Origin of the sequence: Pseudokineococcus sp. 5B2Z-1 (genome assembly GCF_037482305.1) — a bacterium.
Taxonomy (GTDB): domain Bacteria; phylum Actinomycetota; class Actinomycetes; order Actinomycetales; family Quadrisphaeraceae; genus Pseudokineococcus.
In genome coordinates this window covers 100,162-157,832 of record NZ_JBBHZG010000005.1, presented here as the reverse complement: position 1 = coordinate 157,832, position 57,671 = coordinate 100,162, and the positions used below count along the sequence as shown (strand labels likewise).

General features: G+C 78.3%; 48 protein-coding genes (2 of these 48 only partly in view). 24 read left to right on the top strand and 24 right to left on the bottom strand.

The window, feature by feature from the left end:
* Nucleotides 1-1,932 carry the 3' portion of a bifunctional [glutamine synthetase] adenylyltransferase/[glutamine synthetase]-adenylyl-L-tyrosine phosphorylase gene (locus tag WDV85_RS13705; protein ID WP_339571158.1) on the top strand. It extends 1,149 nt beyond the left edge of the window, so 1,932 of the gene's 3,081 nt are visible here — the last part of the coding sequence; the start codon falls outside the window, past its left edge; it ends in the stop codon at nucleotides 1,930-1,932.
* 96 nt (nucleotides 1,933-2,028) lie between these two features.
* On the opposite strand, the gene WDV85_RS13700 is transcribed toward WDV85_RS13705, so the two are convergent.
* The 4 genes from WDV85_RS13700 to WDV85_RS13685 form a co-directional block, all read right to left on the bottom strand.
* Nucleotides 2,029-3,510 (bottom strand): HNH endonuclease signature motif containing protein, encoded by a 1,482-nt coding sequence (locus tag WDV85_RS13700; RefSeq protein ID WP_339571157.1) that lies wholly within the window; start codon nucleotides 3,508-3,510, stop codon nucleotides 2,029-2,031.
* Nucleotides 3,511-3,756: 246 nt separating this feature from the next.
* Nucleotides 3,757-4,074: a YrhK family protein gene (locus WDV85_RS13695; protein WP_445263324.1), complete on the bottom strand. Its 318-nt coding sequence runs from the start codon at nucleotides 4,072-4,074 to the stop codon at nucleotides 3,757-3,759.
* Nucleotides 4,075-4,140: 66 nt separating this feature from the next.
* The gene (locus WDV85_RS13690) at nucleotides 4,141-5,073 is read right to left on the bottom strand and encodes a siderophore-interacting protein (RefSeq protein WP_339571155.1); all 933 of its coding nucleotides are present in this window, start codon (nucleotides 5,071-5,073) and stop codon (nucleotides 4,141-4,143) included.
* Between the two features lie 64 nt (nucleotides 5,074-5,137).
* Entirely contained in the window at nucleotides 5,138-6,058 is a 921-nt protein-coding gene (locus WDV85_RS13685; RefSeq protein WP_339571154.1) for a glycosyltransferase family 2 protein, read from the bottom strand.
* A 190-nt stretch (nucleotides 6,059-6,248) separates the two neighbouring features.
* Here WDV85_RS13685 and WDV85_RS13680 point away from each other — a divergent pair, with 190 nt between their 5' ends.
* From WDV85_RS13680 to WDV85_RS13670, 3 genes are read left to right on the top strand one after another with little or no spacing between them, the layout of a single operon-like run.
* Nucleotides 6,249-6,446 (top strand): DUF2795 domain-containing protein, encoded by a 198-nt coding sequence (locus WDV85_RS13680; RefSeq protein ID WP_171204368.1) that lies wholly within the window; start codon nucleotides 6,249-6,251, stop codon nucleotides 6,444-6,446.
* Nucleotides 6,447-6,454: 8 nt separating this feature from the next.
* A complete protein-coding gene (locus WDV85_RS13675) occupies nucleotides 6,455-7,519 on the top strand; it encodes a UDP-glucuronic acid decarboxylase family protein (RefSeq protein WP_339571153.1) in 1,065 nt (354 codons plus the stop codon).
* Nucleotides 7,520-7,525: 6 nt separating this feature from the next.
* A complete protein-coding gene (locus WDV85_RS13670; protein ID WP_339571152.1) occupies nucleotides 7,526-8,686 on the top strand; it encodes a putative manganese transporter in 1,161 nt (386 codons plus the stop codon).
* Between the two features lie 44 nt (nucleotides 8,687-8,730).
* Here the strand turns inward: WDV85_RS13670 and WDV85_RS13665 are convergent, their stop codons facing one another.
* Together WDV85_RS13665 and WDV85_RS13660 are read right to left on the bottom strand one after the other, a co-directional pair.
* Entirely contained in the window at nucleotides 8,731-9,609 is an 879-nt protein-coding gene (locus WDV85_RS13665) for a fructosamine kinase family protein (RefSeq protein ID WP_339571151.1), read from the bottom strand.
* A gap of 170 nt (nucleotides 9,610-9,779) precedes the next feature.
* Nucleotides 9,780-10,193 (bottom strand): hypothetical protein, encoded by a 414-nt coding sequence (locus tag WDV85_RS13660; RefSeq protein ID WP_339571150.1) that lies wholly within the window; start codon nucleotides 10,191-10,193, stop codon nucleotides 9,780-9,782.
* A gap of 122 nt (nucleotides 10,194-10,315) precedes the next feature.
* On the opposite strand from WDV85_RS13660, the gene WDV85_RS13655 reads away from it, so the two are divergent.
* A complete protein-coding gene (locus WDV85_RS13655; RefSeq protein ID WP_339571149.1) occupies nucleotides 10,316-11,611 on the top strand; it encodes a cation:proton antiporter in 1,296 nt (431 codons plus the stop codon).
* Here WDV85_RS13655 and WDV85_RS13650 read toward each other — a convergent pair.
* From WDV85_RS13650 to WDV85_RS13610, 9 genes are all read right to left on the bottom strand, one after another.
* A complete protein-coding gene (locus WDV85_RS13650) occupies nucleotides 11,586-12,521 on the bottom strand; it encodes a DNA-3-methyladenine glycosylase family protein (protein ID WP_339571148.1) in 936 nt (311 codons plus the stop codon). The genes WDV85_RS13655 and WDV85_RS13650 overlap by 26 nt on opposite strands.
* On the bottom strand, nucleotides 12,518-13,603 hold the full coding sequence (locus tag WDV85_RS13645) for a glycosyltransferase family 9 protein (protein WP_339571147.1): 1,086 nt from the start codon (nucleotides 13,601-13,603) through the stop codon (nucleotides 12,518-12,520). Before WDV85_RS13645 ends, WDV85_RS13650 begins: the two co-directional genes overlap by 4 nt.
* 44 nt (nucleotides 13,604-13,647) lie before the next feature.
* A complete protein-coding gene (locus tag WDV85_RS13640; RefSeq protein ID WP_171203650.1) occupies nucleotides 13,648-14,343 on the bottom strand; it encodes an SDR family oxidoreductase in 696 nt (231 codons plus the stop codon).
* 107 nt (nucleotides 14,344-14,450) lie between these two features.
* Nucleotides 14,451-16,889, bottom strand: a complete 2,439-nt coding sequence (locus WDV85_RS13635; RefSeq protein WP_339571145.1) for a PfkB family carbohydrate kinase — start codon at nucleotides 16,887-16,889, stop codon at nucleotides 14,451-14,453.
* Nucleotides 16,886-18,109, bottom strand: a complete 1,224-nt coding sequence (locus WDV85_RS13630) for a glycosyltransferase (RefSeq protein ID WP_339571144.1) — start codon at nucleotides 18,107-18,109, stop codon at nucleotides 16,886-16,888. Before WDV85_RS13630 ends, WDV85_RS13635 begins: the two co-directional genes overlap by 4 nt.
* Nucleotides 18,106-19,125: a glycosyltransferase gene (locus WDV85_RS13625; RefSeq protein ID WP_339571143.1), complete on the bottom strand. Its 1,020-nt coding sequence runs from the start codon at nucleotides 19,123-19,125 to the stop codon at nucleotides 18,106-18,108. The genes WDV85_RS13630 and WDV85_RS13625 overlap by 4 nt, the downstream gene beginning before the upstream one ends.
* A complete protein-coding gene (locus WDV85_RS13620) occupies nucleotides 19,122-20,378 on the bottom strand; it encodes a glycosyltransferase family 9 protein (RefSeq protein ID WP_339571142.1) in 1,257 nt (418 codons plus the stop codon). The genes WDV85_RS13625 and WDV85_RS13620 overlap by 4 nt, the downstream gene beginning before the upstream one ends.
* Nucleotides 20,375-21,967 carry an HAD-IIIA family hydrolase gene (locus WDV85_RS13615; RefSeq protein WP_339571141.1) on the bottom strand — a complete coding sequence of 531 codons (1,593 nt, stop codon included), beginning with the start codon at nucleotides 21,965-21,967 and terminating at the stop codon, nucleotides 20,375-20,377. The genes WDV85_RS13620 and WDV85_RS13615 overlap by 4 nt, the downstream gene beginning before the upstream one ends.
* Nucleotides 21,964-23,607: a carbamoyltransferase family protein gene (locus WDV85_RS13610; RefSeq protein WP_339571140.1), complete on the bottom strand. Its 1,644-nt coding sequence runs from the start codon at nucleotides 23,605-23,607 to the stop codon at nucleotides 21,964-21,966. Before WDV85_RS13610 ends, WDV85_RS13615 begins: the two co-directional genes overlap by 4 nt.
* A gap of 224 nt (nucleotides 23,608-23,831) precedes the next feature.
* Between WDV85_RS13610 and WDV85_RS13605 the strand changes: the two genes are divergently transcribed.
* Both WDV85_RS13605 and WDV85_RS13600 read left to right on the top strand, forming a co-directional pair.
* On the top strand, nucleotides 23,832-25,289 hold the full coding sequence (locus WDV85_RS13605) for an aldehyde dehydrogenase family protein (protein WP_445263335.1): 1,458 nt from the start codon (nucleotides 23,832-23,834) through the stop codon (nucleotides 25,287-25,289).
* 340 nt (nucleotides 25,290-25,629) lie between these two features.
* A complete protein-coding gene (locus tag WDV85_RS13600; RefSeq protein WP_339571138.1) occupies nucleotides 25,630-27,033 on the top strand; it encodes a hypothetical protein in 1,404 nt (467 codons plus the stop codon).
* A gap of 117 nt (nucleotides 27,034-27,150) precedes the next feature.
* Here WDV85_RS13600 and ppgK read toward each other — a convergent pair whose 3' ends face one another.
* Together ppgK and map are read right to left on the bottom strand one after the other, a co-directional pair.
* A complete protein-coding gene (gene ppgK / locus WDV85_RS13595; RefSeq protein WP_339571137.1) occupies nucleotides 27,151-27,960 on the bottom strand; it encodes a polyphosphate--glucose phosphotransferase in 810 nt (269 codons plus the stop codon).
* Complete coding sequence (gene map / locus WDV85_RS13590) at nucleotides 27,957-28,847, bottom strand: type I methionyl aminopeptidase (protein ID WP_339571136.1); 891 nt, start codon at nucleotides 28,845-28,847, stop codon at nucleotides 27,957-27,959. The genes ppgK and map overlap by 4 nt, the downstream gene beginning before the upstream one ends.
* Before the next feature lie 130 nt (nucleotides 28,848-28,977).
* On the opposite strand from map, the gene WDV85_RS13585 reads away from it, so the two are divergent.
* The gene (locus WDV85_RS13585; RefSeq protein ID WP_298803120.1) at nucleotides 28,978-29,166 is read left to right on the top strand and encodes a hypothetical protein; all 189 of its coding nucleotides are present in this window, start codon (nucleotides 28,978-28,980) and stop codon (nucleotides 29,164-29,166) included.
* 135 nt (nucleotides 29,167-29,301) lie between these two features.
* Nucleotides 29,302-30,729 (top strand): hypothetical protein, encoded by a 1,428-nt coding sequence (locus WDV85_RS13580; protein ID WP_339571135.1) that lies wholly within the window; start codon nucleotides 29,302-29,304, stop codon nucleotides 30,727-30,729.
* Between the two features lie 42 nt (nucleotides 30,730-30,771).
* On the opposite strand, the gene WDV85_RS13575 is transcribed toward WDV85_RS13580, so the two are convergent.
* The 4 genes from WDV85_RS13575 to WDV85_RS13560 are packed head-to-tail and all read right to left on the bottom strand — an operon-like array spanning nucleotide 30,772 to nucleotide 34,712.
* On the bottom strand, nucleotides 30,772-31,290 hold the full coding sequence (locus WDV85_RS13575; protein ID WP_339571134.1) for an AAA family ATPase: 519 nt from the start codon (nucleotides 31,288-31,290) through the stop codon (nucleotides 30,772-30,774).
* 59 nt (nucleotides 31,291-31,349) lie between these two features.
* On the bottom strand, nucleotides 31,350-32,444 hold the full coding sequence (locus tag WDV85_RS13570; protein ID WP_339571133.1) for a TIGR03557 family F420-dependent LLM class oxidoreductase: 1,095 nt from the start codon (nucleotides 32,442-32,444) through the stop codon (nucleotides 31,350-31,352).
* Between the two features lie 10 nt (nucleotides 32,445-32,454).
* Nucleotides 32,455-33,495 (bottom strand): SDR family NAD(P)-dependent oxidoreductase, encoded by a 1,041-nt coding sequence (locus WDV85_RS13565; RefSeq protein WP_339571132.1) that lies wholly within the window; start codon nucleotides 33,493-33,495, stop codon nucleotides 32,455-32,457.
* Nucleotides 33,492-34,712, bottom strand: coding sequence for a kynureninase (locus WDV85_RS13560; RefSeq protein WP_445263334.1), 1,221 nt, complete (start codon nucleotides 34,710-34,712; stop codon nucleotides 33,492-33,494). Before WDV85_RS13560 ends, WDV85_RS13565 begins: the two co-directional genes overlap by 4 nt.
* 198 nt (nucleotides 34,713-34,910) lie before the next feature.
* Here WDV85_RS13560 and WDV85_RS13555 point away from each other — a divergent pair, with 198 nt between their 5' ends.
* From WDV85_RS13555 to WDV85_RS13495, 13 genes are all read left to right on the top strand, one after another.
* On the top strand, nucleotides 34,911-35,993 hold the full coding sequence (locus WDV85_RS13555; RefSeq protein WP_339571130.1) for a hypothetical protein: 1,083 nt from the start codon (nucleotides 34,911-34,913) through the stop codon (nucleotides 35,991-35,993).
* 162 nt (nucleotides 35,994-36,155) lie between these two features.
* Nucleotides 36,156-40,781: a glycoside hydrolase family 3 N-terminal domain-containing protein gene (locus WDV85_RS13550; RefSeq protein ID WP_339571129.1), complete on the top strand. Its 4,626-nt coding sequence runs from the start codon at nucleotides 36,156-36,158 to the stop codon at nucleotides 40,779-40,781.
* A 181-nt stretch (nucleotides 40,782-40,962) separates the two neighbouring features.
* On the top strand, nucleotides 40,963-41,724 hold the full coding sequence (locus WDV85_RS13545; RefSeq protein WP_339571128.1) for a hypothetical protein: 762 nt from the start codon (nucleotides 40,963-40,965) through the stop codon (nucleotides 41,722-41,724).
* A gap of 11 nt (nucleotides 41,725-41,735) precedes the next feature.
* On the top strand, nucleotides 41,736-42,383 hold the full coding sequence (gene pdxT / locus WDV85_RS13540; RefSeq protein ID WP_339571127.1) for a pyridoxal 5'-phosphate synthase glutaminase subunit PdxT: 648 nt from the start codon (nucleotides 41,736-41,738) through the stop codon (nucleotides 42,381-42,383).
* Between the two features lie 82 nt (nucleotides 42,384-42,465).
* Nucleotides 42,466-43,215 (top strand): YebC/PmpR family DNA-binding transcriptional regulator, encoded by a 750-nt coding sequence (locus tag WDV85_RS13535; protein WP_171204229.1) that lies wholly within the window; start codon nucleotides 42,466-42,468, stop codon nucleotides 43,213-43,215.
* Nucleotides 43,216-43,288: 73 nt separating this feature from the next.
* The gene (gene ruvC, locus WDV85_RS13530; RefSeq protein WP_339571126.1) at nucleotides 43,289-43,972 is read left to right on the top strand and encodes a crossover junction endodeoxyribonuclease RuvC; all 684 of its coding nucleotides are present in this window, start codon (nucleotides 43,289-43,291) and stop codon (nucleotides 43,970-43,972) included.
* 69 nt (nucleotides 43,973-44,041) lie between these two features.
* Nucleotides 44,042-44,671 (top strand): Holliday junction branch migration protein RuvA, encoded by a 630-nt coding sequence (gene ruvA / locus WDV85_RS13525; RefSeq protein ID WP_339571125.1) that lies wholly within the window; start codon nucleotides 44,042-44,044, stop codon nucleotides 44,669-44,671.
* 158 nt (nucleotides 44,672-44,829) lie between these two features.
* Nucleotides 44,830-45,870: a Holliday junction branch migration DNA helicase RuvB gene (gene ruvB, locus WDV85_RS13520; RefSeq protein WP_445263333.1), complete on the top strand. Its 1,041-nt coding sequence runs from the start codon at nucleotides 44,830-44,832 to the stop codon at nucleotides 45,868-45,870.
* Between the two features lie 159 nt (nucleotides 45,871-46,029).
* Nucleotides 46,030-46,401, top strand: coding sequence for a preprotein translocase subunit YajC (yajC, locus tag WDV85_RS13515; protein ID WP_339571123.1), 372 nt, complete (start codon nucleotides 46,030-46,032; stop codon nucleotides 46,399-46,401).
* A gap of 69 nt (nucleotides 46,402-46,470) precedes the next feature.
* Nucleotides 46,471-48,627 (top strand): protein translocase subunit SecD, encoded by a 2,157-nt coding sequence (gene secD / locus WDV85_RS13510; protein ID WP_339571122.1) that lies wholly within the window; start codon nucleotides 46,471-46,473, stop codon nucleotides 48,625-48,627.
* A gap of 3 nt (nucleotides 48,628-48,630) precedes the next feature.
* Nucleotides 48,631-49,725, top strand: a complete 1,095-nt coding sequence (gene secF, locus WDV85_RS13505; protein ID WP_339571121.1) for a protein translocase subunit SecF — start codon at nucleotides 48,631-48,633, stop codon at nucleotides 49,723-49,725.
* Nucleotides 49,726-49,771: 46 nt separating this feature from the next.
* Nucleotides 49,772-50,275, top strand: coding sequence for an adenine phosphoribosyltransferase (locus tag WDV85_RS13500; protein ID WP_445263332.1), 504 nt, complete (start codon nucleotides 49,772-49,774; stop codon nucleotides 50,273-50,275).
* 137 nt (nucleotides 50,276-50,412) lie between these two features.
* Nucleotides 50,413-52,845 (top strand): RelA/SpoT family protein, encoded by a 2,433-nt coding sequence (locus WDV85_RS13495; RefSeq protein WP_339571119.1) that lies wholly within the window; start codon nucleotides 50,413-50,415, stop codon nucleotides 52,843-52,845.
* On the opposite strand, the gene WDV85_RS13490 is transcribed toward WDV85_RS13495, so the two are convergent.
* From WDV85_RS13490 to WDV85_RS13480, 3 genes are all read right to left on the bottom strand, one after another.
* Entirely contained in the window at nucleotides 52,797-53,414 is a 618-nt protein-coding gene (locus tag WDV85_RS13490; protein WP_339571118.1) for a hypothetical protein, read from the bottom strand. The two genes, WDV85_RS13495 and WDV85_RS13490, sit on opposite strands and share 49 nt — an antisense overlap.
* An 86-nt stretch (nucleotides 53,415-53,500) precedes the next feature.
* The gene (locus tag WDV85_RS13485; RefSeq protein WP_339571117.1) at nucleotides 53,501-55,540 is read right to left on the bottom strand and encodes a DUF349 domain-containing protein; all 2,040 of its coding nucleotides are present in this window, start codon (nucleotides 55,538-55,540) and stop codon (nucleotides 53,501-53,503) included.
* Nucleotides 55,541-55,548: 8 nt separating this feature from the next.
* A complete protein-coding gene (locus WDV85_RS13480) occupies nucleotides 55,549-56,313 on the bottom strand; it encodes a peptidylprolyl isomerase (RefSeq protein WP_339571116.1) in 765 nt (254 codons plus the stop codon).
* Between the two features lie 133 nt (nucleotides 56,314-56,446).
* Between WDV85_RS13480 and WDV85_RS13475 the strand changes: the two genes are divergently transcribed.
* Together WDV85_RS13475 and hisS are read left to right on the top strand one after the other, a co-directional pair.
* Nucleotides 56,447-57,214, top strand: coding sequence for an MBL fold metallo-hydrolase (locus tag WDV85_RS13475; RefSeq protein WP_339571115.1), 768 nt, complete (start codon nucleotides 56,447-56,449; stop codon nucleotides 57,212-57,214).
* Nucleotides 57,214-57,671, top strand: the beginning of a protein-coding gene (gene hisS, locus WDV85_RS13470; protein WP_339571114.1) for a histidine--tRNA ligase. 919 nt of this gene lie beyond the right edge of the window; the window shows 458 of its 1,377 coding nt (coding positions 1-458); its start codon is at nucleotides 57,214-57,216; the stop codon falls past the right edge of the window. The genes WDV85_RS13475 and hisS overlap by 1 nt, the downstream gene beginning before the upstream one ends.

Genomic DNA, 57,671 nt, shown 5'->3' with positions numbered 1-57,671 from the left:
CACATCCCGGCCAAGGAGGCCCCCCGCCAGCTCAAGCTCGGTCCCGGCGGCCTGCGCGACGTCGAGTTCAGCGTCCAGATGCTGCAGCTCGTGCACGGGCGCGCCGAGCCGCGGCTGCGCAGCGCGACGACGCTGGACGCCCTGGAGGCGCTGGCGACGTACGGGTACGTGGGCCGCGGCGACGCCGGTGCCCTCGACCGCGCCTACCGGTGGCTGCGGGTGCTCGAGCACCGGCTCCAGCTGTCGCGCCTCGTGCGCACGCACGTCCTGCCCACCGGCGAGGGCGACCTGCGCCGCCTCGCGCGGGCCGCCGGACTCGACGGCGAGGCGGCGCTCGAGGAGCGCTGGCAGCAGACCCGCACGACCGTGCGGCGCCTGCACGAGCGGCTCTTCTACCGACCGCTGCTGGGGGCCGCTGCGCGGCTGTCGACCGAGGACGTGCGTCTGGGCCCCGAGGCGGCCCGCGAGCGGCTGCAGGCCCTCGGCTACCGCGACCCGGCGGGGGCGCTGCGCCACCTCGAGGCGCTGACGGCGGGGGTGACCCGGCGGGCGTCCATCCAGCGCCAGCTCCTGCCCGTGCTGCTCGGGTGGTTCGCCGACGGCGCCGACCCCGACTCCGGGCTCCTGTCCTTCCGGCGGCTGTCGGAGTCCCTCGGCGGGACCCACTGGTACCTGCAGATGCTGCGCGACGACGGCGTGGCCGCCGAGCGGCTCGCCAACCTCCTCACCGGCAGCCGCATGGCGGCCGACCTGCTGCTGCAGGCGCCGGAGGCGGCCCGGTGGCTCGAGGGCGAGTCCGAGCTGCGTCCGCGCCTGTACGAGCAGCTGCGCGCCGAGGTCGGCTCCGTGCTGGCGCGCCACCGCGACCCCGTCGACGCCGTCACGGCGGTGCGCGCCGTCCGGCGCCGCGAGATGACCCGCACCGCGGTCGGCGACCTGTCCGGCGTCGTCACGCTCGACGAGGTGGGCGAGGCGCTGTCGGCCGCGACGCGCGTCGTCCTGCAGGGCGGGCTCGTGGCCGCCGTCCGCGCCGTGTCGGCCCGGCTGGGGGAGCCCCTCCCGGTGCGCATGGCCGTCGTCGGGATGGGCCGGCTCGGCGGGCGGGAGCTCACCTACGCCAGCGACGCCGACGTCCTCTTCGTGCACGAGCCGCGCGACGGCGCCTCCGAGCAGCAGGCGCAGGAGGTCGCCGTCGCCGTGGCGGGGGAGGTCCAGCGCCTCCTGAAGTCCCTCGGCCCCGAGCCGGCGCTCGAGGTCGACGCCGCGCTGCGCCCCGAGGGCCGGAACGGCCCGCTGTCGCGCTCGCTGTCCTCCTACGCCGCCTACTACGCGCGCTGGTCGGACGTCTGGGAGGCCCAGGCGCTCCTGCGCGCCGAGGTCGTCGCCGGGGACGCCGAGCTCGGCGCCGCCTTCACCGCCCTCGTCGAGGGCGTGCGCTACCCCGCCGGCGGCCTCGACGACGCGCGGGTGCGCGAGGTGCGCCGCATCAAGGCGCGCGTGGAGTCCGAGCGGCTGCCCCGCGGCGTCGACCCGCGCCGGCACGTCAAGCTCGGGCCCGGCGGCATCTCGGACGTCGAGTGGACGGTCCAGCTCCTGCAGCTGCAGCACGCGCACCGCGTGCCCGCGCTGCGGACGACGTCGACGCTCGGCGCCCTCGCGGCCGCCACCGTGGCCGACCTCGTCGCGGCCGAGGACGCCGACGTCCTCGAGGACGCCTGGCGGTGGGGCTCGCGCGTGCGCGCCGCGATCGCCCTGTGGACCGGGCGCCCCGGCGACGTCGTGCCCACCGACCTCGACGACCTCGAGGGCGTCGCCCGTCTCCTCGGCATGCCGACCGGCTCCGCCGGGGCGCTCGACGACGAGCACCGACGCCGCACCCGCCGGGCGAGGGCCGTCGTCGAGCGACTGCTCTTCGGGTGGCAGGACGACTGACGCACTCGCCGTCGGGCGGGTGAGGCCTCGTCGGCGCTGGGGCGGCACCGAGGTGGTCAAACCCACTCCTGTGCCACCGCAGGCTCGGGCGGCGCCTCAGGCCGCGCGGCCGCGAGGGTGGCCCTCCTCCTCTCCGCGCGTGGTGGCGCGCTGGCGCCAGGCGTCGACGACGCGGTCGACGCGTTCTCGCCAGGGCGGGGGCGGGACGTGGGGCTCGCTGCGGTCCGGCGGGTGCCAGACGACCTGGGTGCCGCGCAGCTCGCCGCGCCAGCCCTGGCGGTGGACGAGGCGGTGGTGGTGGCCGCAGAGGCAGGTGCCGTTGCGCTCGCTGGTCGACCCGCCGCGGGAGTACTCGGTGATGTGGTGGACGTGGCACCACTCGGCGGGGCGGGTGCACGAGCCGAAGGTGCAGGTCTGGTCGCGCAGCCGGATGGCGGTGCGGATCGCCTCGGGCCACGCGTAGACGGACCGGCCGACGTCGAGCGGCTGCCCCTCCGCCGTCGTGAGGACGGGCACGAGCTGCGCGTCGCAGGCGAGCAGGGCCGCCGTCTCGCCGGAGACGGGGTGCCCGCCGGGCAGGTGGCCAGGGGCGGCGCCGGGCGCCGCGGGGCCGAGCAGGGTTGCCAACGGGACGGTGACGAGCAGGCGGGGGCGTGACGACGAGGACCCGGTGCGGCCGGCGAGGTGGGCGTCGGCGACGGTGAGCAGCGCGTCGGCCAGCCGTCGGGCGTGGGACCGGGTGTCCGGGGTGCCGTCGGAGGCGGGCCGAGGGGCGGACAGCGGCTCGAGGGCGGCCATGAGGGTGGCGCCGCCGACCGGGTCGAGGACGCCGGACAGGAGCCAGGCGCCGTCGTCGGTCTGGGTGCAGCGGACCTGTCGCTGGTTCTCCTGGCGCGCCTCGGTGCGGGCGAGGTCGTCGTCGGCACCCGGGTCCAGGCGGGCGGTGAGGTGGCGGCCCACGCGGGCGAGCTGGCGCGGGTCGAGGTGGCGGGCCTGCTCGACGAGGAAGGCCTGGGCGTCGACGCGGGTCGCGCTGTCGACGTCGGGGTGCAGGCGCAGCAGGGCGGTGCGGATGACGCCGGCGTGGTCGCCCGTCAGGTCGCCGTCCGCGAGGGCGGTGCGGGTCGAGGCGAGGTCGGTGTCGAGCGCGACGGCGAGGTCGACCCGGCGGCGGGCGTGCTCGGCGCGGGTGGTCGTGGCGCCGACGAGCCAGTCGGCGGTCGACGGCGCCCCGGTCGCGCGTCCGACGCGGCGCTCCTCGGCGGTGGACAGCAGGCGCAGGCGGACGGCGTCGAGACGGGACGCCTGGCGCTCGAGGTCGACCACGGCGGCGCGGACCTCGTCGTCGGTGCACCGCCAGGTCTCGGCGGCGAGCAGGGCGTCGAGGGTCGCGGTCAGGGCGGCGAGACCGTCGGCGACCGTCGCGGCGTCCTGCTCAGCGGCGCCCTCGGCGTCGGGCTCGAGGGAAGCCTCGGCGTCGGGCTCGGGGGGCGGACCAGAGGCGGTGGGAGGGCTCGTCGGTGTGGACGGGGCGGGCTGCTCGCCCGTCCCGTCGCGTCCGCCGTCCTCGACTGCCACGGGGACGACGCTAGGGGTGACCACCGACAGCCGAGCCGCCGCCGCAGGCCTCTGACCTGCAATGATGTGTCGTCACTCGAACGTGAGTACGATGATCACCCGACCGAGCGGGTTCCGTCGGCCGCGGACATCAGGGGTGTCGTGACGGCGCGTCGGCCCTCGAGGTCCGCGGTCGCGTCGGTCCGACGGCGTGCTGCCCCGCGGACTCCGCGGCGGCTCTCGCGCTCCGGCGCCGCCGTCCGCGGGTCAGTACTCGGCGCCGCTGTCGAGCGGCGAGCCGTGCCGGCGCTGCAGGTGGATCTTGCGCGCGAGCCGGATGGCGGGACGGGCGAGGAACTGGATGCTGCCGACGAGGAAGAACCACGTGCCGACGTAGCTCGTCGACTCCCAGAAGAACAGGATGCTGCCGATGACGAACCACAGCGCCATGAGGACGTCGTTGACGATGCTCAGCAGCTCGTAGCGCTGCCGGAGCACGAGCTCGTCGCGGCCGATGCGCAGGTGCAGGTCGTCGCCGGAGCGGGACACGAGTCCTCCAGGGTGGTGCGGGCGGGAGCGACCCATGCTGGGGGCGCGACGGCGGGCGGGCCAGTCGCGCAGGGAGCGCGCAGGGCCCTGCGCGCGCCGGCCTCAGCCCGGGAGCGGCGTCGTCGGCCGCAGCCTCCGCACGCCGGGGGCGTTCTTCGACGCGCCGACCTTCCAGTAGCCCTTGGCGTGCACGCGCTGCGGGTCGACGCGCCGCACCTCCGACAGGTGGCGCTGCAGGCGCCGCACCGCGCCGGACTCGGCGGCCAGGAGCACCTGCACCTGCTCGCCGTCGCCCGCGGGCCAGTCCAGGCCGGTCACGGCGGCCTCGAGGGGCTGCCCGGAGACGGCGACGTCGGGCCCGCGGTGCACCCAGCGCCACTCCACGTCGGCGGCCGTGGCCACCTCCTGCTCCTCGGCGGCGTCCGCGACCTCGACGACGGCGACCGCCCGAGCGCCCGCGGGCAGCGCCTCGACGACGGCGGCGACGGCGGGCAGGCCCGTCGCGTCGGCGAGGAGGAGGTGGACGTCCGTCGTCGGCAGCGCCCGGTAGCCCGACGACGGCCCGGAGGCGCCGACGGTGTCGCCCGGCCGCGCGGCCTGCGCCCAGCCCGAGGCGAGCCCGCCCTCGTGGAGGACCACGTCGACGTCGACCTCGCCCGCCGCGGGGTCCCCGGCACGGGCACCCTCACCGGCGCGGGCGCGCCGCACCGTGTACGAGCGACGCGCGCAGACGGCGAGCTCGTCCAGGCCGGGGGAGCCCGCGCCCGGCGCGGGGAAGGCCATCTTGACCTTCGCCCCCGGCGCCGCGTCGGTGAAGACCGCCGGGTCGGCCCCGCCGAGGACGACGCGCAGCATCTGCGGCGTCACGGTCTCCGTCCGGACGACGTGCAGCAGGTGCAGGCCGTGCGCGGGCACGTGGCGCGGGCCCGGACCTGCTGACGGAGGGGCCGTCGTCCCGACCGAGGACGCGCTCGAGGGCTGGGCGCCGGCGGGCGGCACGTCGTCGGGGGAGGGCGCGGCGGTGCGGTCGGACACGGCGACGACGCTACCCGCGCCGCCGACGTCCTCCTCCGGAGGAGGCCCCCGGACCTCGTGCGCCTCAGCCCGCCTGCCGCAGCGCCCGGATGCCGGCCTCGACGGCGGGCGGGTTGGGCCGCCGCGCCCGCAGGGCGGCGCGCAGGGACGGCAGCGCCCGGCGCACGGCCCCGGGGTGGGAGCGCAGCGTCGTCACGAGGCTCCGCGCCACGGCCGGCCAGGGGCGGCGCATGACGGCGGTGAGCAGCGCGGCGCGGGCGATGCGGACCTGGCGCTCGCGGGGGGCGTCCCGCGACGGCGAGGGGTGGTGGTGGACGACGAGGTCCTCGACGTACGCGAGCCCGTGCCCGGCGGCCGCCAGGTCGTAGGACAGCCGCTCCTCCTCGCCGGGGAAGACGACGACGTCGTCGAACCCCCCGGCCTCGAGGAAGGCGTCGCGGCGGACCATCGCGGCGCACGCGACGAAGCCGAGCAGCGACGGGCCGGGCAGGTCGTCGTCCGTGCCGAGCGCGGAGCGCGCCATGAGGTCGCCGATGCCGTCGGGCCGCTCCTCCGGGCCGACGAGGATCCGCCCGCACACGAGGGCCAGCCGCGGGGAGGCGTCGAAGAGGTCGGCGCCGCGCTCGAGCATCCCCGGAGCCCACCAGGAGTCGTCGTCGGCGAAGGCCACGTACGGGGTCCGCGCCCGCTCGACGCCGATGGTGCGCGCCGCGGCGCCGCGGTTGGCCGGCAGCGCGACGACGTCGACGTGCGGCAGCTGCTCGCGCACGGCCTCGACCGTGCCGTCGGTGCTGCCGTTGTCGACGAGCACGACGGGCCCCTCGTGGCGGCGCAGGCTCGCCAGGAGCTCCTCGCGCCGGTTCATGCTCGCCACGACGACGGTGGTGCGCGCGCCGCGGCGGGCCCCGCCCCGACCGGCGGGGGCGGCGGCGGGGGTGCTCGCCGGAGCGGCGGGGGAGGGCTCGGGAGGGGGAGGCGTGCTCACGGGCCGCGACGCTAGCGGGGGGCCGCCGCGCGCCCGTCGGGAGGAGGCGGCAGAGTGTCCGCGCCGGCCCCTGCGCGGGGCCGCGGGCGCGCACCGGCGCGACCCGTGCGACGTCCGGGCCAGCGCGCCCGGGCGAGGCGGAGACACCGGCGCCGACGACCCCTCGGCGCCCGACCACGCTGGAGGAGCCATGGCGAACCGCCCGAACCCGATCGAGCTGCAGAAGCACCTGTCGGGCCTGGACTACCCGGCCGGCAAGGACGCCATCGTCAAGAAGGCCGAGGACAGCGGCGCGCCCGACGACGTGCTCGAGGCGCTGCGCGGCATCCCGGACCGCGAGTACGAGGGCCCGAGCGGCGTCAGCTCGGCCTTCTCCGACCAGGCCTGAGAGCCCGCGTGAGCGACCTGGCCTCGATCGCCCCGGTGACGACCCGCCCCGACCCGCCGCGGCGGGCGGTCGTCACCGGGGCGGCCGGCTTCCTCGGCAGCCACCTCGTCGAGGAGCTGCTCTCCCGCGGCACCGAGGTCGTGGGCCTCGACAGCTTCCTCACGGGGACGCCGGCCAACCTCGCGCACGTCGCCGAGCACCCCGGACTGCGGCTGGTGCGGTGCGACATCACCGACTACGTGCACGTGCCGGGCGACGTCGACCTCGTCCTCCACTTCGCGTCGCCGGCCTCGCCGGTGGACTACCTCAAGCTGCCCATCGAGACGCTCAAGGTCGGCTCGATCGGCACCATGCACGCCCTCGGGCTCGCGAAGGACAAGGGCGCCCGCTTCGTGCTCGCCTCCACCTCCGAGGTCTACGGCGACCCGCAGGTGCACCCTCAGCCCGAGGAGTACTGGGGCCACGTCAACCCCGTCGGCCCGCGCGGCGTCTACGACGAGGCCAAGCGCTACGCCGAGGCGCTGACGACGGCGTACCGCACCTCCCACGGCGTCGACACGGGCATCGTGCGCATCTTCAACACCTTCGGCCCGCGGATGCGGCCCCACGACGGTCGGGCCATCCCCACCTTCGTGCGGCAGGCGCTCGCCGGGGAGCCCGTCACGGTGGCGGGCGACGGCCTGCAGACGCGCTCGGTCTGCTACGTCGACGACCTCGTCCGCGGCATCCTGCTGCTCGCCTCCTCCGGCCACGCCGGGCCGGTGAACATCGGCAACCCGCACGAGCTGACCGTGCGGCGCATCGCCGAGGACGTCATCGCCGCCACCGGGTCCTCCTCCGAGCTCGCCTTCGTCGGGCGCCCGGTCGACGACCCGCAGGTCCGCCGCCCCGACACGCGCCTCGCGGCCGAGGCGCTCGGGTGGGCGCCGGAGGTCGCGTGGGAGGACGGGCTCGCCCGCACCGTCGCGTGGTTCCGCGAGGCCCTCGCGGACGGCGGCACGGGCCCCGTCGCGGCGGGGTCCCGTGACGGCGCCGGCGGCGTGCCCGCCGGAGCGGTGCCCGCGGGCGCCTGACCGGCGGTGCCTCTCCTCGAGCGGCTGGCCACCGCCCTGGCGGACGCGTTCCTCCAGGTGGGGGTCCCCGTGGCCGTGCTCGTGGCCGCCTTCGGGTGGCTGCAGGTGCGCCACGGGGACCGGCTGCTCGACCTCCTCGCCCGCCGGGCGCGCTGGGCGCCCGCCGTGGGCGCGCTGCTCGGCGTCTCGCCCGGCTGCGCCGGGGCGATCCTCGTCGTCCCCCTCTTCCTGCGCGGGACCGTCTCCTTCGGGACGGTCGTCGCCGCCCTCGTCGCGACGATGGGCGACTCCTCCTGGGTGATCATCGCGGGCGAGCCCGTGACGGCCCTCGTCGTCCACGCGGTGCTCCTCGTGACCGGCGTCGTCACCGGCTACGTCGTCGACGCCGTGGGCCTCGGTCCCTCGCCGGAGGACCTCGCCGCCGAGCGGGCGGTGCCCGCCGTGCGCCGGGCTGCGGCGACGACGAGCGGGGGCCCCTGGCGCCGGCTCGCCCTCCGCGCGGGCCCGGGGGGCGGGGCGTCACCACCGCCGTCCGGGCCGCCCCCGCTCCGAGCCGCGGCACCCTCCGAGCGGCTGGAGCCGCTCGACCGGGTCTTCTGGGCGGTGGTGGTGCTGTCGGTGCCGGCCGCCGTCGCCGTCGCGGCGCAGGCGCGCACCGGGCCGCTGGCCGCCCTGGGCGGCGTCGACCCGCTGCTCGTCCTGGGCGTCCTCGGCTCGCTCGTCTGCGGCGCCGTCCTGCTGGCCCGCCGCGGCGGGCGCGAGCGCCTGGCCGCCGACGTGCGCACGCCGGCGGAGGTGCTGCGCCGCGGCGCCGCCGAGACGTCCGTCATCGTCGGGTGGGTGGCCGCCGTCTTCGTCGGCTGGGAGGTGCTCTCGGGCGCCACCGGCTTCGACGGCTCGCAGCTGCCGCTCGTCGGCGTCGCCGGGGTCGTCGTCGGGGCCCTCGTCGGGCTCGTGCCCGGCTGCGCCGTCCAGATCGTCCTGACGTCGCTCTACCTCACGGGGGCGGTGCCCGTCGCGACGCTGCTCGCCAACGCCGTGAGCCAGGACGGCGACGCGCTCATCCCGCTGCTGGCGCTGCGACGCCGCTCGGCGGTCCTCGCGAGCGCCGTCACGGTGGTGCCGGCCCTCGTCGTCGGGGGCGTCGCCCTCCTCGTCACCGGCTGACGCCGGACCACCGCCGGGCCTCCCCGTCCTCTGCGCTGTCGCCGTCAGAGCCCGGTGCGGGCCGCCTCGCCCGCTGCGGGCCCATACGGGCCGCCGAAGAGCGCGGCGTGGACGAGGAGCGGCACGAGCTGGTGCAGCGCCACCCGCCCCTCCCACCCGCCGGCGAGGGGGTGGACATCCTCGTAGGCGGCCACGAGCCGGGGCGGGAGCCCGCCGAAGAGGTCGAGGAGCGCGAGGTCGGCCTCGCGGTGCCCGCCGAGCGCGGACGGGTCGAGCAGCCACCGGCGGCCGTCCCGGGCGCGGACGACGTTGCCCCACCACAGGTCCCCGTGGCACCGGCTCGGAGGCTCCGGCGGGCCCATGACCTCCTCGGCGCGGGCGGCGGCGCCCTCGACGGCGGCGAGGTCGCGCGGTGCGAGCCGCCCGCGGTCGGTCGCCAGCCGGGCCAGCGGCAGCACCCGCTGCTGGGCCCAGAAGGCGGGCCACGACGACGTCGGCTCCACGGGCACCCGCAGCGACCCCAGGTGCGGCGACGCGCCCCCGGGCACGGCGCCGAAGGCGTCGGCGCCCGCGTCGTGCAGCGCGGCCAGCTCGCGGCCGAAGCGCTCGAGGCCCTCGTCGTCGGAGGCCGCGCTCCCGGCGACGTCGACCAGCTCGAGCGCCAGCACCTGCCCGTGCGCCGCGACGACCTCGGGCACGGGCGGCCCGCCGTCGGCCCCGGCGAGCCAGCGCAGCCCCGCGGCCTCCGAGGCGACCATCTCCGCGCCGTCCTCGCGGGCGTAGCGCTTGACGAAGAGGCGCCGCCCGTCGGCCAGCCGCACCTCCTCCGAGGCGCCGATGTCGCCGCCGCCGAGGCGGCGGCGCTCCACCACCTCGCCGAGCTCGGCGGGCAGGTCGTCGTGCGTCGTCCCACGGGAGGCCATCGGTCCATCCTGGGGACGGCGGCGGCGCACGTCGCGCCGGACGGACGAGGCGACGGACCTCCACGGGTCCTGACGCCGGACCTGGTCGACGGAGGTGACCGCGCACGGTCACGTCCGTCGAGCAGATGCCGGAGCCGACGGCGGGGACGCGACCGTCCTCGCCCGCCTCCTCAGCGCGGGGGCCGCTTGGCGGGCTTGCCGCGCCAGGCGAGGCTGCGCGCGTCGAGCTCGGCGACGAGGTCGGCGCCCTCGGCGTCCATCCGCTCGGCCAGCTCGACGGCGCGGGCCAGCTCCTCGGGCGCCAGGCGCGCGTAGGCCGCACCGCGGCCGGCCGGCAGCACGGTGCGCCAGGCTCCGCCGAGGGTGTTGTCGAGCACCACCCGGCCCACGCAGTGGTCGACCTGCACGGCCCACCCCTCCGCGCACCCCCGCCGCGGCAGGACGTCGAGGACGAGCTCCCGGTAGCGCGCGAGCAGGCGCTCGCGCTCGTCGCCCGCCGTCACCCGCCCCGTGTCCCGCCCCGTGTCCCGCCCCGTGTCCCGCCCCGTGTCCCCGTCCTCGCCCGGACCCGCGCTCGCGCCCACGGCACGACCGTGCCCCGGCGCCCAGCCCCGCCGCCACCCGGGCCTGCCGCCGCCCCGCCACCCGGACCCGTCGCCGCGCCGCCACCGGGCCGGGAGCGCGGGTCTGCGCCAGCCTGGCGGGCGTGACCGCCCTCCTCGTCGCCTTCGCGGCCGTCCTCCTCGTGGCCGTGCTGCTCTCCAACCTGGCACGGCGCACCGTGCTGTCCACGGCCGTCCTCTTCCTCGCGGCGGGCTTCCTGCTCGGCAGCGGCGTGACCGACGTCCTGCCCCTGGCCCCGGAGGACGAGGTGGTCGGGACCCTCGCCGAGCTGGCGCTCTTCGCCGTCCTCTTCTCCGACGGGATGCGCGCCGGCTGGTCGGACCTGCGGTCCGCCTGGCGCCTGCCGGGCCGGGCGCTCGTCCTCGGGCTGCCGCTCACCCTCGGCGTGACGGCGGTGCTGGCCCACCTGCTCACCGACCTGTCGTGGGTCGAGTCGCTCCTGCTCGGCGCCGTCCTGGCCCCGACGGACCCCGTCTTCGCGGCCGCGCTCGTCGGGAACGAGAAGGTCCCGCAGCGACTGCGGCACCTGCTCAACGTCGAGTCGGGCCTCAACGACGGCCTCGCGCTGCCCTTCGTCCTCGTCCTGCTGTCCGTGGCCTCGGGCGCGGAGGACCTCGACCTCGGCACGCTGGCCGGAGAGCTCGCCGTCGGCCTGGCCATCGGCGTCGTCGTCCCGCTCGTGGCCCTCAAGCTCGAGGCGACGCGCTTCTTCGCGGCCTCGCGCGACTACCAGCCGCTGACGGCCGTGGCGATCGGCCTGCTGGTCCTCGGGCTGGGGCAGGCCACCCACGGCAACCTCTTCCTCGCCGCCTTCGCCGCCGGCGTGACGACGGCGACCGTCTCTCCGCGCCACCACGAGGCCTTCGAGGAGTTCGGCGAGCTCGTCTCCGAGCTGCTCAAGCTGGCGGCGCTGCTCGTCTTCGGGGCGCTCATCTCCCCGCAGTTCCTCGGCGAGATCCCCGTGCTCGGCTGGGTGCTCGCCGTGGCGGTCATCGTCGTCGCCCGCCCCGTGGCCCTCTTCCCCTCCTTCCTCGGCACCGGCCTGCCGGTGCGCGAGCAGGTCGCGGCCGCCTGGTTCGGGCCCAAGGGCTTCGCGTCCGTCGTCTACGGGCTCCTCGTGCTCGGCTCGGGCATCCCGGCGAGCCAGGAGCTCTTCCACCTCGTCGCGCTGACGATCGTGCTGTCCGTCCTCGCCCACTCCTCGACCGACGTCCTCGTCGCGCGCTGGTTCGAGGGCGGCAGCAGTGGCAGGGGCAGCAGTGGCAGGGGCAGCAGTGACGGGGGGAGCGGTGACGGGGGGAGCGGCGAGGGGGAGAGCGGCGGCAGCGGGGGCGGGGGCGCCCGGGGCCAGGTCAGCGCCGGACCGGCAGCGCGTTGATCGGGTGCGGCAGCGCGCCCCAGAGGTGCTGCAGGGCGTAGCCGCGCACGGGGGACCAGGCGGCCGACCGCCGCTCGAGCCCCCGGGCGCCGTCGGTGAGACCGAGCGAGCGCGCGGCCGCGACGGCGCCGAGGTCGCCCGGCAGGAAGGCGTCGTCGTCGCCGAGGCCGCGCAGGGCGACGGTCGAGGCCGTCCAGGGGCCCACGCCGGGCAGCGCCCGCAGGGCGGCGAGGTGCTCCTCGCGCACCTCCGCGGCGGGTCGGCCGGGCGGCAGCGCGAGCAGACCGTCGGCCAGGGCGGCGACGAGGCCGAGGAGGGTCCGCTGCCGCGTGCGGGGCAGGGCCAGCTCGGCGGCCGTCACCGCGGTGAGCTGCGCCGGCGTCGGGAAGAGGTGCGTGACGCCGGCCACCGGCACCGGGAGCGGCGTGCCGTGGGCGGCGACGAGCCGACCGGTGTGGGTGCGCGCCGCCGCGGTGCTCACCTGCTGGCCGAGGACGGCCCGCACGGCCGTCTCCGCCGCTCCGGCCGAGCGGGGCACCCGCCTCCCGGGGCCCGCGGCGACGAGCGGGGCCAGCACCGCGTCGCGCGCGAGGACGGGGTCGACGGCGGCCGGGTCGACGTCGAGGTCGAGCCACCAGCGGACGGCGGCGGCCGCCGCGGGCAGGTCGTCCGGGGAGCCGCTCAGGAGCTCGACGACGACGGCGTCCTCGTCCGGCCCCGGCGGGGCGACGCGGACGACGCCCGGTCCGCCGGGCAGCGCGAGGCTGCGGACGAGCGCGCCGCCGGTCCACGCCTCGACCCCCGGGACCGCCGTCGCCGCGAGGTGGCCGAAGAGCTGCGGCGCGTGCAGCGGCGGCGTGAAGGCGACCCTCGCCGCGGCGAGGGGCTGCGCCGCGGTCGCCTCGCTCACGCGGCCGGCCGGGACGGGAGCGCCCGCAGGGCCGCGAGGACGTCGTCCACCCCGGTGCGCGCGAGCACCGGGTCGACGGCGTCGGCGTGCGGGTCGCCGCGGTAGCCCGCGTCCGGCGCCCGCCAGAGGACGGCGTGCCGGTCGCGGTCCACCGCCGGCCCCCACGCGGCCGGCGACGTCGGCCCGAACAGGAGCACCGAGGGCGTGCGCAGGGCGGTCGCCAGGTGCGCCACACCCGTGTCCCCGCAGACGAGGGCGCGGGCCCGCGCCACCAGGTCGGAGAGCTGCTCGAGGTCGCAGCGGCCCGCCAGGTCGACGAGGTGCCCCGCGTCGTCGTCGGGCCCTCCGGTGCGGGCGGCTCCGGCGCTCGCCGCCCGCGTCCTGCGGGCGACCTCGCCCGTGAGCTCCGCCTCGGCGCCCGCGCCCGTGAGCGCGACCCGGTGGCCGTCCGCCAGCAGCTGGGCGGCCAGCGCCGCCCACCGGTCGGCGGGCCACCGGCGCGCCCCGGACGCGGCGCCCGGGTGCAGGACGACCACCCCCGCGAGGCGGGGCAGCTCGCCGTCGCCGGCGGGACCGGAGCCGGCGGGGGGCAGCACGAGGTCGTCCGCCGAGCACGGGCCGCCGGCGGCGACGACGAGGCGCACCCACCGGTCGACCTCCGCGGCGTCGCCGTCCCACTCCGGGCCCTCGTCGAGACCGGCTGCAGGGCAGCGGTGCCCGACGAGCCGGGCGCCCGCGGAGCCGCGCTCGTCGAGCACGGCGCGCAGGGCGCGGGCGCTCTGCGGCCCCCGGCCGTGGAGGTTGGCGGCGAGGTCGACGCAGCGCCCCGGGGGCAGGACGTCGGGGGAGGCGCGCAGGGCGCCGGCGACCGCGGCCTCGTCGAGGGCGCGCACGCCCTCCACGGGCAGCACCCGGTCGACGACGCCCCGGCGCCGCAGCAGCTCACCGGGCCCCGGCGGGCCCGCGAGCACGAGCAGGTGGTCGGGACGCGCCCGCCGCAGCCCGCGCAGGGCGGGGACGCCCGTGAGGGCGTCCCCGAGACCCAGAGCACGCAGCGCCAGGACGACCCGCGGCCCGGCCACCCCCGACGGCGGCGCCGTCGGGGCGGCGGGCGAGGGGCCCGGCGTCAGGGCCAGGACGGCTCCGTCGAGACGGTGACGACCATCTCGCGCACCTCGGTGCCGACGGGCTGGCGCAGCGCGTGGACCACGGAGTGGGCGACGACGCGCGGGTCCATGAGGTCGGCGTCCGGGCCGGGCTTGTACTGCTCGGTGCGGCCGTCGAAGAACTTCGTGCGCATCCCGGCGGGCACGAGCATCGTCACGCCGACCTCGCCGGCCAGCTCGAGCTGGAGGGCGCGGGTGAGGCCGACGACGCCGAACTTGCTGGCGCAGTAGGCGGTCGCGTCGCTCGCCGCGCGCAGCCCGAGAGAGCTCGACACGGTGACGACGACGCCGCGGGAGGCCTTGAGGTGCGGCAGGCACGCGCGCACCGCGGCCGCCGTGCCGACGAGGTTGACGCCGACGACCTGCGCCCAGCGCTCGGCGGGCACGTCCTCGAGGCGGCCGACGGCGTCGGTGCCCGCGGCGGTGACGACGGCCGTCGGCGGGCCCACCTGCTCGACGAGCTCGGCGACGGCGCGCTCGACCGAGGCCGCGTCGGAGACGTCGGCGACGGCGTGCGGGGCGCCCGAGGCGGGCGCGTCCCGGTCGATGACGGCGGCGGTGCCGCCGAGGGCGGTGACGACCTCGACGACGGCCGCGCCGAGGCCGGACGAGCCGCCCGTGACGTACACGACCCCCAGCTCGCGCTGACCGGCCATGCCGCCCTCGGGGCCCACGGCGGGACCGGTGGCCGGGGCGATGGTGCGGCCGGTGCCGGTGGTCGGGCCCGCCGGCGTCGTCGGGTCGGTCGGGGTGGAGCTCTCGGTCACGGGTTCTCCTGCTCTGCGACGACCGCCGCGGGGGCCCCGCGGCGGAGGATCTCGGTGGTCGAGCGCCCGTCGAGGTAGGGGAGCAGGACGACCCGCCCGCCCCAGCCCCGCACGAGCGGCGCCTCGGGCATGTCGGCGCCCGCGGCGCCGTAGTCCCCGCCCTTGGCCCACACGTCCGGCTGCAGGACGCGCAGGGCCTCGCGGGGGTCGTCCTCGTCGAAGACGGCGACGGCGTCGACCGCCTCCAGCGCCTCGAGGACGCGCACGCGGTCGGCCTGGCTCTGGACCGGGCGGCCCTCTCCCTTGAGCCGGCGCACGGACGCGTCGGAGTTCACGAGGACGACGAGGGCGTCACCGAGCCGGCGCGCCGCCTCGAGGCAGCCCACGTGCCCGGCGTGGAGCACGTCGAAGCACCCGCCCGTGGCGACGACGACACCGCCCGCGGCGCGCACTCCCGCCACGTGGGCGCGCGCGTCCGCCGCGGACGCCGTGCCGGCGGGGACCCCGTCGGCCGCCGGGCCCTCCACCGGCGCCACCGCCCCGCGCCGGCCGGAGAGCGCCGCGGCGCTCGTCGGGGCCGCGGCGCGGTGGGCCCGCCACCCGGAGGCGCCGCCGCCCGCCACCCACGCGGAGGCGTCGGCGACGGCGTCGACGACGGCCTCGGGCAGGACGGCGCCGTCGGCGAGGGCGAGGGCGGCCGTGGCGGCGAAGCGGTCGCCCGCGCCGCACGGGTCGCCGCCGGCGACGACCGGCGCCGGCACGTAGACGGGCTCGCTGCCCGGGAGGCCGAGGAAGGCCCCGCGCTCGCCGGCGGTGACGACGACGCCCCGGGCGGCCCACCGCCGCGCCAGCGCGCCGGCCGCGTCGTCGGCGCGCGGGGCGCCGCCCAGGACGCGCGCCGCCTCGGAGAGGTTGGGCGTCACGAGCGCGCAGCCGTGGACGGGCTCCCCGCCGCGGGGGTGCGGGTCCCAGACGACCGGGACCGCCGCGGCGGCCGCGCCGAGCACCGCGCGCACGCCGGGGTCGTGCGTCGTGCCGGCGCCGTAGTCCGACACGAGGACGACGTCCGCGCGCGCGAGGACGGCGCGCAGCTCGTCGAGGTCGGGCGCCGAGGGCGTGCCCGGGCCGCCGGAGTCGACGCGCACGAGCGACTGCCCCGCGGCGCGCACGCGCGTCTTCGTCCGCGTGGCGCCGGTGTGGGGGAGCGCGACGAGCTCCAGGGAGCCGTCGGCGGCGGCCAGCGCCGCCCGCAGCCGCTCGCCGTCCTCGTCGTCGCCGACGGGGGCGACGAGGACGACGTCGACGCCCGCGTCCTCCGCGCCGCGCGGCGCTCCGCCCGGGCCGCTGGTCGAGCGTGGTCCGGTCGTGCCGGGGCGCCCGTCGCCGCGGCCCGCGGCCACGAGCAGCGCGGTGAGGCCGGCGCCGCCGGGGCTCTCCGTCGTCGCGCGCAGGTCGACGACCGGCACCGGCGCGTCCGGGGCCACCCGCTCGACGACGCCGTCGAGGTCGCGGTCGAGGACGACGTCGCCGACGACGACGACCCGCCGGCGGCGTCGACGGGGCCGCTCGACGTCGTCCTCGGCGCCCTGGTCGACCGGCTCCTGGTCGACCGGCTCGCCCATGTCTGCGCCGACGGTCCCGCGCGAGAGGTCGTCCCGGCCCGGGGCGGCCCCGAGGTCCGCAGGGGCCTCGGACCCCGCGGGGTCCTCGGCGGCGTGGACGGCCGCGGGGACCGCGCCCGGGAGGGCCACCGGCCGCTGGGCGCCGGCGTCGGCCGCCGCGAGCGCCGCGTCGACGCCGGCGCACAGGGCGTGCACGAGCACGAGGTGCCCCTCCTGCACGCCCGAGGTCGAGGGGGCGTCGACGGCGACGACCTCGTCGGCCAGCTCGGCCAGCGGGTTCGGGGCGGGGCCGGTGAGCGCCCACACCCGCAGGCCGCCGGCCCGCGCCCGCGCCGCCGCCTCCAGGACGTTGGGGCTGCGCCCGGACGTCGACAGCAGGACGACGACGTCGCCGGGGCGGCCGTGGGCCTGCACCTGGCGGGCGAAGACCTCGCGCTCGCCGTAGTCGTTGCCGATGGCCGTCGTGCTCGAGGAGTCGGCGTGCAGCGCGATGGCCGACAGCGGTCGGCGCTCGCCCACGAAGCGCCCGACGAGCTCGGCCGTCAGGTGCTGGGCCTCCGCCGCGCTGCCGCCGTTGCCGGCCGCGAGCAGACGGCCGCCGCCGGCGAGGACGCCCGCGAGCTCGGCGCCCCACCGGTGCACGCGGTCGGCGCTGGCGCGCAGCCGCCCCAGCGCGGCGACGAGCTCGTCGACGTGCTCGGACAGCCAGGGTCCGCCCTCCACGTGCTCGTGGGGCCCGGCGGGCGCGCCGGCCTCGCGGCCCGGCTCGGGCCCCGGTCCGCTCGTCTCGCGGCGGGTCGGCTCGTCGCTCACAGGGCCTCCAGGCGGGTGCGGGCGAGCACGCCCTCGTAGGCGTCCTCGGTGCGGGCGGCCACCTCCCGCCAGCTGAAGCCGGCGACGGCGCGCTCGCGCGCCGCCCGGCCCCACGCCTCGCGGCGGGGGGCGTCCTCGAGCAGGGGCCCGAGGGCCGCGGCCAGCGCCACGGCGTCGCGCGGGGGCACGAGGGCGCCCGTCACGCCGTCGGCCACGGTGTCGAGCAGCCCCCCGACGGCGCTGCCGACGACGGGGCGGCCGCAGGCCATCGCCTCGAGCGGCACGATGCCGAAGGGCTCGTACCAGGGGGTGGCGACGACGACGTCCGCCCCGCGCAGCAGCGCGGGCAGGTCGGAGTGGTCCACCCGCCCCAGCAGGTGCGTGCGGTCCGCGACGCCGAGCTCCTCGGCCAGGCCCCGCAGCCGCTGGGCCTCCGCGTCGATGGCGAGGTGGTCGGCGGGCGGGCCGCCGAGGACGAGCAGCTCGGTCCGCGCCAGCGCCGAGGTCGGTCCGAGGGCCAGCGCCCGCACGACCTCCTCGACGCCCTTGCGCTCCACGAGGCGGCCCACGACGACGACGCGGTGCTGCTGCTGCCGCTCCGGCCCGCCGACGGGCCCCTCGGGGGTGAAGAGGTCGACGTCGACGCCGCAGGGGACGACGCGCACGCGGTCGTGCGGCGCCCCCAGGTCGGCCAGCTCGGAGACCTCGTCGCGGCAGGTGGCGAGGACGGCGTCCGCCTCGGCCGCGAGCTCGGTCTCGACGGCCACGCGCGAGGGCGGGCTCGTGTCCTCCCCGCCCTGGTGGCGCCGCTTCACCGAGCCGAGCGCGTGGAAGGTCTGCACCCACGGCAGCCCGACCGAGCGGGCGGCCTCCCGCGTCGCCACCCCGCTCATCCAGAAGTGCGCGTGCAGGAGGTCGGCGGGCCGCTCGAGCAGGTGCTCGGCGAGGCGCCGGCCGAAGGCGTCCATGTGCGGCAGCAGCGCGTCCTTCGGCACCTCGGCCGGGGGACCGGCGTCGACGTGGACCACGGTGACGCCGTCGACGAGCTCGACCTGCGGGGGCAGGTCGACGGCGTCGCGCCGCGTGTAGACGTCGACCGCGTGCCCGCGCGCCGCCAGCGCCGCGGCCAGGTGGGCGACGTGGACGTTCTGACCGCCGGCGTCGACGCCGCCCAGCGCGGCGAGCGGGCTGGCGTGCTCGGAGACCATCGCGACCCTCATGCGAGGACCTCCCGGCGGGCGGCCGCGGGCAGGCCGCCGGCGACGACGGCGTCGAGGACCTCGTCCCAGTCGGCGAGGAAGCGGGCGAGCCCGAAGCGGGCGAGGGCGTGCTCGCGCGCGGCCGCACCGGCCTCCCGCGCCCGGGCCGGGTCGTCGAGCCACGCGCGGGCCGCCCGGGCGAGGACCCGCGGGTCGGCGCTGACGACGCCGCCGGCCGCGGGCACGGCGTCGGCGGCGGCCGTGCTGGCGACGGCGAGCGCGGGCATGCCGATCGTCATGGCCTCCACCAGCGCCATGCCGAGGCTCGTCCACCGGTAGGGGTGCAGGTAGGCGCGGTGGGCGCCCAGCTCGGCGTGCATCCGGTGCTGGGGCAGGTCGTCGTGCAGCGCGCCGGAGGCGCTGCCGAGGGCGGGGACGCCGCGGGCGTCCGCGAGCTCGCCCAGCGCGACCATCCCCATGCCGTAGACCTCGACGGGCAGGGAGCGCGCGAGGTCGAGGACGACGTCGGTGCCCGCCACGCGCTCGCGCCGCACCGGCTCGTTGACGACGACGCCGAGGGAGGCGCGCTCGCCGGTGGCGAGGGGGCCGGGGTCGACGACGCCGTGCTCGACGACCGTCGTCGGCGCCGCGCCGTTGTCCCACATGAGCGCGTTGTAGGCGGTGACGTGGACGACGAGGTCGCGCCCGTCGGCGGCCCGCTGGCGGCTGCGCGCGGCGTGGTCGGTCGGGGCGTCGTGCTCGAGGTGGACGACGGGCACGTCGACGCCCGGCACGAGCCCGGTCCAGCGGCGCAGCAGCTCGCCCTCGTGGGCGCGCTGGAGGACGACGACGTCCGGCGGGGAGGCGGCCAGCTCCTCGGGCGTGACCTCCAGGGCCGACGCGGGCCAGTCCCACGTGCGGGCGCGGCCGCGGCCGTCGGGGCCGCGCCCGGGCAGCACCGGCAGCAGGTACGTGTGCCGCCCCTGGACGAACGACGTCGTCCACGAGCCGTGCACGTGCCACAGCAGGACCCTCACGGGCGTGCTCCTCCTCGCGTCCCGGCGGCGCTCGGCCCCGCGACCCGCTCGACCGATCCTGCGGCGCCACCGGGCTGGACGCCGACGACCGACCGTACGGCCTCCACGACGCTGCGGCCGTCCAGCTGCAGGCACGGGTGCCCCGGGACCGGGCACTCGCGGGCCCGCGAGAGGGCGCACGGCGCCCCCTGGTCGCCCAGCAGGACCGTGGGCACCCCCCACGGCGCCCAGCGCTCGGCGGGGACGACGGGGGAGAAGAGGGAGACGACCGGCGTGCCCACGGCCGCCGCGAGGTGCGCCGGGCCGGTGTTGCCGACGACGACGGCGTCGGCGCGCCGCAGCAGGGCGGCCAGGCCGGCGAGGTCCGTGGCGCCGGCGAGGTCGACCAGCCGGCCGCCCGCCCCTGTGCTCCCCGCCCGGCCACCCACCCCAGGGCTCGCCGCCCGGGACGCGCGCTCGCGCACGTCCGCGACGAGCGCGGCCTCGGCGGGGGAGCCGGTGAGCGCGACGGCCCACCCGTCGTCGACGAGCGCGGCCGCGGCGTCCGCGGCCACGGCGGGAGAGGGCGCCCGGGCGGGCACGGACGCCCCCGGGTGCAGCACGACGAGGCCGCGCGCCCCGGCGGGCGTCGCGGGCAGGGCGCGCTCGGCGGCGTCGACGAGGTCGGTGCGCACGGCGAGGCGGGGGCGGCTCGGCACGGCGCGGCCCGTGGCCGCCACGAGGTCGAGGGCGGCGAGGACCTCGTGACCGCCGCCGCTCCCGTCGGCGCCGCCCGGGCGGCGGTGGCGGACGTCGAGCAGGGAGCCCGGGTAGTCCTCGCTCGTGCCGACGACCCGCGGCGCCCCGGCCAGCCGGGCCAGGAGCGCCATGGGCAGCGGGCTCTGGTGGAAGGAGGTGAAGACGACGACCTCCTCGTGCGCCCGCCCGGCCATCCAGGCGACGAGCGCCTGCAGCGCCGCGGGGTCGGCGGCGGCGGGCGCGTACCCGCTCCACGGCACCTGCTCGACCCGGACCTCGGCGACGCGCGGCAGCAGGTGCGCCGCCGCCCGGCCCTGCGGGGAGACGAGCAGGTCGACCTCGCGGGGGGCGCCGTCGGCCCCCGTGCCCAGCGCGAGGACGGCGGGGCCCGTGAGCAGGACGTCGCCGTCGCTGTCGAGGCGGACGGCGAGCACGCGCCGGGCGCGACCCCGCCCGCTCCCGGAGCCGGCGGCCCCGACGCCGGCGCCGGGCGCGTCGACGGCGGCCCCGCTCACGGGAGCGCCCCCGGCACGAGCAGCCGCACGGCGCCCGCGAGGTCGTCGGCGACGAGGGGGGCGTCCTCGACCTCGCGGCGCAGCGTGCGCGCCGTCGGCACGAGGACGCCGCGCGCCCCGGCCGCCCGTGCGGCCTCGACGTCCGCGCCGATGTCGCCGACGACGGCGCACGCGTCGACCGGCACGCCCAGGGCCGCGGCGGCCCGCTCGACGAGGCCCGGGCCGGGCTTGCGGCAGCGGCAGCCGTCCTCGGGGCCGTGGGGGCACCACTGCCAGGTGCCCAACGGGCCGACGAGCTCGTCGGCGCGGGCGTTGACCGCCTCGACCTGGGCGGGGGAGAGGAGCCCGCGCGCGACACCGGACTGGTTGCTGACGACGCCGGTGGCGACGCCCGCGTCCCGCAGGGCCGCGACGACCTCGCGCGCGCCGGCGACCGGCTCCACGCGGGCCGGGTCGCTGTTGTAGGGCACGTCGTGCACGAGGGTGTCGTCGCGGTCGAAGAGGACGGCCCGCACCGGTGGCGGCCACGCGGGCAGCCCCCGGCGCGCCGCGCGCTCGCCGAGCACGCGGTGGCGCACGGCGGCGGGCGGGATGGCCGCGCTCGTCAGCAGCATGGCGCGGACCTCCGCGCCGGTGCGCGGGCCCGGCGCGATGCGGCGCCGGGCGAAGTCGGCGGTGAGCGCCGTCCAGGCCAGCGTCCCGACGGCGGCCGCGCGCGGGCGGCCGGCCAGCAGCCCGCCGACGCCGAGCAGCGCCGCGGCGCACGTGGCCGCGTGCCAGCGCAGGCGCCCCCGCGGGACGTCGGCGACCTCGCGCCACCGCGGCCCGTGGAGGGCGCGCATGGTGGCGTCGTCCCGGTTGCCGGCCTGCACGCGCAGGCTCACGAGCGCGTCGGCGGGGCGCACCGGGTGCGTCGTCGTGCGCCGCCCGCGCTCCAGGCACCACCCGGCGCGGCGCACGCGCAGGGCCAGGTCGGCGTCCTCGCGGTAGGCGCGGGGGAAGCGCTCGTCGAAGCCGGCGACGTCCTCCAGGGCCCGGCGCCGGTAGGCCATGTCGGCCGTGGCCCACGCCGCCGTCTCGAGGCCCTTCGTGCCCCGCTCCCAGTCGGTGGGGCGGCGCCCCGCGGGCAGGGGCACGTCGAGGCGCCCCTGGGAGCCGCCGAGGTCCGCGTCCGCCGCGGCGAGGTCGGCGGCCAGACCGCGCGACCAGCCGGCCGGCAGGAGGACGTCGTCGTCGAGGAAGGCCACCCAGGGCGAGGACGTGACCTGCCACCCGAGGTTGCGCGCCCCGGCGGGGCCCCGGCCGCGGCTGCGGACGACCCGCAGGCGCCACGGCGGCGCCCCCGGGTCCTCCCCGAGGGCGCGCACGAGGTCGGCCTCGAGCCCGGGGTCGGGCTCGCGGCGGTCGTCGACGACGACGACCTCGGCGGGCGGCGGGCCGTCCTGGCCCGCCAGGCTGCGCAGCAGCGCGAGCAGGCTGGGGCGGCCGATGCTGGGGACGACGACGTCGTGGGCGACGCCGGCTCCCGCGGCGCCCTCGCTCGCCGCTGCCGCGCGCGGGGCGTCGGCCGGGGGGACGGCCGCCGTCACGCCGCGGCGAAGGCGTCGGCGCGGCGCACGAGGTGGGGGCCGAGCACGAGCACGTCGACGGGCGCGGACCCGAAGAGCTCGAGCGCGTCGCGGGGGTCGTCGACCATGGGCCGGCCCGCGGTGTTGAGGCTCGTGTTGACGACGACGGGCAGGCCGGTGCGCTCGGCGAAGGCCTCGAGCAGCGCCGCGACGTGCGGGGTGCGCTCGGCGTCGACCGTCTGGATGCGCGCCGTGCCGTCGACGTGCGTGACCGCGGGGATCCGCTCGCGCCACTCGGGGCGGACGGTGTGCACGAAGAGCATGTAGGGGCTCGGGAAGGGGCCGTCGGCGAAGATCTCCTCGGCGCGCTCGGCCAGCACCATGGGCGCGACGGGGCGGAACTGCTCGCGGCCCTTGACGTCGTTGAGGCGCTCGAGGTTCTCCGCACGGCCGGGGTGGGCCATGAGCGAGCGCCGGCCGAGGGCCCGAGGGCCGAACTCGGCGCGCCCGTCGAACCAGGCGACGACGCCGTCGCCCGCCAGGACGTCGGCCACCTCGCCGGCGAGGTCGTCCGGCGTCGTGAAGGGCACGCGCGCCGTGCGCAGCCACGCCGCCAGCTCGTCGTCGGACCAGGAGCGGCCGAGGTCGGCGCCCGGCATCGGCCGCGGCCGCACGCCCGCGTCGGCGCTGACCTGCAGGGCCGCGCCGAGCGCCGTGCCCGAGTCGCCGGAGGCCGGCTGCACCCAGACCTCCTCGAAGGGGGACTCGCGCCACACGCGGCTGTTGGCCACGCAGTTGAGGGCGATGCCGCCGGCCATCGTCAGCAGCCGGTCGCCCGTCTGCCCGTGCAGCCAGGTGGCGAGGTCGACGAGCAGCTCCTCGACGAGGAGCTGGACGGACGCGGCGAGGTCGGCGTGCGCCCCGCCCCACGTGCCGTCGTCGACCCGGCGCGGGGCGAAGCGCGTCCAGTCGGGCTCGCGGGCGACGTAGCGGCCGTCGCCCGTGGCGTGCAGGTGCTCGCGCAGCGCATCGGCGAAGCGCGGCTCGCCGTAGGACGCCAGCGCCATGACCTTGAACTCGTCGCTGCTGCGCAGGAAGCCCAGGTGCTCGGTGAGCGACTCGTAGACGAGGCCCACCGAGTCGGGCAGGTCCGTGGTGGTGAGGACGTCGAGCTTCCCGTCGACGTAGCGGCCCGCGAGGTGCGAGGCGCGCTCGCCGCGGCCGTCGAGGACGAGGACGCTCGAGTCCTCGGCCACGGCCAGGCCCGCCGACGCCGCGTGGGCCACGTGGTGGCGGACCGGGACGACCTTGTCGCGGTCCAGGCCGGGCAGGGCGGTGGTGAGGAAGCCGGCGACCTTCTCGGCGTAGGTCGTCCGCAGGTGGTCCCACGGGTCCTGCAGGCCCATCTCCTCGGCCGGGCGGCACCAGGACGCGTCGTAGGAGTAGGCCACGGCGTCGAGGTCGCCCGGCTCGAGGCCGGCCTCGGACAGGCACCAGCGCATGGCGAGCTCGGGGAGCTCCCACGCGGAGAAGGGGACGGGCCGCTTGCCGTGCTTGCGGCGGCTGAAGCGCTCCTCCTCGGCGGCGGCGACGACCTCGCCGTCGACGACGAGAGCGGCAGCGGGGTCGTGGAAGACGGCGTTGACGCCGAGGACGCGCATGGGGCACTTCCTACTACGGCGGACCGACAGCGGCGTGCGCCGGGTGCGGAGGCGCGTCACCGTCCCGGCACGAGGCGGGACGGCGGCACCGGCGGCGGGCGGGCGGCGGCGCCGTCGGCGGCGGGCGGTAGACATGCCCCGTGACCTCCACCTCCGCCCCCGAGCCCTCGACCCCGCACCTCGTGCCGGGCCGCGACGTCCCCGCCGGCGAGCCCGCCCGAGGCGTGGGCGCCGCCGGGGGCGCCGCCCCGCACCGGCTCGCCGAGCACCTCGTCGGCGGCCGCGCCGTCCCGGCCGAGGGCGACCGGCTGCTCGAGGTCGTCGACCCGGCGACGGGGGAGCGGGTCGGCGAGGTCGTCCCCGCCACGGAGGAGGAGGTGGCCCGCGCCGTGGCCGCGGCGGACGCCGCGCGCACCGCCTGGCGCCGCACCCCGCCCGGGGAGCGCGCGGCCGCCCTCCGGGCCGCGGCCGCGGCCGTGCGCGCCGACGCCGACGAGCTCGGCGCCCTGCTCACGGCCACCACGGGCCGGCTGCTCGGCCAGGCGCGCGCGTCCGCCGAGGTGGCCGCCGAGCTGCTCGAGGAGGCCGCCGTCACGGGCGTCCTCGACACGGGCCGCTCGCTCGGGGGCGCCGTCGACGCCGTCGACGTCGTCCGTCGGGAGCCGCGCGGCGTCGTCGCCGTCCTCACGCCGTGGAACGACCCGTACCCGGCGGCGGCGGGGCTGCTCGCGGCGGCCCTCGTCACGGGCAACACGGTGGTGCACAAGCCCTCCGAGCGCTCGGCCCGCGCCGGTCACGAGCTCGCGCGCCGGATCGCCGGGGCCCTGCCGGACGGCGTCCTCGACGTGCTGGCGGGCGACGGCGCGACGGGGGCCGCCCTGGCCGCCGACCCGCGCGTGCACGTCGTCGCCCACGTCGGCAGCACCGCGACCGGCCGGCGCATCGCCGCGGCCGTCGGGGCGCGCGGGGGCCGGGCCCTGCTCGAGAACGGGGGCAAGGACCCGCTCGTCGTCGACGCCGGCGTCGACCCGGCGTGGGCGGCCCGGCAGGTCGCCGTCGGCGCCTTCACCAACACCGGCCAGCTGTGCACGGCCGTCGAGCGGGTGTACGTCCACGAGGACGTGGCCGACGCGGTGCTCGCCGAGCTCGTGGCCCTCGCCGACGGGCTGCGCCCGGGCGACCCGGCGGACCCCGCGACCGGCCTCGGGCCGCTCGTCGACGAGCGCCAGCTCGCCCTCGTCGACGAGCACGTCCGCGAGGCCGTCGACGCGGGCGCGCGCGTGCTCGCCGGGGGCTCGCGGCTCGACCGGCCGGGCTCCTTCTACCCGGCGACGGTGCTCGACGGCTGCACCGACGGCATGCGGCTCATGACGGAGGAGACCTTCGGGCCCGTCGCCGCGGTCACCCGGGTCTCCTCCTTCGCCGAGGGCCTCGCGCTCGCGGCGGCGGGCGACTACGGGCTCGCCGCGACCGTCCTCACCCCGAGCACCGCGCACGCCCTGGAGGCGGCCGAGGCGCTCGAGGTCGGCACCGTCAAGGTCAACGCCGTCTTCGGGGGCGCGCCGGGCGGCTCCGCTGACCCGCGCCGGGGCAGCGGGCAGGGCCGGGGCTTCGGCCCCGACCTGCTGGGCGAGCTCACCGCGCTCAAGGCCGTCCACCTGGAGGCGGCGCCCACCGCCTGACGGGTCGGCGCGGCCGGCCCGGACGACGCCGGCGCAGCGGGTCGGGCCGGCCCGACCCGGCCACGGGGGTCGACCGGGAGCGCCTATGCCCGCGACCGAGCGGGCGCCCGGAGCAGGTGCCCGGAGCAGGTGCCCGGGGCCGGTGCGCGGAGCGGCTGCCGGGCGCGTGGTCGCCGGGAGGGCCGAACGGGTGAGGCCCGCGCTCGGCGCGTCGGTCCGCTCCTCAGATCGGCGGACCGGCGGAGGGCCGACGGCTACTCTCGGGGGACCTGGCGCACCCGCGCCGAGATCGAGGACCGGCGGCCCCGCGCCGCGGTCGGCCCCGAGGGAGGGGAAGCGCGTGCCCGCTCGTCGCCCCCTCCGCAACCCCGCCGAGGTCGTCACCGTGGGCGCCGGGGTCGTGCTGCTCGTCGCCGCCGGCCACAGCGCCCTGGCCTCGGCCTCGGGCGAGACCGTGCGCGTCCGCGCCGCCTCCGCCGACGGCGCCGTGCCCCGGCCGACCCCGACGCCCGAGGCCGCCGGCACCGCCGGCCTCGCGGGCGACGAGGGCGTCGTCGAGGCCGCCGGAGAGCCCGGTGCGGCCGCCGGTCGCGCGCCGCGGTCGCTGCTCGACGCCCGCCCGTACCCGCAGGAGGCGGAGGGGTGGCTCGCGCCCGTCCCGCCCGAGGTCCTCGGCCTGCCCGCCCCCGCGCCGGCGTCCCCGACGACCTCCCCGACCGCTGCGCCCGAGGCGCCGGCGGAGGCTCCCGAGCCCGCCGCTCCGGCGGACCCCGCCCCCGCGCCGGCGGTGCCGGCACCGGCCGACCCGCCCGTCGAGGGGCCGGGCGTCGAGGGGCCGGGCGTCGAGGGGCCGGGCGTCGAGGGACCCTCGCAGCCGCCGCCGGTCGAGGTGGACCCCGACGAGCCGCCGGTCACCGACGGGCCGGTGGACCCGCCCGTGACCGACCAGCCCACCACGGACGGCCCCGGGACCGGCCCGGGCACGACGCCGGACCCCCGGCCGACCCCCGGCACCGACGAGCCGCTGACGCCCCGGCCGGGCGGTACCGACGCCCCGGACACCGGGCAGCCCGACAACGGGCAGCCGGACGCCGGGCAGCCGGACGCCGGTCAGCCGGACAACGGTCAGCCGGACAACGGTCAGCCCGACAAGGGTCAGCCCGACAAGGGTCAGCCCGACAAGGGTCAGCCAGACGCCGGGCAGCCAGACGCCGGGCAGCCAGACGCCGGGCAGCCCGACGCCGGGCAGCCCGACGCCGCCCCGCCCGTGGAGCGCGGCCCGGACGCGTCGGCCCCCGACGCCGCAGCACCGGGCACGCAGGCGCCCGACGTCCAGCAGCCGGTCGTCGACCAGCCCGTCGAGCCGGAGCCCGCGCCCGCCCCGGTCGTGCCGGTCGTCGACGCTCCCGCCGAGCCGGAGCAGCCTGAGCCGTCCGTCGAGCCGGAGCCCGAGCCGTCCGTCGAGCCGGAGCCCGAGCCGTCCGTCGAGCCGGAGCCCGAGCCGTCCGCCGAGCCGGAGCAGCCGGAGCCCGAGATGCCCGAGCCGTCCGTCGAGCCCGGTGCTGCCGTCGTGCCCGAGCCGGAGCCGGTGCTGACCGTCGAGCCGGCCGTCGAGGTCGCCCCGGCGGAGCCCGCCCAGCCGTCCGAGCCCGTGGTGGCGCTCGCGTCGCTCCTCCTGCTGCCGCCGTGGCTGCGCCGCCGTCGCGAGGTCGTCCTCGCGGTGGAGGCCGACGACCGCCCCTAGCCGGGCCGGCCGTCGGGACACCCGAGCGGCACGACGCCCCCGCGGGCCCCACCGAGCCGGAGCGGCGGGGCTCGACGCCGCCGCACCCATGGGCGTGGGCGCCCGGGGTGCCGTCGGTCAGCCGGGCGAGCCGGCGGCGTCCGCGGTGCCGGGGTCGAGGTCGGCCTCGGCCGCCAGGGCGGCGGCGCCGACGATGCCCGCGGTGTTGAGGAGCTGCGCGGGCACGACCGGGACCCGCAGGTCCAGGTGCGGCAGGAACTTCTCGCTCTTCTTGCTCACCCCGCCGCCGATGACGAGCAGGTCCGGCTGCAGCAGCGCCTCGAGCGCCGAGAAGTACCGCTGGAGGCGCTTGGCCCAGTCCTTCCACGAGAGGTCCTCGCGGTCGCGGGCGGCGTCGGAGGCCCGCGTCTCGGCGTCGTGGCCGTCGACCTCCAGGTGCCCGAGCTCGGTGTTGGGCACGAGGACGCCGTCGTGCAGCAGCGCGGTGCCGATGCCGGTGCCGAGGGTCGCCACGATGACGACGCCGCGCACGTCCTTCGCCGCGCCGTAGCGCGCCTCGGCGACGCCGGCCGCGTCGGCGTCGTTGACGACGTGGACCGGGCGGCCGGTGCGCTCGCCCAGCAGCCCGGCGGCGTCGGTGCCGATCCACGCCGTGTCGACGTTGGCCGCGGTCATGGTCACGCCGTCCTTGACGACGGCCGGGAAGGTCACGCCGAGCGGGCCGTCGGGCCAGCGGCCGGCGAGGGCCGCGACGACGTCCGCGACGGCGTCCGGGGTCGACGGCCGGGGCGTGGGCTCGCGCACGCGGTCCGCGGCGAAGGCCCCCGACCCGAGGTCGACCGGGGCGCCCTTGATGCCCGACCCGCCGATGTCGATGCCCACCGCCCGCCCGCGGGAGGTCGCCGGTGCCGGCTCCGCGGCGCTCACGGCAGCGTCAGGACCTCGGGACCGGACCCGGTCACGAGGATCGTGTGCTCGAACTGCGCGCTGCGGCGCCGGTCGGCGGTGACGACGGTCCAGCCGTCGTCCCACATCTCGTGCCGAGCGGTGCCCAGGCACAGCATCGGCTCCACGGTGAAGGTCATGCCCACCTCGATGACGTCGTCGTGCAGGGGGGCCGCGTCGTAGTGCGGGACGACGAGGCCGGAGTGGAAGGACGTGCCGATGCCGTGGCCGGTGTACTCGCGCACGACGCCGTACCCGAAGCGCCGGGCGTACCGCTCGACCACCCGGCCCACGACGTTGAGCTCCCGACCGGGCAGCGCGGCGCGGATGCCGCGGTCGGTGGCCTCGCGCGTGCGCTCGACGAGGAGCCGCGACTCCTCGTCGACGTCGCCGACGCAGAAGGTGGCGTTGGTGTCGCCGTGGACCCCGACGCCGTCGAGCACCACGAACGCCGTCACGTCGACGTTGCAGATGTCGCCGTCGGCGAGGACGGTCGAGTCGGGGATCCCGTGGCACACGACCTCGTTGACGCTGGTGCACAGCGACTTCGGGAAGCCGCGGTAGCCGAGCGTCGACGGGTAGGCCCCGTGGTCGAGGAGGAACTCGTGGCCGACGCGGTCCAGCTCGTCGGTGGTCGCCCCCGGGACGGCGTGCCGACCGACCTCGGCGAGGGCCTGCGCGGCCAGGCGGCAGGCCACCCGCATGCGCTCGACCGTCTCGGCGTCCTTGACCTCGGGCGCGCCGTCGGGCCGGGGCGCCGGCCGGTCGACGTACTCGGGCCGCGGCACGCCCGTGGGGACGGGGCGGCGCGGGGACACCCGACCGGGTCGCAGCGCCCCGGCGGGGGCGGTGGCAGCGGGCGGGGCCATGGCGGCATCCAAGCACCGGGGCGCCGGGCGGCGCACGCGGCGACCCGACCTGCGGCCGGCTCCGCGGCGGGCACGGCTCCGCCGCGCGCCGGTCTCGCCCGTGCCCGTCGCCGCGGGCACGATGGGCGCCATGGCGGACGACGAGCGGACGGCGTGGTTCTACAACGTCACCACGGGGGAGGTGGAGCACGGGCCGCAGAGCCTGGGGCGCACCCTCATGGGTCCCTACGACTCCCGCGAGGAGGCCTCGCGGGCGCTGGCGACGGCGCGCGAGCGCACCGAGGCCTGGGACGCCGAGGAGCGCGAGCAGGACCTGTGACCGCGCGGGCGCCCCACCGGGCGGCACCGAGCCGGGCTGCACCGTGCTGGGCTGGACCGTGCTGGCTGCACCCGAACGGGTGACGGGAGGCCGTGCCCCGTCGGCGGCTCCGGGGCGCCCGCCGAGGATGACGAGGTGAGCGACCCCCGCCCGGCCGACGAGGCCCCGCCCGACGCCGCGCCGACGTCTCCGCCGCGGCCTCGTGGCCCGTCGCGCGCCGCGTGGGCGCTGGGCGGCGGCGGTCTGGCGCTCGGCCTCGTCCTCGGCGGCTGCGCCGGGCTCGGCACCGGCGCCCTCGGCGGCGTCCTCCTCGCCGGCGGTGCCGGAGGAGGGGGCGGGTCCCTCGGCGACGTCCTCGAGCGCGCCACGGGAGGGTCGGGCGAGCGGTCCGTCGCCGAGGCGCTGCCCGACGAGCTGCCCCGCCTGCGCGCGTTCGTCGCCGACGAGCGCGGTCTGGAGTGGGAGCGCGAGGTGCCCGTGCGGGCCCTGGACGCCGACGCCTTCGCGGCGGCGCTCGACGGCGAGGGACCGGGTGACGCCCCCTCGAGCGGCGACGCGCGCCCCGACGAGGGCCTCGAGGACGCCTGGCCCGCCGGTCTCGACGACCCGGGCGACGGACGGGCGGAGACCTACGCCGCCCTGGGGCTCACGCCGTCGGCCGCGACCTACGAGGAGGCCTGGTCCGCCGGGGACGCCGACGTCCTCGGCTTCTACGACCCCGAGGTCGACGAGGTGGTCCTGCGCGGCACCCGGTGGTCGCCCCTCGTCGAGGAGACGCTCGTCCACGAGCTCGTGCACGCCCTCGACGCGCAGCACGTGGACCTCGACGCGGCCCTGGACGCGGACCTGGCGCCCGAGGCCGTGAGCGCGCACGCCGCCGTCGTCGAGGGCGACGCCGAGCGCGTCGCCTGGGCCTGGTACGACGGGCTCGACGACGACCAGCTCGACGCCTACGACGAGGCGTGGGACGAGGACCCGGTGGAGAGGGGCGCGGACGAGGGGGGCGCCGACGACCGCACCTACGACGCCCTCGCCGACGCGCTCGCCCTCTTCCCCTACGACTACGGCTACGTCGCCGTCGACGCCGTCGCCGACGCCCAGGGCCCGGGCGCCGTCACGACGCTGCTGCGCGAGCCGCTCTCGACCACCGAGCAGGTGCTCGCCGCCCGCGGCGTCCCGGGCGCGTCGCCCGGCCTGGCCCCCGGCGTCGACGTCCCCGCCCCTGCGGCGCCCGAGGGCGCGGAGGTGCTGGGGACGGGCACCCTCGGCCTCTTCCCCCTGTCGCTCCTGCCGCTCGTGGCCGACGCCGAGGACGAGGGCTACTACCTCGAGGACGACGTCGTCACGACGGCGTGGGCGGGGGACACGTGGACGACGTGGGTCGACCCGGCCGACGACGCGCGCGCCTGCACGGCCGTCCTCGTCCGCCTCGACGACGCGCGGGGCCGGGACGACCTCGCCGAGGACCTCGCGGTCTGGCTGGACGACGCGCAGGACGTGGGCGCCGCCCTCGCCCCCGTCGGGGAGACCGACCTGGAGCTCTGGGGCTGCGGCGACCGGTAGGCCGGCCGCCGGGCGCCCGTGCGTCGCCGCACGCCGTCCCTCTCAGCAGGGGCGTGCCGCCAGGGCGTCGACGACGCGGGCGACGCCGGCGGTGACGTCGGTCGCCGTGGTGTCGAGGACGACGTCCGGCGCCATCGCCGACCGCTCCTGCGGCCAGCGGTCGTAGACGCCCCGCAGGAAGGCGAGGTCCTTCGACACCCCCCGCGTCGGGTCCTCCTGCGCGCGGGCGTGCGCGGTGGCCAGGTCCGTGGTCACGGCCACGGTGAGCACCGCGGCGCCGGGCGGCGCGACGCGCACGAGGCGCGCGACCTCGGCCCCGGTGCCGGAGCCCTCCGCGACGACGCAGGTGAGGTCGGTGCGCGCCCAGAGCCGCACGACCTCCTCGAAGACCGCGTGCGCCTCGGCCCAGCCGGGGAGGGTCGGCACCGCCATCGCGGCGATCGCGTCGAGCTCGACGACGGCGACCCGCTCGCCGCGCCGACGGAGCTCGGCCCCCAGCGCGGACGCCAGCGCGCTCTTCCCCGAGGCCTGCGGGCCCGCGACGACGACGAGGCAGGGCACGGCAGCCACCCTCCGCCCGCCGGCCGGGTGCTCGGCGGGACGAGCGGGGCCGCCCGTCGTCACCGGTGCAGCGCCGGCAGCACCTCGCGGCCGAAGACCTCGACCCACTCCCGCTGGTTCCGGCCCACGTTGTGCAGGTAGACCCGGTCGAAGCCGAGGTCGACGTGCCGCTGGATGGCGGCGCGGTGCACGTCGGGGTCGCTCGAGATGACCATCCGGCCCTCGAAGTCCTCCTCGCGCACCATCTGCGCCATCGCCGCGAAGTCGTGCGGGGAGCGGATGTCGGCCTTGGGGAACTTCATCCCCCCGTTGGGCCACTCGACGAGCGCGTTGCGGAGGGCCTCCTCGTCCGTCGGGGCCCAGGACAGGTGCAGCTGCAGCACCTTCGGCATCGTCGAGGGGTCCTTGCCGGCCTCGCGGGCGCCGGCGTCGAAGCGCTCGAAGAGGCCGGAGATCTTCTCGAGCGGGGCGCCGACGGTGATGAGGCCGTCCGCCGACCGCCCGGCGCGCTTCGCGTTGAGCGGCCCGGCGGTGGCGACGAGCACCTCGGGCGGCTGCTCGGGCATCGTCCACAGCCGCGTCGTCTCGTGCCGGTACCAGGTGCCCTGGAACTTGCTGTCCTTCCCGGCGAGCGAGGCGTCGAAGAGCTTCTTCATCAGTTCCACGGCCTCGAACATGCGCGCCGAGCGCTCGCCGCCCTCGGGCCAGTACGGCGCGACGACGTGCTCGTTGAGCGCCTCGCCCGCACCGACGCCGAGCCAGTGGCGCCCGGGGTACATCGCCGCGAGCGTCGCCGAGGCCTGCGCGACGACGGCGGGGTGCCACCGCCAGCCCGGGGCGACGACGCCGGAGCCGAAGTCGCCGCGGGTGCGCTCGCCGACGGCCGTGAGCACGGGCCAGATCGAGGCGGCCTGGCCCTGCTGCGGCACCCAGGGGGCGAAGTGGTCGCCCGCCATGCAGCCCGAGAAGCCGTGCTGCTCGGCGAGGGCCGTCAGCTCGACCGCCTCGGTGGGGGTGAACTGCTCGAGCATCGCGGCGTAGCCGACCGTCAGCGAGGGCGACGCCGTCCCCGAGGACGACGACGGCGCGGGACCGGCGCCCGGGGCGGGCTCGGCGGGGGCACCGGCGGGGGAGGGGGTCGCGGCCTCGCTCATGCCGGCGACGCTACCGGCGCGGGCCCGGTCGGTCGCCGGCGCGCGGCTCGAGGTCGGCGTCGACGAGCTGCTCGGTGAGCGCCCACAGCCGTGCCGCGGCGGCGCGGTCGCGGACGTCGGCGGTCGTGCGCACCCGTCGCGGCGGGCCGGCCAGCTCCAGCGGTCCGCCAGGGCCGAGGTAGCCGAAGCCGTCCTCGTCCTGAGGGAGCGCTCCGGGGGCCAGGACGGCTGCGACGGCGGGGCGGGCGCCGCCGTCCTTGCCCTGCAGCAGCACCCCGGCGGCGCTCGCGGCCGCGCGGCGGGCGCGGGAGGGCCGCGCCGGCCGGCCGCCGTCGGCCTGCGGGTCCTCGGCGTCGAGGAGGTCGACGGCGTAGCCCGGGTGGAACGCGAGGCTGTGGACGGGCAGGCCCGCCGCCCGCAGGCGCCGGTCGAGCTCGGCGGCGTGCAGCAGCACGGCGAGCTTGGAGCGGCTGTACGCCCGGAAAGAGCTCCAGGAGGAGGCGAAGCCGTCGGCCGACTGCCAGCCCCGCTCGTCGGCGGGCGGGTGCACGAAGCGGTGGGCGATGCTGCCGGCGGCGACGACGCGCGCCCCGCCCGAGCGCTCGCCCGCGGCGGCGAGGGCCGGCACCAGCTCGGCGGTGAGCAGGGCGTGGCCGAGGTGGTTCGTCGTGAGCATGAGCTCGTGCCCCTGGGCGCTCGTGCGCCGCTCCGGCGTTCCGGTGACCCCGGCGTTGGCGAGGAGGGCGTCGAGCGGGCCGCGGGCGACCACGTCGGCGGCGGCGGCCCGCACCGACCGCAGGTCGGCGAGGTCGAGCGCGACCACCGCGACGTCGGCTCCCGGAACGCGCGCCCGCAGCGCCGCGGCCGCGCGCTCGCCGCGGACGGCGTCGCGCGACCCCAGGAGCACGCGGGCGCCGAGCGCGGCGAGCCGGCGCGCGGCGTGCCACCCGATGCCCGAGCTCGCGCCGGTGACGAGGACGGTGCGGCCGGCTCCTGCGCCGGGGGCGCCGTCGATCGGGGCGCCGGGGGCGCCGTCGGGCAGGGCGCTCACGTGACGGTGGGGCGCACGGCGTGCGCGGGGTCGCGGTGCTCGCCGGCGTCGAGGACGGCGCGCAGGTCGACGACGGCCGTCGCCAGGTCCGCGTGCGTCGTGCTGGGGGCGGCGACGCCGAGGCGGACGAGGTCGGGGGCGCGGAAGTCGCCGACGACGCCGCGGGCGGCGAGGGCGCGCACGACGCCCCAGGCGTCGGGGGAGCGGACGGCGACGTGGCCGCCGAGGCGGCTCGGGTCGCGGGGCCCGGCGAGCGGCAGCTCGGGCACGAGCGCCTCGAGCGCCTCGGCGAGGAAGCCGACGAGCGAGGTCGAGCGAGCCCTCAGCTGGGCGGGCGTGACGTCGTCGAGGACGTCGAGCGCCGCGTCCAGGGCCAGCAGCGAGATCATCGGCGGCGTGCCGATGCGCATCCGGCGCACGTCGTCGGCGGGGGCGTAGCGGCCGTCCATGGCGAAGGGGTCGGCGTGCCCGTGCCAGCCGGTGAGCGGCGGGTCGACGAGCGCCTGGTGCCGCCGGGCGACGTAGACCCACGCCGGTGCGCCCGGCCCGCCGCTCAGGTGCTTGTAGGAGCAGCCGACGGCCAGGTCGGCGCCCGCCGCGTCGAGGTCGACGTCCGTGGCGCCGACCGAGTGCGCGAGGTCCCACAGGGCGAGGGCGCCGGCGCGGTGGGCGGCCGCGGTGAGGGCGGCGACGTCGCAGCGCTCCCCGGTGCGGTAGTCGACCTCCGAGAGCGCGACGAGGGCCACCTCGTCGCCCCGCGCCGCGAGGAGCGCCGGGACGTCGGCGGGTCGGGCCGGCGCGACCTCGAGGTCGCACAGCCGCGCGGCCGAGGAGAGCAGGTGCAGGTCGGTGGGGAAGGCGTCGGGGTCGGCGACGACGACGCGGCGGCCCGGGCGCAGCCGGGCGGCGGCGACGTAGCACTGGAAGAGGTGCACCGAGGTGGAGTCTCCGACGACCACCTGGCCGGGCGCGGCGCCCACGAGCCGGCCGACGCGGTCGCCGACGCGCTGGGGCGCCTCCCACCAGCCCTCGCTGTTCCAGGCGGCCACGAGCTCGGCGCCCCACTGGCGGCGCACCACGTCGGCGACGGCGTCGGGCACGTGCCGCGGCAGCGGGCCCAGGGAGTTGCCGTCGAGGTAGACGAGGCCCTCGGGTCGCACGAAGCGCTCGACGAGGTGGGCCAGGGGCTCGACCGCGTCGAGCTCGGCGGCGCGCAGGTGGAGGCCGTCGGCGTCGACGTGCCGGCCGGGCGACGGCGCCGCCGTCGTCCGGACCTCGGGAGGGGAGGTCGAGGGGGCGTCGTCCAGCACGGCGCCGACTGTGCCACGGGGCGGCGCCGCGGGCCGGACGGCCACCGGCGGGCCTGCCTAGGGTGGCGCGGTGCTCATCCGACGGCGGCGCGGCGAGGGCCGGCGATGAGCCGGGACGCGACGGGCGGCCGGGACGTGACGGGCCGGGACATGACGGGCCGGGCGGCGCCGGGGGTGCCGGGCGAGGCGCCCGCGCCGGCGACCGAGCTCGACGACCACGCAGCGGTCGGCAGCGACGGCGAGGGCGGTGAGGCCGCCCGCGCTCCCACGGGCCGGCGCGCGCGTCCGGGGTGGCGCGGCGCCCTGGCCCTCCTCGTCGCCGCGGTGCTCGGCGCCGGTGCGGCGCTGCTCGCCGTGCGCGCGCAGGAGGCCGCCGACGTCCGTCTCCTGCTCGTCTCGGCGTTCCCCGACCTCGACGGGACGGGCGACGACGGGCTGGCGCTGGACCTGCGGGTCGTCGGCCTGGGGGCGCAGGACGCCGTCGTCCTCGGGGGTGGGACCGGCCCGCCGGGAGAGGGCGTCGCGGGGTCGGTCGAGGTGGGCGGGACCGCGCGGGTCCCGTCGGACCGGGCGGGCGAGGCGCTCGTCGTGCCCGCCGGCGGCGTGGGGGCCTTCGTCCTGCGGCTCGAGGCCTCCTGCGAGGCGCCGCCCGACTGGCGGCCGTGGCTGCGGGTGCGCACCGACGGCGGCGGCGCGCGGGTCGTCGCGCTGCAGTCGCCCGAGGGGGCGGAGGGCCCCGCACAGGACGTCCTGACGAGCGCGTGCGAGCTCCGGGCGAGGACGGCGCTGGCGCCCGTGCGGGTCGTCGGCCACGGCCTCGAGGAGGACGGCCGGGCCGTCGGGATCGCGCTCGAGAACACCTCGGACGTGGCCTACCGCCTGCGGGTGCTCGGGGGCGGGGGCATCTCCGGTGTCGCGCTCGCCGACGGCGAGGTCGAGCTCCGCCCGGGCGTGACGACCAGCGTCGTCCTCGCCGTCGACCCTCCCCGGTGCGCCGGGGCGCTGCGGGTGGGGGACCTGACGAGCGACGCCGGCCTCCTCGCGCAGCGGACCGGCGGGGACGACGCCGACGGCCCGCCCCTCGTGCCGGTCGACCTCGGCGGCGCCGCGACCGAGGTCGCCCTCGCCGTCGGGCGGGCGTGCGCGCCGCCGCTCGACCCGTCGCGCGCCGCGCGGACCTCCTCCTGAGCCGGCGGCCCGGTGCCGCCCCTCGCCCGTCCGCCCCCGAGATCGTCCTCGCCGTCCGGTGCGCGACCTGTGCCGTGTCCGCACCTTGTGCATCGTTCGTCCGGGCTCCTAGCGTGCGACCGGTGGCGGGCGACGGCGCTCGCCCTGACGACGGAGCTGTCGATGCCCCCCACCCTCCCCGGCGGTCCCCCCACCGCACCCCTCCCCGGCCGGTCCCGACGGCGCGCGCTGCGCCGCGCCGTCGCCCCGGCGGCGGCGGCCTCGCTCGCGCTCACCGGCTTCGGCGCCGCGGGCGCGGCGGCGGCCCCCGCGCCCGAGCGCGACCTCGCGCTCACCGCCCTCGTGACGGCGTCCGCGTCGCAGGACGACGCCGACGGCACCTTCCCCGTCGAGGCCCTCACGGACGGCGACCCGGGCACCCGCTGGGCCAGCGGCAACGGCCCCGACGCCGACGTCGTCTTCGAGGCGGAGGTGACGGCCGACCTCGGCGTGCCCGCCGACGTCCGCGCCGTCGAGGTCGACTGGGAGGCGGCGTACCCCACGCGCTACGCGGTGCAGGTCTCCGACGCCGCGCCCGGCGACGACGCGGCCACCTGGGAGACCGTCGAGGTCGTCGAGGACGGCGACGGCGGCGAGGACGTCCTCGACCTCGGTGCCGCCGGCGACGACGTCCGGGCCGTGCGCCTGCAGATGCTCGAGCGGCGCTCGCAGTGGGACTGGGACCCGAGCGTGCCGCACCGCTACGGCTACTCCGCCTTCGCCCTGCGCGTGCTCGGCACGACGGACGTGTCCGCCGCCGCCTTCCCGGCCGCGACGACCGAGGCCGAGCCCGGCACGACCGCGACGGTGCCCGTGCGCCTCGGCCAGCCCGCCGACCGCGACGCGACCGTCCGCGTGACGTCGGCCGGCGGCGACGCCGTCGTCGGCGAGGACGTCGCCGCCGTGGACGCGCAGGTCGCCTTCCTCGCCGGCGAGACGGAGGCCTCGGTCGAGGTGCCCGTCCTCGAGGGCGCCACGCCGGGGCGCACGGCCGAGCTCGTGCTCTCCGACCCGACCGACGCCATCGCCCTGGGCGCCCGCACGACGACGTCGCTCGTCGTCGCCGCCGTGGAGGCGCCGCCGGCCCCGCCCGCGCCCGTCTCCGAGGGCGACGTCACGGTGCTCGACGCCTTCGACGCCGAGCCGCTGCCCGTCTTCGCCTGGGGCTCAGGGTCGACGACGACGCCGCAGCTGTCCCTCGTGCCCGCCGAGCGGGAGGGGACGGAGGGCAGCGCGCTGCGCGCCCAGGTCGCCGAGATGCCGGACGGCGGCTGGGGCGGCTTCACCCACGACTACGGCACCGCCCAGGACTGGTCCGCCGCCGACGGCTTCGGCTTCTGGTTCCTCGGCCGCGGCACCGGCCGCACGCTCGCCTACGAGCTGAAGAGCGGCGGCACGAACGCCGACTCGGCGACGAAGTTCGAGGTGCAGCTCGCCGACGACGCCGAGGGCTGGCGCCGCGTGGCCGTCCGCTTCTCGGACCTGCGCGAGAAGGGCGCGCCGGACTCGGACGCGCGCTTCGACCCGAGCACCGTCTTCGGCTACGCCGTCACGCTCTCGGCGCTCGGGGCGGGCGACTGGCGCTTCGACGACGTCGGCGTCCTCACCCAGCGCCTCGTCGTCGACGACTTCGAGGGCGACCTCCCGCTCGCCGCGCCCGGCGCCACGACCGGGATCTTCGGCTGGGGCGCCTCGGACGACGCCGTGCCGAGCATCGGCCAGGAGCAGCTCGACCGCCCCGGGGGGCCCGAGGAGAACCACGTGCTGGCGGGGGAGTACTCCATCCCGTCCGGCCAGTACGGCGGCCTGTCCCACAACCTCGCCGAGACGCAGGACTGGAGCTCCTACGGCGCCTTCGAGATGTGGTGGTACGCGAGCCAGGACAGCAACCCGGCCTCGCCGACCGCGGGGAACGAGATCGTCGTCGAGCTCAAGGACGGCGGCACCGACGGGGAGCACTCCGAGCTGTGGCGCGCGAGCTTCCTCGACCGGTGGGGGAGCGCGGAGAGCCGCTGGAAGCACGTCGTCATCCCCTTCGAGGACTTCGCGCTCTCCGGCTACCAGCCCGGTGACGCGGCGACCCGCAACGGGACGCTCGACCTCGACCGCGCCTGGGGCTACGCCGTCACCTTCACGCCGGGGACGCCCGAGCCGGTGCGCTACCGCTTCGACGACGTCGCCGTGAGCGGCTCCCCGGCCCCCGTCGTCACGACCTCGGTCGAGGCGGCCCAGGACGTCGTCCTCGTCGCGCCGGGGGAGACCGCGACGGCGGGCCTGCGGCTGGACCTGTCGGGCGACGAGCCGCTGGCCGAGGACCTCGTCCTCGACTGGGCCGTCACCGACCCGGAGGACCCGGGGACGGGCGCCGTCGTCGGCGAGCACGTGGCCGCGGCGAGCGGCCAGGTCGTCCTCCCGGCCGGCTCGGTGGACGGGGACGTCGCGACGTTCGAGGTCCCGACCCTGCGCGGCGAGGCCGACGAGGACCACGCCCGCACCGTCGCCCTCGAGGTCACGGCCCCCAGCGGGGTGCAGGTCTCCTCGGTGCCGCGCGTCGTCCTCGACGCCTACGGCTTCCCCTACCTCGACGCCACGCGGCCGACGGACGAGCGGGTCGCCGACCTGCTCGGCCGGATGACGCTGGCGGAGAAGGTCGGCCAGATGGCCCAGGCCGAGCGCCTCGGCCTGTCCTCGCCGCAGCAGATCGCCGAGCTGGGCCTGGGCTCGGTGCTCTCCGGCGGCGGGTCGGTGCCGGAGGACAACACGCCCGCCGGCTGGGCCGACATGGTCGACGGCTTCCAGCGCGAGGCGCTGTCCACGCGGCTGCAGGTGCCCCTCGTCTACGGCGTCGACGCCGTGCACGGCCACAACAACGTGGTCGGCGCGACCCTCTTCCCGCACGACATCGGCATGGGCGCCGCGCGCGACCCCGAGCTGGTGCGCGCCGAGGGGCGGGTGACGGCCGCGGAGGTGCGCGCCACCGGCATCCCGTGGACCTTCGCGCCGTGCCTGTGCGTGACGCGCGACGAGCGGTGGGGCCGCTCCTACGAGTCCTTCTCCGAGGACCCGGCGCTCGTCGAGGCCTACGCGGCCCCGGCGGTGCAGGGCCTGCAGGGCGACGACCCGAGCGACATCACGGCGTCCGACGAGGTGCTCGCCACGGCCAAGCACTGGGTCGGCGACGGCGGCACCGACTACGACCCGGCGCTCGCCGGGTCCGGCTACCCGATCGACCAGGGCATCACCCGGGTGAAGAGCCTCGAGGAGCTGCGGCGCCTGCACGTCGACCCGTACGTGCCGGCGATCGCGGCGGGCGTCGGGACGATCATGCCGTCGTACTCGGCCGTCCAGGTCGGCGACGGCCCGGTCGTGCGGATGACGGAGAACGAGGACCTCAACGTCGGCCTGCTGAAGGGCGAGCTGGGCTTCGACGGCTTCCTCATCAGCGACTGGGAGGCCGTCGACAAGCTGCCCGGCGGCACCTACGCCGAGAAGGTCGAGCGGTCGCTGACGGCGGGCATGGACATGGTCATGGCGCCGTACAACTTCGGCGCCTTCATCGCCGCGGCGACCGACGGCGTCGAGGCCGGGCGCCTGCCGGTCTCGCGGGTGGACGACGCGGTGACGCGCATCCTCACCGAGAAGATGGACGCCGGGCTCTTCGAGCAGCCCTTCGCGGACCGCAGCGGCGTCGACGAGGTCGGCTCGCCCGAGCACCGCGCCGTCGCCCGCGAGGCCGCCGCGGCCTCGCAGGTGCTCCTCGCCAACGGCCCGGTCGGCGAGCCCGTCCTCCCGCTGGCGAAGGAGGGCCGGATCTACGTCGCCGGCTCGAGCGCCGACGACCTCGGCCGCCAGCTCGGCGGCTGGTCCATCTCCTGGCAGGGCGGCTCGGGCGCGACGACCGAGGGCACGACGATCGCCGACGGCATCGCCGAGGTGGCGCCGGACGCGGACGTCGTCGTGAGCCCCGACGCCTCGGCGGACATGACGGGCGCCGACGTCGGCGTCGTCGTGGTCGGCGAGCGCCCGTACGCGGAGGGGCAGGGCGACGTCGGCAACAACGGCTTCACCCTGCAGCTCACGGACGCCGACCGCGCCGTCGTCGACCGGGTGTGCTCCGCGGTGGAGGACTGCGTCGTCCTGCTCGCCACCGGGCGCCCGCTCGTGCTCGGCGACGTGCTCGACTCCGCCGACGCCGTCGTGGCCACGTGGCTGCCCGGCACGGAGGGCGCCGGCGTCGCCGACGTCCTCTTCGGCGACCGGCCGTTCTCGGGCCGCCTGCCCGTGACCTGGCCGGCGTCGGCCGACCAGGTGCCGGTCAACCAGGGCGACGACGTCTACGACCCCGCCTTCCCCTACGGCTGGGGCCTGTCGACGACGGCGCCGCGCGCCGAGCTCGAGGCGGTCGCGGCCGACCTCGGGCCGGGGGCCGTGGCCTCCCGGGTCCGCTCGGCCCTGCGGGCGCCGGTGTGGACGGCCGACGGCGACGTCCGCGACTCCTCCGCGGCCCGCGCGACCGCCGGGCAGCGCCTGCTCGCCGTCGTCGAGCAGACGCAGCGGGGCCGCGGGAAGGACGCCGACGTCGTCCCCGCCGTGGTCGAGGTGCTGCGCGACGTCGCCCAGGCCGACGTCGTCGCGGGCGACGCGGCGCCGGGCGCGGCGGCCCTCGTCGCGGACGCCGAGCACGCGCTCGTCAGCGGCGACGCGGTGACCGCGGCGCGGCTCATGGCGGAGGTGGTCGCCGAGCGCTGAGCCCGCCACCGCAGCGACGGGCCCGCCGCCCCCATCTGGGGCGCCGGGCCCGTCCTCGTCGCGGGCCCGTCGTGCTGGTGAGGTCGCTGAGGAGCTCGCGCTGGGACGGTCGTGGAGGGACCAGGCGGCGTAGCGTGGTCGCCGTGGACGACGAGGTCCCGCAGCAGCACCGGCGCGCGCCTTGAGCCGCGACGGCCTCGGCCGCGCTCCCGCGACGCCGGCCCGCGACGGGACGCCGGCCGGCCCGCCCGACGACGCGAGGCCCGACGCCGGGGAGCCCGACGACGTGACGACGCCGCCCGCTGCGAGCGCCGAGCGTCCTGGTCACGTCCCCTCGGCCGCGCACGCCGTCGCCGCGCTCCTCCTCCTCGCCGGGATCGGCGCGGCGGGCGCCGGCCTCTCGCCACGGTCCGGGCCCCCGGCCCCCGCCGCGGACGAGCCCGGAGCCGTGCGCCTCGTCGTCGTCGAGGCGCGCCCCGACCCCGACGCGGACCCGCGCGCCGACGTGCTGGCCGTCCGCCTGGCCGTCGAGGGGCGCGGAGGCGTCGACGTCGTCGTCCTGGGTGGCGGGTCCGGGGAGCCGGGACGCCGCGTCCCCGGCCGGGTCGCCCTCACCGGCGCCGGCTGGCTCGCCTCCCGCGCCGACGCGCCCGTCGTCGTCCGCGCCGGCGGGACGACCGAGGTCGTGCTCACCGTCGACGTCGGCTGCGAGCCCGCGCCCGCCCTCGCGCCGTGGCTGCTCGTGCGGCCGCCCGCGGGGGCGCTGGAGCTGGTGGAGCTCGAGGCCGCCGACCCGGGTGCGCGGGGCGCTCTCGAGGACGCCTGCGCCGCGCGGGAGGTCGAGCGCGCCCGGCTCGCGTCGCCCCTGGCCCCGGGGCCGGCGCCCGGCACCCCCTCCGGGGGCGGGTCGGGGGTGGCCGGCGGCGTCCGCGCCGCCCCGTAGGGTCGACCGCCGTGAGCGCTGCCCCCGTCATCGGCGTCCTCGGGCTGCAGGGCGACAGCCGCGAGCACCTGGCCGCGCTGCGGGCCGCCGGGGCCGAGGCGGTCGTCGTCCGGCGCCCGGAGGAGCTGGCCGCCGTCCACGGGCTCGTGCTGCCGGGCGGGGAGTCCACCGTCATCGACAAGCTGCTGCGCGTCTTCGAGCTGCGGGAGCCGCTCGTGCGCCGGATCCGCGAGGGCCTGCCCGTCTACGGCTCGTGCGCCGGGATGATCCTGCTGGCCGACCGCCTCCTCGACGGCACGCGCGACCAGCAGACGCTCGGCGGGCTCGACGTCACCGTCCGCCGCAACGCCTTCGGCCGCCAGGTCGACAGCTTCGAGACCGACCTCGAGATCACGGGCGTCAGCGACCGGGCGTGGCCCGACCCCGACGGCGCCGCGGCCGTGGCGCCCGGTCCCGTCCACGCCGTCTTCATCCGGGCGCCGTGGGTGGAGGAGGCGGGGCCCGGCGTCGAGGCGCTCGGCGTCGTCCCCGCCGGGCCCGCCGCCGGTACCATCGTCGCGGTGCGAGCGGGGAACCTGCTCGCGACGTCGTTCCACCCGGAGATCACCGGGGACACCCGGGTGCACCGGCTCTTCGCCGAGATCGTCCGCGCGGCCTGACCCGACGAGCCCGTCGGGCCGGGCCCGCAGCGCACGTCCCGGCGGGGGGCCGGGGCCCGCACGCGCAGGAGGTCGATCCGCCATGTCCGGCCACTCCAAGTGGGCAACAACCAAGCACAAGAAGGCCGTCGTCGACGCCAAGCGGAGCAAGCTCTTCGCGAAGCTCATCAAGAACGTCGAGGTCGCGGCCCGCACCGGCGGCGGGGACCCGACGGGCAACCCCACCCTCTTCGACGCCATCCAGAAGGCGAAGAAGAGCTCGGTCCCCAACGACAACATCGACCGCGCCGTCAAGCGCGGCTCGGGCGCCGAGGGCGGCGGGGCCGACTACCAGACGATCATGTACGAGGGGTACGGCCCCAACGGCGTGGCCGTGCTCGTCGAGTGCCTCACGGACAACCGCAACCGGGCGGCGTCCGACGTCCGCGTGGCCTTCACGCGCAACGGCGGCACGATGGCCGACCCGGGCAGCGTCTCCTACCTCTTCACCCGCAAGGGCGTCGTCACGGTGCCGGCCGAGGGCCTCGGCGAGGACGACGTCCTCACGGCCGTGCTCGACGCGGGCGCCGAGGAGGTCAACGCGGCCGGCGACGTCTACGAGGTCATCAGCGAGGCCACCGACCTCGTCGCGGTGCGCACCGCCCTGCAGGACGCGGGCATCGACTACGACTCCGCCGAGGCGCAGTTCGTGCCCTCGATGCAGGTCGAGCTCGACGCCGAGGGCGCCGAGAAGGTGCTCCGCCTCATCGACGCGCTCGAGGACAGCGACGACGTGCAGAACGTCTACGCCAACTTCGACGCCAGCGACGAGGTGCTCGCGCAGGTCGGCTGACCCGGGCGCCGCGGCCGGCCGTCCCGGCGCGTCGCGCGGCGCCGCGGCGTCCCGCGGCTGCGACCGTGGGCCGGTGCGCGTGCTGGCGGTCGACCCGGGGCTCACCCGCTGCGGCGTCGGCGTCGTCGACGGGCTGCCGGGCCGGCGCGCGCGCCTCGTCGAGGTCGCGGTGGTCCGCACCCCCGTGGACGCGCCGTTGGCCGAGCGGCTGCTCGCGGTGTCGGAGGCGCTCGAGCTCGCCGTCGCCCGCCACCGCCCGGACGCCGTCGCCGTCGAGCGCGTCTTCAGCCGCCACGACGTCAGCACGGTCATGGGCACGGCGCAGGCGTCCGGCGTCGCGCTGCTGGCGGCGGCGCGGGCCGGCGTCCCGGTGGGGCTGCACACGCCGAGCGAGGTCAAGGCCGCCGTCACCGGCTCGGGGCGGGCCGGCAAGGCCCAGGTCACGGCGATGGTGACCCGCATCCTCGGCCTCGACGAGGCGCCGCGGCCCGCCGACGCCGCCGACGCGCTCGCGCTCGCGCTGTGCCACCTGTGGCGCGGGGCGCCCGCCGGGGGAGGGGCCGCGAGCTCCGGAGCCGCCGGCGGTGGCGGCGCTGGTGGAGGGCGGGCGACGGCGGCGCAGGCCGCGTGGGCGGAGGCCGACCGCGCGGCGCGGGCCGTGCGGCCCGGGGCGTGGGGAGCCGCCGCGGGTAAGGCCCCCGGGGGCACGGCGCGCCGCGGTGGACGGGTGCGCCCGGGCGCCGCGCCGGGGCGCTAGCGTCGGCGTCGAACACCTGTCCGGTCCGCCCGTCCCGTGCCGACGGCGCGCCGCAGCGAGGAGCACACCGTGATCGCCAGCGTCCGCGGCCCCGTCGCGTCCGTCCGCCTCGACGCTGCGGTCGTCGTCACCGGGGGCGTCGGCCTCCTCGTCCACGCCACGCCGGCCGTCCTCGCGACGCTGCGGGTCGGTGCCGAGGCGGAGCTCGCCACGAGCATGGTCGTGCGCGAGGACTCGCTCACCCTCTACGGCTTCGCCGACGACGACGAGCGCGCCGTCTTCGAGATGCTCCAGACCGTCAGCGGGGTGGGACCGCGGCTCGCGCTCGCGATGCTCGCCGTCCACGCGCCCGACGGCTTGCGGGCCGCCGTGGCCGCCGAGGACCTCACGGCGCTGTGCCGGGTGCCGGGCATCGGGCGCAAGGGCGCGCAGCGGCTCGTGCTCGAGCTCGGCGACCGGCTCGGTCCCGCGCGCGAGGGCGGTGCCGGCGCCGGTCCGGCCCCCGCCCCGGCGCCCGCGGCCGCGCCGGCCGCCGACGGGGGAGGCCCGGTCGTCGAGGCGCTCGTGGGTCTGGGCTGGACGGCGCGGGCGGCCGCGGAGGCGGTCGCGGCGGTCGCCCCGGACGAGGGCCAGGAGGACGACCGCGACGTCGCCGCCGTCCTGCGGGACGCCCTGCGCCACCTCGGGCGGGGCCGGTGAGCGCCGGCCCCGGCCGCCACGGCGACGGCTCCTCCGAGGTCGGCCTCGCCCGCGGACCGTCCGCCGCGGAGGAGGCCGAGCTCGCGGAGCGCGCGGCGCGCGGCGGCCGCCTCGTCGAGCCGGCCGAGGACCTCGACGACCGCGCCGCCGAGGCGGCCCTGCGCCCCGGCTCCCTCGACGACTTCGTCGGGCAGCGGGCCGTGCGCGAGCAGCTGTCCCTCGTCCTCGAGGCGGCGCGCCGCCGCGGCCGGGCGCCCGACCACGTCCTGCTCTCCGGCCCGCCCGGGCTCGGCAAGACGACGCTCGCCATGATCGTCGCCGCCGAGCTCGGCCAGTCGCTGCGCATCAGCAGCGGCCCCGCCATCCAGCACGCCGGTGACCTGGCCGCCGTCCTGTCCTCCCTCGAGGAGGGCGAGGTGCTCTTCGTCGACGAGGTGCACCGGATGGCGCGCCCGGCCGAGGAGATGCTCTACGTGGCGATGGAGGACTTCCGGGTCGACGTCGTCGTCGGCAAGGGCGCGGGCGCCACGGCCATCCCGCTGCACCTGCCGCCGTTCACGCTCGTCGGCGCCACCACCCGTTCCGGGCTCCTGCCCGCGCCCCTGCGCGACCGCTTCGGCTTCACCGGCCACCTGGACTTCTACGCGCCCGACGAGCTCGAGCAGGTGCTGCGCCGCTCCGCGCAGCTCCTCGGCGTCGAGCTCACCGCCGCGGGGGGCGCCGAGATCGCCCGGCGCTCCCGGGGCACGCCCCGCATCGCGAACCGCCTCCTGCGGCGGGTGCGCGACTGGTCGCAGGTGCGGGGGACGGGCGTCGTCGACGCCGACGCCGCCCGCGCCGCGCTGCGCGTCTACGAGGTCGACGAGCTCGGCCTGGACCGCCTCGACCGCTCGGTCCTCGACGCGCTGTGCCGCCGCTTCGGCGGGGGACCGGTGGGGCTCTCGACCCTCGCCGTCGCGGTCGGCGAGGAGCCCGACACCGTCGAGACGGTGGCCGAGCCCTTCCTCGTGCGCGAGGGACTGCTCGGCCGGACCCCGCGGGGGCGCGTCGCGACCGCGGACGGCTGGGCCCACCTGGGGCTGCGCCCGCCGCCGGGTGCGCCGCTGCAGGCGACGCTCCCCCTGGGGGGCGACGGGGACGGCGACAGCCAGGACCGGGACGACGACGGTGACCACGACCGGGCGGCGCCGCCGTCCTGAGGGCCCGACCGGGCGCGTCGCCGCGCGCGGCACGGCGCGCGGCACCGCCGTCGAGGGCGCCGGGACCGGTGTCGTGCTCCCGTAGAGTGACCAGCCGCACGACCGAGTGATCGCGCGACCGACCCTGACGCCGACTGCGAAGGCTGGCCCCGCCCCGCCATGGATCCCTTCTCCCTCGTCCTCCTGCTCCTGCTCGTCCCCCTCGTGCTCCTCAGCGTCCGGGGCAGCCGGCAGCGCAAGGCCGTGGCGCAGATGCAGAGCGAGCTGGCCGTCGGCACGGAGGTCATGACGGCGTCCGGCCAGTTCGGCACGGTCACCGGCGTCCGCGACGACCGCGTCGAGATCGAGGTCGCCCCGGGCGTGCGCACGTGGTGGCTGCGGCAGGCCATCGCCCGTCGGGTCGACCCCGCGGCCCCCGTCGTCGACGAGGACGACGACGTCGTCGAGGACCAGCGGGTCGCCGACGACGACGTCGTCGAGGACGACGACCCGCGCGACGACCCGTCGGACGGCTCGCGCCGCCCCGCCTGACCCGCCCCGGGGACCGCCGCGACGGCGCCGCGTCCCGGAGCCCCTGACCGCTCGGAGGACGACGCAGCCGTGGCAGCCACGACCCGCACCCGCTCGATCCGCACGCTCGGCGCCCTCGGCGTCGTCCTGGCGCTGCTCTACGGCGGCATCGCCGCCGCCGCGCAGTGGTCCACCGCCTCGTGGACGCCGGGCCTCGGCCTCGACCTCGCGGGCGGGACGCGGGTCATCCTCACGCCCGTGGCCCAGCCGGGCCAGAGCGGCGAGGTGACCGAGGACACCATCGACGACGCCATCGAGATCATCCGCCAGCGCGTCGACGGCAGCGGCATCGGCGAGGCGAACGTCAGCGCCCAGGGCAGCCAGAACATCCTCGTCGAGCTGCCGGGCGACCCGCAGACGCAGCAGGCGACGCTCGAGCTCATCCGCCAGTCGGCGCGCATGACCTTCCGTCCCGTCCTGGCCGTCGCGGGGCCCACGCCCATCGACGCCACCGCGCAGCCCGGCGAGGGCACGCCGACCGACGCACCGACGGCGGGCGCCACGGCTCCGTCGACGGAGGCGCCCGCCACGGACGCGCCGTCGACCCAGGCGCCCGCCACGGAGGCGCCCACCACGGCGGAGCCGACGCCCGGGTCCACGCAGGGCAGCGTCATCCCGCCCGCGCTGCGCACCGCACCCACCACGGAGGCCCCCGCGACGGAGGCCCCCGCGACGGAGGCCCCCGCGACGGAGGCGCCCGCCACGGAGGCGCCGGCCACGGAGGCACCGGGGGAGCAGCCCACCGACGCGCCCGCGGCGGAGCCCACGAGCGCCAGCGACCTGGCGTGGATCACCCCCGACCTGGCGGCCGAGTTCGCGGCGCTGGACTGCACCGACCCGGCCAACCGCACCGGCGGCACGGAGTCCGACGACGCCCTGCCCCTCGCGACGTGCGACCAGACCGGCTCGGCCAAGTACCTCCTCGGGCCGGTCGAGCTCACGGGCTCCGACCTCACCGGCGCGGCCTCGCAGCCGGCGACGAACGACCAGGGCTTCTCCACCGGCGGCTGGGTCGTCACGATGGACTTCACCCGCGCGGGCGGCGACGCCTTCGCGGACATCACCTCGCGGATCTCGCAGCTGCCGTCGCCGCAGAACCAGTTCGGCATCGTCCTCGACGGCCTCGTCATCTCGGCGCCGAGCGTCAACGGTCCCATCCCCGGCGGCCAGGCCCGCATCGACGACGGCGGCTCGGGCACCTTCACGCAGGAGTCCACGCAGACGCTGGCCAACCAGCTGCGCTTCGGCTCCCTGCCCGTCTCCTTCGAGGTGCAGACGCAGGAGCAGATCTCCGCGACGCTCGGCACCGAGCAGCTGCAGCGCGGCGTCCTCGCCGGGCTCATCGGCCTCGGGCTCGTCGTCGTCTACTCGCTGCTGCAGTACCGGCTCCTCGGCCTCGTCACCGTCGCGAGCCTCGCGGTGGCCGGGCTGCTGGCCTACGGCGCCATCACGCTGCTGAGCTGGACGTCGGGCTACCGGCTGAGCCTGCCCGGCGTCGCCGGCCTCATCATCGCGATCGGCGTCACGGCCGACTCCTTCATCGTCTACTTCGAGCGCGTGCGCGACGAGGTCCGCGAGGGCCGCTCCGTCGCCGCGGCGGTGCAGACGGGCTGGGCGCGCGCACGGCGCACGATCATCATCAGCGACGTCGTGCAGCTGCTCGCCGCGGTGGTCCTCTACGTCCTCGCGGTCGGCGGCGTGCAGGGCTTCGCCTTCACCCTCGGGCTGACGACGCTCATCGACCTGCTCGTCGTCGTCATGCTCACGCACCCGCTCGTCACGCTGCTCGCCCGCACGCGCTTCTTCGCGAGCGGCCACCGGCTGTCCGGCTTCGACGCGGAGCACCTCGGGCGCACCGTCTACGCCGGGAGGGGCCGCGTGGCCCAGCCCGCCAGCGGGCGCGACCTCGCGGCCGGCGCCGACGACCGTCCGCCCGCGGACGACGACGGCGGCGGCGAGGGGGAGCGGCGCCGCCGCGACCGCACCCCGGGCGACCTCGACCCGGCCGCCGCGGCCCAGCCGCGCCGGATGACCATCGCCGAGCGCCGCGCCGCCGAGGCGCGCGAGCGGCGGGAGCAGGAGGAGGGCGTCCCCGACGGCGGCAGCTCCGACGGCAGCAGAGACAGCGCCGGGGGCGGCGACCCCGCCCACCACGGCGCCGGCCGCACGACCCCGACGGAGGACTGACCCGTGCCCAGCTTCGCCGCCTTCGGCAACGATCTCTACACGGGTCGTCGGTCCTTCGACTTCGTCGAGCGCCGGCGCCGGCTGCTCGCCATCACGGGCGTCGTCGTCCTGCTGGCCGTCCTCGTGCTCGTCGTGCGCGGGTTCAACCCCGGCATCGAGTTCACCGGGGGCTCGGAGTACCGCGTGTCCCAGGTCGCGGACACCTCGGAGGACCCCGCGGTCGAGGCGGTCGCCTCGGTGCTGCCCGACGCCCAGCCCCCGTCGGTGTCGGTGGTCGGCGGCGACTCCGTTCGCATCCAGACCGAGGCCGTCCCCGAGGACCGGACGACGGAGGTCGCGGACGCCCTCGCGGCGGCGTACGACGTCGACCCGGGGCAGGTGACGTCGAGCTACGTCGGTCCGGTGTGGGGGGCGGACATCACCCGTCAGGCCCTCATCGGCATCGGGATCTTCCTCGTGCTCGTCACCGGTGTCATCGCCGTGTACTTCCGCGACCTCGCCATGGCGGCGGCCGCCCTCGTCGCCCTGGTCCACGACCTGGTCGTGACGGCGGGCGTCTACGCCCTCGTCGGCTTCGAGGTGACGCCGGCCTCCGTCATCGGCTTCCTCACCATCCTCGGCTTCTCGCTCTACGACACCGTCGTCGTCTTCGACAAGGTGCGCGAGCAGACCGCGGGGGTGCTGCAGGGGTCCTCGCGGACCTACCTCGAGCAGATCAACCTCGCCGTCAACCAGACGGTGGTGCGGTCCATCAACACCTCCGTCGTGGCGGCCCTGCCGATCGCCTCGATCCTCTTCATCGGCGCCCTGCTCCTCGGGGCCGGCACCCTGCGCGACGTGTCCCTGGCCCTCTTCGTGGGCACGCTCGCGGGCACCTACTCCTCCATCTTCGTGGCGCCGGCGGTCCTCGCCGAGATCAAGGGCCGCGACGACCGGGTGCGGGCGCACACCGAGCAGGTGCGCGCCTCCCGCCGCGAGGAGGCCCGCCTCGCCGCGGAGGGCCCGGCGGCCCCGGCCCTCGCCACGGCCGGCGGCGCCGCCGACGAGGGGCCGCGGGGCCAGCGCCCGCAGCCGCGGCGAGGGCGCCGGCGTGGCTGACCCCGCCCGCGCGGGCGCTGCGACGGCAGAGGGCCTCGCCGACCGTCTGCTGCCCCTCCTGCGGGAGGTGCCCGACCACCCCCGGCCCGGGGTCGTCTTCCGCGACATCACGCCGCTGCTGGCGGACGCGGCGGCGCTGGCCGACGCCGTGCTGGGCCTCGCCGACCTGCTCCCCGACGACGTCGACGCCCTCGCCGGCGTGGAGGCCCGGGGCTTCGTCCTCGGGGCGGCCGTCGCCGTCGCGGCGGGCGCCGGCTTCGTGCCCGTGCGCAAGGCGGGCCGGCTCCCGCGCGAGGTGCTCGCCGAGACCTACGACCTCGAGTACGGCTCGGCGACGGTCGAGCTCCACGCCGACGCGGTCCCCCCGGGGGCGCGCGTCGTCGTCGTCGACGACGTGCTCGCCACGGGCGGCACCGCCGCGGCCGCGTGCCGCCTCGTCGAGCGGGCCGGCGGCGAGGTCGCCGGCGTGCTCGTGCTCGCCGAGATCGAGGCCCTCGGCGGCCGTGCCGCCCTGCCGGGCCGGCGCGTGGCCGCGCTGCTGCGGCTCTGAACCGGCTCCGCGCCACCGCGACGCCGGACCCGAGGGCCCCTCGAGCGGGGCGCGGCCGCGGGACGGGGGCACGGACGTAGGCTGGTGGCCTGCGACGACGCGCCGCCGGGACCGCCCGGGGCGCCTGGGAGGTGCCGGTGTCCGACGAGGTCGCCCAGAGGGGTCCCGCGCCGCAGGAGACCGGCGCCGGCGCGCCCGCCCCCACGACGACGGGCGCGTTCGCTCCCGTCCCCGCGTCGCCGGACCCGACCAGCGAGCCCGCCCGCGCCGACGAGCCCGGCGGCAGCGGCTTCCGCGCCCGGCTCGCGCGCCTCGGCTCGCGGCCGTCGACGACGTCCCCCGTCCTCGAGCCCCTCCTGCGCAGCCTGCGGAGCAACCACCCCAAGGCCGACACGGCCGTGGTGGAGCGGGCGTACGTCGTCGCGGAGAAGGCCCACCGCGGGCAGCGGCGCAAGAGCGGCGACGCCTACATCACCCACCCCGTCGCGGTGACGACGATCCTCGCGGACCTCGGCATGACGGCGCCGACGCTGGCGGCCGCGCTGCTGCACGACACCGTCGAGGACACCGCGTACTCCCTCGCCCAGCTGCGGGAGGAGTTCGGCGACGAGGTGGCCATGCTCGTCGACGGCGTCACGAAGCTCGACAAGGTCCAGTACGGCGACGCGGCGCAGGCCGAGACCGTCCGCAAGATGGTCGTGGCGATGGCCCGCGACATCCGCGTCCTCGTCATCAAGCTCGCCGACCGGCTCCACAACGCCCGCACGTGGAAGTACGTCTCCGCGGCGTCCGCCGAGCGCAAGGCCCGCGAGACCCTCGAGATCTACGCGCCGCTCGCCCACCGGCTGGGCATGAACACCATCAAGTGGGAGCTCGAGGACCTCTCCTTCGCGACGCTCTACCCGGGCGTCTACGAGGAGATCGTCCGGCTCGTCGCCGAGCAGGCCCCCGCCCGCGAGGAGTACCTCGCCGTCGTCCGCGACCAGGTCGCGGCCGACCTGCGGCAGGCCAAGGTCCGCGCCACCGTCACGGGCCGGCCCAAGCACTACTACTCCGTGTACCAGAAGATGATCGTGCGCGGCCGCGAGTTCGCCGACATCTACGACCTCGTCGGGGTGCGGGTCCTCGTCGACACGGTCCGGGACTGCTACGCCGTCCTCGGTGCGCTCCACGCGCGCTGGACGCCGGTCCCGGGCCGCTTCAAGGACTACATCGCGATGCCCAAGTTCAACATGTACCAGTCGCTGCACACGACGGTCATCGGGCCCGAGGGCAAGCCCGTCGAGATCCAGATCCGCACGCACCTCATGCACCGCCGGGCCGAGCTCGGCGTCGCGGCGCACTGGAAGTACAAGGACGCCGGCGGCCGCGGGACGACGGACCCGGCCGACCGCGGGGCCCCGGGCAGCCACGGCACGGGCGGCAGCGACATGGCCTGGCTGCGCCAGCTGCTCGACTGGCAGCGCGAGACGTCCGACCCCGGCGAGTTCCTCGAGTCCCTGCGCTTCGAGATCAACGCGGCCGAGGTCTACGTCTTCACCCCCAAGGGCGACGCCGTGGCGCTGCCCGCCGGGTCGACGCCGGTCGACTTCGCCTACGCCGTCCACACCGACGTCGGGCACCGCACGATGGGCGCCCGCGTCAACGGCCGCCTCGTGCCGCTGGAGTCGACCCTCGACAACGGCGACGTCGTCGAGGTCTTCACGTCCAAGGTCGAGGGCGCGGGCCCCAGCCGGGACTGGATGACCTTCGTCAAGAGCCCCCGCGCGCGCAGCAAGATCAAGCAGTGGTTCTCCAAGGAGCGCCGCGAGGAGGCCATCGAGCAGGGCAAGGACGCCATCGCCAAGGCGATGCGCAAGGAGCACCTGCCCATCCAGCGCCTCATGTCCCACGACTCCCTCGCCGGGGTCGCGCGCGACCTGCACCACGCCGACGTCTCGGCCCTGTACGCCGCCGTGGGGGAGGGGCACGTCTCCGCCGCGTCGGTCGTGCAGAAGCTCGTCACCGCGCTGGGCGGCGAGAGCGGCGCCGAGGAGGACCTCGCCGAGGCGGTCCTGCCGCCCCCGCGGACGGCGACGCGACGGCGCTCCGGGGACCCGGGCGTCGTCGTCAAGGGCGTCGACGACGTGTGGGTGAAGGTCGCCCGCTGCTGCACTCCGGTGCCGCGCGACCCGGTCATCGGCTTCGTGACGCGCGGCAACGGCGTGTCCGTGCACCGCCGCGACTGCGGCAACGTCAGCGGTCTCATGGGCCAGCCCGAGCGCATCGTCGAGGTGGAGTGGTCGGTCGGCGCCGACAGCGTCTTCCTCGTGCAGATCTCCGTCGAGGCCCTCGACCGCGCGCGACTCCTCTCCGACATCACGCGGGTCCTGTCGGACAACCACGTCAACATCCTCTCGGCGTCGGTGACGACATCGCGGGACCGCGTGGCCATCTCCAAGTTCACCTTCGAGATGGGCGACCCTAGCCACCTCGACCACGTGCTCGCCGCGGTGCGGCGCGTCGACGGCGTCTTCGACGTCTACCGCTCGACGGGGCGCCGCGAGGAGGCCGGCCACAGCACGCCCTGACGGGGCCCCCCGTCCGGCCGGGCCGGGCGCGCGCCCGCCCCCGCCGCGCGGCGCAGGCGGGCCAGGGCCGCGGCGTCCCGGACGTCGTCGCCCGCGTCCTCGCGCGCCCGGCCGGGGTCGCTCACGCGCAGGGGACCGACCTGCGCGCTGCGCCCCCACGGGTCGGCGACCCGGCGCAGCCGCAGCGGCGCCGGCACGGGGCGGGAGCCCGTGCCCAGCGGCACGAGGAGGTCGACGCGCGCGGGCGGGCCGCCGCTCCCGTGGACCCAGGCGGCCGCCGTCAGGCCCACGACCCCGCGGTCGAGCAGCGCCCGCGCGACGACGGGCGAGCCGGGGCCGGCGGCCCGCTCTACCGCCGCCGCCAGCGCGCCGGCGCGGACCACCGCGTCGCCCGCCAGGTCCGCGGCGACCCAGACCTGCGGCACCAGCTCGACGAGCAGGCCCTCGGCCGCCATCGCCCGCAGGACGGCCGCGGGCACCACGCCCGGCGTCCATACGCCGTCGGGGACGGGCGCACGGCGGAGCCCGGGACCGGTGGTCGGGCCGGCGGGGGCGGCGTCCGTCGTCACCCCGGCATCGTGGCGCGGGCCGGTCGAGGGCGCCGAGCCCCGGGGGCCCGCCTGTGGACGGGCGCCCGGGGCGCGGGAGCGGGGGCTCAGCCGCTGAAGTCGGCGGCCGCCCGCTCCACCTGCTGCAGCCAGGCGCGGCGGGCGTCGAGGGCCTCCCGGGCGCGACGCACGGCGCGCTCGTCCCCGGCCCCCTCCGCCTGCTCGAGCTCGGCCTCGAGCCCGGCGATGGAGTCCTGGAGCTGGCCCAGCGCCCCCTCGGCGCGGGCCCGCGCCTCGGGGTTCGTGCGCCGCCAGCGCTCGGAGTCGGCGTCGCGCACGGCCTGCTCGACCGCCCGCATCCGCTTCTCGATGCGGCCGAGGTCGGCCCGCGGCACCCGGCCGGCGGCGTCCCACCGCTCCTGCACGTCGCGCAGGGCGGCCGTGGCGGCCCGCACGTCGCGGACGGGGAGGATCGCCTCCGCCTCGACGAGCAGGGCCTCCTTGACGGCGAGGTTCTCCTTCTCGCCCTCCAGCTGCTCGGCGTCCTTGGCGTCACGGGCGCTGAAGAAGACGTCCTGCGCCGCGCGGAAGCGCGCCCACAGGGCGTCGTCCTCCTTGCGCGCCGCCCGCGGGGCCGCCTTCCAGCGGTCCATGAGCTGGCGGTAGGCCGTCGACGTCGGGCCCCACTCGGTCGAGCCGGAGAGCGCCTCCGCCTCGGCGATGAGGCCCTCCTTGACGGCCTTGGCCTCGCCGTGGCGCGCGTCGAGCTCGGCGAAGTGGTGCCGGCGGTGCCGCTCGAAGCGGTTGCGCGCGTGCTTGAGGCGGCGCCAGAGGTCGTCCTCCTCGCCCTTGGGCAGGCGGGCCGTGCCGGCGGCGCGCTGCTGCTCGCGCCACAGGTCGAACAGCGCGCGCAGCCGCTCCCCGGAGGCCTTCCACTGCACCTGGGCGGGGTCGGCCTCGGCGAGCGCCTCGGCCTCCTCGACGAGCTCGACGCGCTGCGCGCGGACGACGCCGCGGGCCTGCTCGCGGGCGATGTTCGCCTCGCGCTCGCGCTCGGTGACGCGGGCGCCGAGGGCGTCCACGCGCTCGCCCAGGCCGGCGAGGTCGCCGACGGCGGTCGCGTCCTGCAGGGCGCGGGACACCTTGGCGAGGGCCGAGCGCAGCTCGCCGACGGGCGCGTCGGCGACGTCGAGGCGCTGCTCGACGAGGTCGACCTGCGCCACGAGGTCGGCGAAGCGGCGGCCGAAGTAGGCCAGCGCCTCGTCCGCGGCGACGTCCGGGTAGGAGCCGACGACCCGCTCGCCGTCCGCCGTGCGCACGTGGACGACGCCCTCGTCGTCGACGCGGCCCCACTCGGCCGTGTCGGCGGGCGCGTGCTCCGCGGTCACCGCGGGCGCCCCCGCGGACTCGTCACGACGGCGGCCGCCCGGGCGCCCCGCCGGGCGGGGGCCCCGCGAGGACGCCGAGGGGGACGACGGGGACGACGCACCGGTGGAGGAGGTGGGCCCGGCGGCGCCGGGACGCGGCCCGGAGGGGCGCGGCCCGGGTCGACCGGGGCCGGGGCGCGGCGCCGGGCGAGGGGACGGTGCGGCCCCGGCGCCCGTCGCCGGCTCCGTGTCGGCCGCGGGCTCGTCGGCGGCCGACGGCGTCGTGGCGACGCCCGAGGTGCCGGCAGGGGTGTCGCCCGGAGAGGTGCCGGCAGGGGTGGCGCCGGGGTCGGCGTCGGCGACGGGGTCGCTGACGACCTCGTCCGCCGTGCTGCCCACCGCCACGGCGTCGTCCGAGGGCACGGCCGCCTCCGTCACCGGGCCGGCGTCCCCGGGCGACGACGTGTCCTCGGGCGAGGAGTCGTCCTCGGCGCGGGGGGCGTCCACCGCGCCCTCAGGGTCGAGCCCGGCCGCGTCGCGGGCGACGTCCTCCGCCGTCGTCACCGGGGTGGTCGGCTCCACCGCCGCGCCCGCGTCCGCCCCGTCCGCCGGCTGCTCGTCGCCCGCCGGGCCGTCCGTCGCGGGCCCGCCCGGGTCGGCGTCGGGGGCCGCCTCGGCGGTGGCCTCCGGGGTGGTCTCCTCGGGCGCCGTCGTCCCGGGGGCGGTCGTCTCGGGCGCCGCCGTCTCCGGACGGTCCTCGTCCTCGCGGGGGGCGCTCACGGGGTCGCTCACTGCGTCGTCACTCCCTCGATGCTGATGGGTCGCGCGGGCGCGACCCCGTCGGCGGCGGTGCCGCCCTCGGCGATGGTCTGCACGACGTCGAGCCCCTCGGTCACGCGGCCGAAGACGGTGTAGCCGCCCCCGGCGTCCGAGGGGATCGACGAGTCCTCGTAGACGAGGAAGAACTGGCTGCCGTTGCTGTCGCCGTCCCCGCCCTGACGGGCCATGGCGAGCGTGCCGGCGGGGTAGACGTCGTCGGCGGGGGCGTTCTCGACGGGGCCGAAGCTGTACCCGGGCCCGCCCGTGCCGGTGCCCGTCGGGTCGCCGCACTGGAGCACGAAGATGCCCGACGTCACGAGCCGGTGGCACGGCGTGCCGGCGAAGAAGCCCTCGTCGGCCAGGAAGGCGAAGCTCGCGACCGCCTGCGGGGCGGCGTCGGGCAGGAGCTCGACGGTGATGTCGCCGCACGTCGTGGCGATGACCGCCGAGGTGGCGTCGCTCGAGCCGGGCGCGGGGGCGGCGTCGAACTGCGGCGGGTCGGCGACGGCGCCGGAGGTCGGGGTCGGGCAGGGCCCGGAGGCCTCGGGCGTGTCGTCGCCGCCCGTCACGGCCGTCACCACCCCGGCGGCGACGAGGGCGACGGCGAGGACGGCGCCGACGACGACCAGCACGCGGTTCCGCCGGCGGCGCGCGGCCGCCTGCTGCTCCTGGCGTCGCAGGTGCTCCGCGTAGCGACGTCGTGCGTCGTCGCGCTCGCGCTTGCTGGGCGCCACCGATGGACCTCCGCTCGTCGACCTCCCGCCGGGCCTGCCGCCGTGGCGCGCCCTCCCCGGGACGGGAGCGGCGGCGGCCCGTGGCGGACGGCGGCGAGTCTATGCGCGGACGGGCCGTCGGTAGGCTCCCCCGGTGCTCCTGCGCAGCGTCCCGGCCCGCGTGCTGGGCACCAACACCACCGTCCTGGCCGCCCGGGCCGGCACGGCGGGCTCCCCGGAGGAGTGCCTCGTGGTCGACCCGGGCCTCGGCGTCGTCGACCGCCTTCTCCCGCTGCTGGAGCGGCTGCACCTGCGCCCCGTCGCCGTCCTCGTGACCCACGGGCACCTCGACCACGTCGCGGAGGCCGCCGCCGTCGCCGACCCCGCGGGCGCGCCGGTGCTGCTCGGCGCCCCCGACGTCCACCGCCTCGAGGACCCGCTCGAGGGGCTCGGGCCGCAGCTGCGCGCGGCGCTGCTGGTGCAGGTCCCCGGCTTCGCGTGGCGGCGCCCGGCGTCGGTGCGCGGGCTCTCGGGCGGCGACGAGGTCGTCGCGGGGGCGCTGCGCGTCCGCGCGGTGGCGGCCCCGGGGCACACGGAGGGCTCCACCCTCCTCGTCGTCGAGGACGTGCCGGACGGCGACTCCTGGTCCGCCGCCGACGGCCTCCCCGCCGGCACCCCGGCGGTCGCCGGGCAGGTGCGGAGCACGGTGATGACCGGCGACGTCCTCTTCGCCGGCTCCGTGGGGCGCACCGACCTGCCCGGCGGCGACGGCGCCGCGATGCGCGCGACGCTGCGCGACGGCGTCCTGGCGCTGCCCGACGACGCCCTCGTCGTGCCCGGCCACGGCCCGGCGTCCACCCTCGCGCGCGAGCGCGCCACGAACCCGTACCTGCTCGACCCCGACCTCCTGGAGAGCCCCTGATGGCCGCGCGCACCCCCCGACCCCTGTCGGGCTTCCCCGAGCTCCTCCCGGAGGAGCGGGTCGTCGAGGAGCACGTCCTCGACGTGCTGCGCGAGGTGTTCGAGCTGCACGGCTTCGCCGGCGTCGAGACGCGCGCCGTCGAGCCCCTGTCGGTGCTGCTGCGCAAGGGCGAGATCGACAAGGAGGTCTACGCGGTCCGCCGGCTCGCCGAGGTCGCCGAGGACGGCGCCGCCGCGGGGGCGGGCGGGGACGACGTCCTCGCGCTGCACTACGACCTCACGGTGCCCTTCGCTCGGTACGTGCTGGAGAACGCCGGGAAGCTGGCCTTCCCCTTCCGCCGGTACCAGGTGCAGAAGGTGTGGCGCGGGGAGCGGCCGCAGGAGGGCCGCTTCCGCGAGTTCCGCCAGGCGGACGTCGACGTCGTCGACGCCGGCTCGCTCGCGCCGCACCACGAGGC

What these genes read in the sequence shown, in the direction of transcription:
- WDV85_RS13695 (WP_445263324.1), bottom strand. Translation starts at nt 4,074, where the DNA reads ATGGGTCGCTCCCGCCCGCACCACCCTGGAGGACTCGTGTCCCGCTCC.
- WDV85_RS13680 (WP_171204368.1), top strand. Translation starts at nt 6,249, where the DNA reads ATGGCGAACCGCCCGAACCCGATCGAGCTGCAGAAGCACCTGTCGGGC.
- WDV85_RS13665 (WP_339571151.1), bottom strand. Translation starts at nt 9,609, where the DNA reads ATGGCCTCCCGTGGGACGACGCACGACGACCTGCCCGCCGAGCTCGGC.
- WDV85_RS13640 (WP_171203650.1), bottom strand. Translation starts at nt 14,343, where the DNA reads ATGGCCGGTCAGCGCGAGCTGGGGGTCGTGTACGTCACGGGCGGCTCG.
- WDV85_RS13630 (WP_339571144.1), bottom strand. Translation starts at nt 18,109, where the DNA reads ATGAGGGTCGCGATGGTCTCCGAGCACGCCAGCCCGCTCGCCGCGCTG.
- WDV85_RS13610 (WP_339571140.1), bottom strand. Translation starts at nt 23,607, where the DNA reads ATGCGCGTCCTCGGCGTCAACGCCGTCTTCCACGACCCCGCTGCCGCT.
- map (WP_339571136.1), bottom strand. Translation starts at nt 28,847, where the DNA reads ATGGCCCCGCCCGCTGCCACCGCCCCCGCCGGGGCGCTGCGACCCGGT.
- WDV85_RS13585 (WP_298803120.1), top strand. Translation starts at nt 28,978, where the DNA reads ATGGCGGACGACGAGCGGACGGCGTGGTTCTACAACGTCACCACGGGG.
- WDV85_RS13570 (WP_339571133.1), bottom strand. Translation starts at nt 32,444, where the DNA reads ATGAGCGAGGCCGCGACCCCCTCCCCCGCCGGTGCCCCCGCCGAGCCC.
- WDV85_RS13555 (WP_339571130.1), top strand. Translation starts at nt 34,911, where the DNA reads ATGAGCCGGGACGCGACGGGCGGCCGGGACGTGACGGGCCGGGACATG.
- WDV85_RS13550 (WP_339571129.1), top strand. Translation starts at nt 36,156, where the DNA reads ATGCCCCCCACCCTCCCCGGCGGTCCCCCCACCGCACCCCTCCCCGGC.
- WDV85_RS13535 (WP_171204229.1), top strand. Translation starts at nt 42,466, where the DNA reads ATGTCCGGCCACTCCAAGTGGGCAACAACCAAGCACAAGAAGGCCGTC.
- yajC (WP_339571123.1), top strand. Translation starts at nt 46,030, where the DNA reads ATGGATCCCTTCTCCCTCGTCCTCCTGCTCCTGCTCGTCCCCCTCGTG.